Annotated in this window: 52 protein-coding genes (2 of these 52 only partly in view); 25 read left to right on the top strand and 27 right to left on the bottom strand. The window is 57.0% G+C overall.

What is annotated here, in order from left to right; genetic code table 11:
• Together ACXAEW_RS16130 and pdhA are read right to left on the bottom strand one after the other, a co-directional pair.
• Positions 1–720, bottom strand: partial view of a pyruvate dehydrogenase complex E1 component subunit beta gene (locus ACXAEW_RS16130; RefSeq protein WP_474942295.1) — the 5' portion only. 657 nt of this gene lie to the left of the window's left edge; the window shows 720 of its 1,377 coding nt (coding positions 1–720); it begins with the start codon at positions 718–720; the stop codon falls past the left edge of the window.
• Positions 721–734: 14 nt separating this feature from the next.
• Complete coding sequence (gene pdhA, locus ACXAEW_RS16125; RefSeq protein ID WP_474942294.1) at positions 735–1,724, bottom strand: pyruvate dehydrogenase (acetyl-transferring) E1 component subunit alpha; 990 nt, start codon at positions 1,722–1,724, stop codon at positions 735–737.
• 317 nt (positions 1,725–2,041) lie between these two features.
• Here pdhA and ACXAEW_RS16120 point away from each other — a divergent pair, with 317 nt between their 5' ends.
• Complete coding sequence (locus ACXAEW_RS16120; protein ID WP_474942293.1) at positions 2,042–3,244, top strand: winged helix-turn-helix domain-containing protein; 1,203 nt, start codon at positions 2,042–2,044, stop codon at positions 3,242–3,244.
• 4 nt (positions 3,245–3,248) lie between these two features.
• On the opposite strand, the gene ACXAEW_RS16115 is transcribed toward ACXAEW_RS16120, so the two are convergent.
• Positions 3,249–3,548, bottom strand: coding sequence for an FtsB family cell division protein (locus tag ACXAEW_RS16115; RefSeq protein ID WP_474943051.1), 300 nt, complete (start codon positions 3,546–3,548; stop codon positions 3,249–3,251).
• 282 nt (positions 3,549–3,830) lie between these two features.
• Between ACXAEW_RS16115 and ACXAEW_RS16110 the strand changes: the two genes are divergently transcribed.
• Complete coding sequence (locus ACXAEW_RS16110; protein ID WP_474942292.1) at positions 3,831–4,463, top strand: DUF3885 domain-containing protein; 633 nt, start codon at positions 3,831–3,833, stop codon at positions 4,461–4,463.
• 166 nt (positions 4,464–4,629) lie between these two features.
• Here the strand turns inward: ACXAEW_RS16110 and ACXAEW_RS16105 are convergent, their stop codons facing one another.
• A complete protein-coding gene (locus ACXAEW_RS16105; RefSeq protein WP_474942291.1) occupies positions 4,630–5,808 on the bottom strand; it encodes a phosphoglycerate kinase in 1,179 nt (392 codons plus the stop codon).
• 143 nt (positions 5,809–5,951) lie between these two features.
• On the opposite strand from ACXAEW_RS16105, the gene ACXAEW_RS16100 reads away from it, so the two are divergent.
• Positions 5,952–6,458, top strand: coding sequence for a peptidylprolyl isomerase (locus ACXAEW_RS16100; protein ID WP_474942290.1), 507 nt, complete (start codon positions 5,952–5,954; stop codon positions 6,456–6,458).
• Complete coding sequence (locus tag ACXAEW_RS16095; protein ID WP_474942289.1) at positions 6,451–7,005, top strand: peptidylprolyl isomerase; 555 nt, start codon at positions 6,451–6,453, stop codon at positions 7,003–7,005. The genes ACXAEW_RS16100 and ACXAEW_RS16095 overlap by 8 nt, the downstream gene beginning before the upstream one ends.
• 148 nt (positions 7,006–7,153) lie before the next feature.
• Here the strand turns inward: ACXAEW_RS16095 and ACXAEW_RS16090 are convergent, their stop codons facing one another.
• The 5 genes from ACXAEW_RS16090 to ACXAEW_RS16070 all read right to left on the bottom strand — a co-directional run bounded on the left by ACXAEW_RS16090 (position 7,154) and on the right by ACXAEW_RS16070 (position 12,439).
• Positions 7,154–8,503, bottom strand: a complete 1,350-nt coding sequence (locus ACXAEW_RS16090) for a calcium-binding protein (protein WP_474942288.1) — start codon at positions 8,501–8,503, stop codon at positions 7,154–7,156.
• Positions 8,504–8,744: 241 nt separating this feature from the next.
• On the bottom strand, positions 8,745–9,248 hold the full coding sequence (locus ACXAEW_RS16085; protein WP_474942287.1) for a bactofilin family protein: 504 nt from the start codon (positions 9,246–9,248) through the stop codon (positions 8,745–8,747).
• The gene (locus ACXAEW_RS16080; protein WP_474942286.1) at positions 9,238–10,569 is read right to left on the bottom strand and encodes a DUF5930 domain-containing protein; all 1,332 of its coding nucleotides are present in this window, start codon (positions 10,567–10,569) and stop codon (positions 9,238–9,240) included. Before ACXAEW_RS16080 ends, ACXAEW_RS16085 begins: the two co-directional genes overlap by 11 nt.
• Before the next feature lie 195 nt (positions 10,570–10,764).
• The gene (locus tag ACXAEW_RS16075; RefSeq protein ID WP_474942285.1) at positions 10,765–11,610 is read right to left on the bottom strand and encodes a ferritin-like domain-containing protein; all 846 of its coding nucleotides are present in this window, start codon (positions 11,608–11,610) and stop codon (positions 10,765–10,767) included.
• Between the two features lie 367 nt (positions 11,611–11,977).
• Entirely contained in the window at positions 11,978–12,439 is a 462-nt protein-coding gene (locus ACXAEW_RS16070) for a peroxiredoxin (protein WP_474942284.1), read from the bottom strand.
• 49 nt (positions 12,440–12,488) lie between these two features.
• Between ACXAEW_RS16070 and ACXAEW_RS16065 the strand changes: the two genes are divergently transcribed.
• From ACXAEW_RS16065 to lpdA, 5 genes are all read left to right on the top strand, one after another.
• Positions 12,489–15,929, top strand: coding sequence for a YhdP family protein (locus ACXAEW_RS16065; protein ID WP_474942283.1), 3,441 nt, complete (start codon positions 12,489–12,491; stop codon positions 15,927–15,929).
• A gap of 51 nt (positions 15,930–15,980) precedes the next feature.
• Entirely contained in the window at positions 15,981–17,030 is a 1,050-nt protein-coding gene (gene queA / locus ACXAEW_RS16060) for a tRNA preQ1(34) S-adenosylmethionine ribosyltransferase-isomerase QueA (protein WP_474942282.1), read from the top strand.
• A 180-nt stretch (positions 17,031–17,210) separates the two neighbouring features.
• The gene (locus ACXAEW_RS16055; protein WP_474942281.1) at positions 17,211–18,482 is read left to right on the top strand and encodes an MFS transporter; all 1,272 of its coding nucleotides are present in this window, start codon (positions 17,211–17,213) and stop codon (positions 18,480–18,482) included.
• Positions 18,483–18,624: 142 nt separating this feature from the next.
• On the top strand, positions 18,625–19,203 hold the full coding sequence (locus ACXAEW_RS16050) for a DUF924 family protein (protein WP_474942280.1): 579 nt from the start codon (positions 18,625–18,627) through the stop codon (positions 19,201–19,203).
• Between the two features lie 231 nt (positions 19,204–19,434).
• Positions 19,435–20,829: a dihydrolipoyl dehydrogenase gene (gene lpdA, locus ACXAEW_RS16045; RefSeq protein WP_474942279.1), complete on the top strand. Its 1,395-nt coding sequence runs from the start codon at positions 19,435–19,437 to the stop codon at positions 20,827–20,829.
• Between the two features lie 119 nt (positions 20,830–20,948).
• Here lpdA and ACXAEW_RS16040 read toward each other — a convergent pair whose 3' ends face one another.
• On the bottom strand, positions 20,949–21,911 hold the full coding sequence (locus tag ACXAEW_RS16040) for a vWA domain-containing protein (protein WP_474942278.1): 963 nt from the start codon (positions 21,909–21,911) through the stop codon (positions 20,949–20,951).
• A gap of 362 nt (positions 21,912–22,273) precedes the next feature.
• On the opposite strand from ACXAEW_RS16040, the gene ACXAEW_RS16035 reads away from it, so the two are divergent.
• From ACXAEW_RS16035 to ACXAEW_RS16025, 3 genes are all read left to right on the top strand, one after another.
• On the top strand, positions 22,274–23,449 hold the full coding sequence (locus ACXAEW_RS16035; protein WP_474942277.1) for an MFS transporter: 1,176 nt from the start codon (positions 22,274–22,276) through the stop codon (positions 23,447–23,449).
• A 119-nt stretch (positions 23,450–23,568) separates the two neighbouring features.
• Positions 23,569–26,427, top strand: coding sequence for an excinuclease ABC subunit UvrA (gene uvrA, locus ACXAEW_RS16030; RefSeq protein WP_474942276.1), 2,859 nt, complete (start codon positions 23,569–23,571; stop codon positions 26,425–26,427).
• A gap of 303 nt (positions 26,428–26,730) precedes the next feature.
• Entirely contained in the window at positions 26,731–27,846 is a 1,116-nt protein-coding gene (locus ACXAEW_RS16025) for a TauD/TfdA family dioxygenase (RefSeq protein ID WP_474942275.1), read from the top strand.
• 62 nt (positions 27,847–27,908) lie between these two features.
• On the opposite strand, the gene ACXAEW_RS16020 is transcribed toward ACXAEW_RS16025, so the two are convergent.
• The 5 genes from ACXAEW_RS16020 to ACXAEW_RS16000 form a co-directional block, all read right to left on the bottom strand.
• Positions 27,909–28,115, bottom strand: coding sequence for a YgaP family membrane protein (locus tag ACXAEW_RS16020; protein ID WP_474942274.1), 207 nt, complete (start codon positions 28,113–28,115; stop codon positions 27,909–27,911).
• A 101-nt stretch (positions 28,116–28,216) separates the two neighbouring features.
• Positions 28,217–28,870 carry a Crp/Fnr family transcriptional regulator gene (locus tag ACXAEW_RS16015; protein WP_474942273.1) on the bottom strand — a complete coding sequence of 218 codons (654 nt, stop codon included), beginning with the start codon at positions 28,868–28,870 and terminating at the stop codon, positions 28,217–28,219.
• Between the two features lie 13 nt (positions 28,871–28,883).
• Entirely contained in the window at positions 28,884–29,756 is an 873-nt protein-coding gene (gene mmsB, locus ACXAEW_RS16010; protein ID WP_474942272.1) for a 3-hydroxyisobutyrate dehydrogenase, read from the bottom strand.
• 25 nt (positions 29,757–29,781) lie between these two features.
• Entirely contained in the window at positions 29,782–30,813 is a 1,032-nt protein-coding gene (locus ACXAEW_RS16005) for an enoyl-CoA hydratase/isomerase family protein (protein ID WP_474942271.1), read from the bottom strand.
• Positions 30,814–30,825: 12 nt separating this feature from the next.
• Positions 30,826–31,971 (bottom strand): acyl-CoA dehydrogenase family protein, encoded by a 1,146-nt coding sequence (locus ACXAEW_RS16000; protein ID WP_474942270.1) that lies wholly within the window; start codon positions 31,969–31,971, stop codon positions 30,826–30,828.
• Between the two features lie 241 nt (positions 31,972–32,212).
• Here ACXAEW_RS16000 and ACXAEW_RS15995 point away from each other — a divergent pair, with 241 nt between their 5' ends.
• On the top strand, positions 32,213–34,003 hold the full coding sequence (locus tag ACXAEW_RS15995; RefSeq protein WP_474942269.1) for an O-linked N-acetylglucosamine transferase, SPINDLY family protein: 1,791 nt from the start codon (positions 32,213–32,215) through the stop codon (positions 34,001–34,003).
• A gap of 77 nt (positions 34,004–34,080) precedes the next feature.
• Here ACXAEW_RS15995 and ACXAEW_RS15990 read toward each other — a convergent pair whose 3' ends face one another.
• On the bottom strand, positions 34,081–34,683 hold the full coding sequence (locus ACXAEW_RS15990) for a L,D-transpeptidase (protein ID WP_474942268.1): 603 nt from the start codon (positions 34,681–34,683) through the stop codon (positions 34,081–34,083).
• A gap of 189 nt (positions 34,684–34,872) precedes the next feature.
• On the opposite strand from ACXAEW_RS15990, the gene ACXAEW_RS15985 reads away from it, so the two are divergent.
• The gene (locus ACXAEW_RS15985) at positions 34,873–35,769 is read left to right on the top strand and encodes a hypothetical protein (protein ID WP_474942267.1); all 897 of its coding nucleotides are present in this window, start codon (positions 34,873–34,875) and stop codon (positions 35,767–35,769) included.
• A gap of 65 nt (positions 35,770–35,834) precedes the next feature.
• Here the strand turns inward: ACXAEW_RS15985 and ACXAEW_RS15980 are convergent, their stop codons facing one another.
• Positions 35,835–37,334: a CoA-acylating methylmalonate-semialdehyde dehydrogenase gene (locus tag ACXAEW_RS15980; protein ID WP_474942266.1), complete on the bottom strand. Its 1,500-nt coding sequence runs from the start codon at positions 37,332–37,334 to the stop codon at positions 35,835–35,837.
• 196 nt (positions 37,335–37,530) lie between these two features.
• Between ACXAEW_RS15980 and ACXAEW_RS15975 the strand changes: the two genes are divergently transcribed.
• The 4 genes from ACXAEW_RS15975 to ACXAEW_RS15960 all read left to right on the top strand — a co-directional run bounded on the left by ACXAEW_RS15975 (position 37,531) and on the right by ACXAEW_RS15960 (position 41,366).
• The gene (locus ACXAEW_RS15975) at positions 37,531–38,427 is read left to right on the top strand and encodes a LysR family transcriptional regulator (protein WP_474942265.1); all 897 of its coding nucleotides are present in this window, start codon (positions 37,531–37,533) and stop codon (positions 38,425–38,427) included.
• A 56-nt stretch (positions 38,428–38,483) separates the two neighbouring features.
• On the top strand, positions 38,484–38,918 hold the full coding sequence (locus ACXAEW_RS15970; protein WP_474942264.1) for a CBS domain-containing protein: 435 nt from the start codon (positions 38,484–38,486) through the stop codon (positions 38,916–38,918).
• Positions 38,919–39,092: 174 nt separating this feature from the next.
• Positions 39,093–39,587, top strand: a complete 495-nt coding sequence (gene coaD / locus ACXAEW_RS15965; protein WP_474942263.1) for a pantetheine-phosphate adenylyltransferase — start codon at positions 39,093–39,095, stop codon at positions 39,585–39,587.
• A gap of 357 nt (positions 39,588–39,944) precedes the next feature.
• Positions 39,945–41,366, top strand: a complete 1,422-nt coding sequence (locus ACXAEW_RS15960) for a Hint domain-containing protein (protein WP_474942262.1) — start codon at positions 39,945–39,947, stop codon at positions 41,364–41,366.
• A gap of 98 nt (positions 41,367–41,464) precedes the next feature.
• Here ACXAEW_RS15960 and ACXAEW_RS15955 read toward each other — a convergent pair whose 3' ends face one another.
• Positions 41,465–41,608 (bottom strand): hypothetical protein, encoded by a 144-nt coding sequence (locus ACXAEW_RS15955; RefSeq protein WP_474942261.1) that lies wholly within the window; start codon positions 41,606–41,608, stop codon positions 41,465–41,467.
• A gap of 87 nt (positions 41,609–41,695) precedes the next feature.
• Positions 41,696–42,697, bottom strand: a complete 1,002-nt coding sequence (gene gap, locus ACXAEW_RS15950; protein ID WP_474942260.1) for a type I glyceraldehyde-3-phosphate dehydrogenase — start codon at positions 42,695–42,697, stop codon at positions 41,696–41,698.
• A 250-nt stretch (positions 42,698–42,947) separates the two neighbouring features.
• On the opposite strand from gap, the gene ACXAEW_RS15945 reads away from it, so the two are divergent.
• The gene (locus tag ACXAEW_RS15945; protein WP_474942259.1) at positions 42,948–43,904 is read left to right on the top strand and encodes a DUF808 domain-containing protein; all 957 of its coding nucleotides are present in this window, start codon (positions 42,948–42,950) and stop codon (positions 43,902–43,904) included.
• Positions 43,905–44,008: 104 nt separating this feature from the next.
• Here ACXAEW_RS15945 and bfr read toward each other — a convergent pair whose 3' ends face one another.
• Positions 44,009–44,494, bottom strand: a complete 486-nt coding sequence (gene bfr / locus ACXAEW_RS15940) for a bacterioferritin (RefSeq protein WP_474942258.1) — start codon at positions 44,492–44,494, stop codon at positions 44,009–44,011.
• Positions 44,442–44,828, bottom strand: a complete 387-nt coding sequence (locus tag ACXAEW_RS15935) for a (2Fe-2S)-binding protein (RefSeq protein ID WP_474942257.1) — start codon at positions 44,826–44,828, stop codon at positions 44,442–44,444. Before ACXAEW_RS15935 ends, bfr begins: the two co-directional genes overlap by 53 nt.
• 191 nt (positions 44,829–45,019) lie before the next feature.
• Here ACXAEW_RS15935 and ACXAEW_RS15930 point away from each other — a divergent pair, with 191 nt between their 5' ends.
• Together ACXAEW_RS15930 and ACXAEW_RS15925 are read left to right on the top strand one after the other, a co-directional pair.
• A complete protein-coding gene (locus ACXAEW_RS15930; protein WP_474942256.1) occupies positions 45,020–46,405 on the top strand; it encodes a DUF3179 domain-containing (seleno)protein in 1,386 nt (461 codons plus the stop codon).
• Positions 46,406–46,757: 352 nt separating this feature from the next.
• Positions 46,758–47,330, top strand: coding sequence for a hypothetical protein (locus ACXAEW_RS15925; RefSeq protein ID WP_474942255.1), 573 nt, complete (start codon positions 46,758–46,760; stop codon positions 47,328–47,330).
• Positions 47,331–47,575: 245 nt separating this feature from the next.
• On the opposite strand, the gene tkt is transcribed toward ACXAEW_RS15925, so the two are convergent.
• Positions 47,576–49,597, bottom strand: coding sequence for a transketolase (gene tkt / locus ACXAEW_RS15920; protein WP_474942254.1), 2,022 nt, complete (start codon positions 49,595–49,597; stop codon positions 47,576–47,578).
• Between the two features lie 316 nt (positions 49,598–49,913).
• On the opposite strand from tkt, the gene ACXAEW_RS15915 reads away from it, so the two are divergent.
• The 4 genes from ACXAEW_RS15915 (at position 49,914) to ACXAEW_RS15900 (ending at position 53,706) form a co-directional block, all read left to right on the top strand.
• Positions 49,914–50,900, top strand: a complete 987-nt coding sequence (locus tag ACXAEW_RS15915; RefSeq protein WP_474942253.1) for a coiled-coil domain-containing protein — start codon at positions 49,914–49,916, stop codon at positions 50,898–50,900.
• Complete coding sequence (locus ACXAEW_RS15910) at positions 50,900–51,316, top strand: cell division protein ZapA (RefSeq protein WP_474942252.1); 417 nt, start codon at positions 50,900–50,902, stop codon at positions 51,314–51,316. Before ACXAEW_RS15915 ends, ACXAEW_RS15910 begins: the two co-directional genes overlap by 1 nt.
• A gap of 293 nt (positions 51,317–51,609) precedes the next feature.
• Positions 51,610–52,245 (top strand): LysE family translocator, encoded by a 636-nt coding sequence (locus ACXAEW_RS15905; RefSeq protein WP_474942251.1) that lies wholly within the window; start codon positions 51,610–51,612, stop codon positions 52,243–52,245.
• Positions 52,246–52,764: 519 nt separating this feature from the next.
• The gene (locus tag ACXAEW_RS15900; protein WP_474942250.1) at positions 52,765–53,706 is read left to right on the top strand and encodes a calcium-binding protein; all 942 of its coding nucleotides are present in this window, start codon (positions 52,765–52,767) and stop codon (positions 53,704–53,706) included.
• Between the two features lie 88 nt (positions 53,707–53,794).
• On the opposite strand, the gene grxD is transcribed toward ACXAEW_RS15900, so the two are convergent.
• From grxD to purL, 5 genes are all read right to left on the bottom strand, one after another.
• Positions 53,795–54,160: a Grx4 family monothiol glutaredoxin gene (grxD, locus tag ACXAEW_RS15895; RefSeq protein WP_474942249.1), complete on the bottom strand. Its 366-nt coding sequence runs from the start codon at positions 54,158–54,160 to the stop codon at positions 53,795–53,797.
• A 247-nt stretch (positions 54,161–54,407) separates the two neighbouring features.
• A complete protein-coding gene (locus ACXAEW_RS15890) occupies positions 54,408–54,695 on the bottom strand; it encodes a hypothetical protein (RefSeq protein WP_474942248.1) in 288 nt (95 codons plus the stop codon).
• Positions 54,696–54,715: 20 nt separating this feature from the next.
• Positions 54,716–54,952 carry a BolA/IbaG family iron-sulfur metabolism protein gene (locus ACXAEW_RS15885; RefSeq protein WP_474942247.1) on the bottom strand — a complete coding sequence of 79 codons (237 nt, stop codon included), beginning with the start codon at positions 54,950–54,952 and terminating at the stop codon, positions 54,716–54,718.
• A 66-nt stretch (positions 54,953–55,018) separates the two neighbouring features.
• Positions 55,019–55,564: a hypothetical protein gene (locus tag ACXAEW_RS15880; RefSeq protein ID WP_474942246.1), complete on the bottom strand. Its 546-nt coding sequence runs from the start codon at positions 55,562–55,564 to the stop codon at positions 55,019–55,021.
• On the bottom strand, positions 55,557–57,483 hold the 3' portion of the coding sequence (gene purL / locus ACXAEW_RS15875; RefSeq protein WP_474942245.1) for a phosphoribosylformylglycinamidine synthase subunit PurL. 233 nt of this gene lie beyond the right edge of the window; 1,927 of the gene's 2,160 nt are visible here — the last part of the coding sequence; the start codon falls outside the window, past its right edge — the gene reads right to left on this strand; the stop codon is at positions 55,557–55,559. The genes ACXAEW_RS15880 and purL overlap by 8 nt, the downstream gene beginning before the upstream one ends.

Genomic DNA, 57,483 nt, shown 5'->3' with positions numbered 1-57,483 from the left:
CTGACCGCCGGACATGTACAATGTCTTGGCCGCAGAGTTGATCAGGTGGTCGATCGCCTGCATGGCAAAGTTGAAGGTCATGAATTCAACAATCGGACGCAGCCCGCCAAAGGCCGCGCCGGTGGCGATGCCGGCAAAGCCGTGTTCAGTGATCGGCGTATCGATGACACGTTTGGAACCAAACTCATCCAGAAGACCCTGGGACACTTTATAAGCGCCCTGATATTCAGCAACTTCCTCGCCCATCAAAAAGACAGTTTCGTCTCCACGCATCTCTTCGGCCATGGCATCGCGCAGCGCTTCGCGGACGGTCTGTTTGACCATCTCTGTACCTGCCGGATAATCCGGGGTCAGTTCGACGACCTCAATCGGAGCCGCGGCAGCAGCGGCGGGCGCTGCGGGCACCGCAGGTGCCTCTGCGACCGGCGCTTTGTTGCTCGCCGCAGGCGCAGGCGCGGCAGAGGCGTCATAGGTCTCGCCTTCTTCGACCAGTACCGCAATTGGTGTGTTCACTTTTACACCTTCAGAGCCTTCCGCAATGAGGATTGCGCCGATGACGCCCTCATCCACCGCTTCAAACTCCATGGTGGCTTTGTCGGTTTCGATCTCCGCCAGGATATCGCCCGAGTTTACAGTGTCGCCTTCTTTCACCAGCCATTTGGCCAGGGTGCCCTCTTCCATCGTAGGGGACAGGGCGGGCATCAGGATTTCAGTTGCCATGTCTTAGGTTCTCCTCAGGCGTAAATGTCGGTCCACAGTTCTTCCAGAGCCGGTTCAGGGCTCTCTTTGGAGAAATCTGCCGCCTGGTTGACGATGTCTTTAATGTCTTTGTCGATCGCTTTCAGATCGTCCTCAGTCGCGTGTTTGCCGGTTAGCAGCATGTCACGAACCTGTTCAATCGGATCGCGCTCTTCACGCATCTTCTGCACCTCCTCACGGGTCCGGTATTTTGCCGGATCCGACATGGAGTGGCCGCGGTAGCGGTAGGTCTTTACCTCAAGGATATAGGGACCCTCACCTGCGCGACAGTGGGCCACGGCGCGTTCACCGGCCTCTTTGACGGTCAGGACGTTCATGCCGTCCACTTCTTCGCCTTTGATGCCATAAGCCGCACCACGTTCCCACAGGGACGGAGATTTGGTAGAGCGCTGCACCGAGGTGCCCATGGCGTATTGGTTATTCTCGATCACAAAGACGACCGGAAGCTCCCAAAGCTGCGCCATATTATAGGTCTCGTAAACCTGACCCTGGTTCGCCGCACCGTCACCAAAATAGGTGAATGTCACGCGGCCGTTGTTCTGGTATTTGTCGGCAAAGGCCAGACCCGCTCCCAGCGGCACTTGCGCACCAACGATGCCGTGGCCACCATAGAAATGCTTCTCTTTCGAGAACATATGCATGGAGCCGCCTTTACCTTTTGACAGGCCGCCTTCGCGGCCGGTCAGTTCGGCCATCACGCCGCCCGGATCCATGCCGCAGGCCAGCATATGGCCGTGATCGCGATAGGAGGTAATCCGCTTGTCGCCTTCTTCGGCTGCGGCCTCAAGGCCCACAACAACAGCTTCCTGGCCGATATAAAGGTGACAAAAGCCGCCAATCAGACCCATACCATAAAGCTGACCTGCCTTTTCCTCGAATCGGCGGATCAACAGCATCTCACGGTAGTAGTGTTTCAGTTCGTCGGCGGAAACGTTTGATTTTGCGGTCGTTTTCCTAACAGCCATAGCGGCGAACTCCCCCTCGCGGCAAGATAGTTTAGTGTTAAACTAATTCATAAAGCATTTTTATTGCTGAGGCGAGTGCTAAGTTCCCGCAAGTTTGGGTTGTGCGGCTTTTGTGCACAGTCCGACCCCGGCGCGCAGATGACAGCCTGGCAAGGCGGGCGGAGCTTTATGGATCGCGACCTGGAACGCCTGCCGTGAAGCGGCCTTTGGCGGTCACTGATTGGCATCGAGCGGTCAGACATGCTCCCCCTTTCAACCTGAAAGCGGATGTGAAACAAAGGGGGAACAATCCAAGGGTGGAATGGGAGGACCGCGCAGTGGCCCGTTTGAAGATCGACAATAAAACGGCGCGAAACCTGTGGCTCAGCGCCCATGGGCTGGCATCTACGCCGACAGGTCCGCTGGATACGCTGGCTGTGATCCAGGCTTTGGGGTTTGTGCAGCTGGATACCATCCAGGTGATTGCGCGCGCGCATCACCATATTCTATGGAGTCGCAATCAGAACTACCGCGAAGGCATGCTGGATCGGCTTCTGCGGGACAAGCGGCAGGTTTTTGAACATTTCACCCATGATGCCTCGGTCCTGCCGATGTCGATGTTGCCAATGTGGCAGCGTCAGTTTCAGCGCAAAAGGGATCAGGTCGCGCGCTCTAATTGGTTTGGGAAACATCTGGATCCGGATCTGATTGCAGAGGTGCTGACGCGTATCCGGGCAGAGGGGCCGCTGTCGACTCACCATTTCGACACAAAGGTTACCGGCGCCAAGGAGATGTGGCAGCGTCCCCCCCACAAGATGGTGCTGGATTACCTGTGGTACGCGGGAGAGCTTGCGACCAGTCACCGGGAGGGGTTCACAAAATACTATGATTTGGCCGAACGGGTATTTCCGCAGGATCTGCCCGCCCTGAGCGACGCAGAACAGATCACCCAACTGTGCCGCGCCGCGCTGGATCGGCTGGGCTTTGGCAACCTGGGGGAAATCCGCAAGTTCTGGGAGGCCTGTGACGTGGCAGAGGTCAAGGACTGGGCCGCGCGCGACAGGGCGCTGCTGGTCCCGGCTGAGGTTCAAGGCGCGGATGGGAACTGGGTCGAGGTTTTAGCCTGCGCCGACATAGAGGCGCGCATTGCGGCGCTCAAATCGCCGTCCAGCCGGTTGCGGATCCTGAACCCGTTTGATCCGGCCATTCGGGACCGGGCACGGGCGGCGCGGTTGTTTGGCTTTGATTACACGGTTGAGATGTTTGTCCCCGCCGCCAAGCGCAAATGGGGATATTACATTTATCCGCTGCTGGAGGGGGACCGGTTTGTGGGCCGGATCGAGGCCAAGGCGGACCGGGCAAAGGACAGGCTGACCCTGACAAAAGTCTGGACCGAGACTGCGCGGCTTCATAGCGAGCGGCGCATGGCCAAGCTCGACGCAGAGTTGCAACGGTTGGCCAAGCTGGCCGGTGTGTCACAGGTCATCTGGTCATTGGACGGTGCGGGTGGGGCGGCTCTACCGCCCCCCGGGCAGGTTTGACATTTTAGCGGATGACCAATTCATCCGGGCGAACCAGTCCCAGAACCGAGCGTGCCTGCTCGTCCAGAAGATCCAGATCCAGATAGTTATCCGACAGGCGGTGTGTCAGGTTTTCCATCTGTTTGATCTCGTTGGTCAAGCGTGACAGATCCGCATGGAGGCTTGCGCTCTCGGCTTCAATTTCGACCCGTCGGAACAGGCCAAAATCGCCCTGAATGGCCGCAAAGGTAAAATAAGCGCTGAGGCCAAAGGCCGCTGCAAAGAATAGAAATACACCCAAATTGGGACGGTTACCGCGTGTCACGTTGGATCGCCTGTCTAACTGCTGCATGTCAACTCCACCATAAATGCCTCGGTGGGTTAACCTTTGATTAACTTTTTGAATTCGCGTCGTTTTCCGACGTCTGACTAAACTATGCCACAGGGCGCGTGCTTTGTGAATTGCAAAAACCACATTGTGAATAATTTCCGTCCCATGCCTGAAAAAGCACTTGGCACGTCTGACGGGGCGTCGCCGCAACAAACGGTCAAAGCGCTCTTTGGTGTCTGGCTTGAACCTTGTGGACCCTGTCTTTAACCTGCCGGTATGAACAGCATCTTTGACCGGTTCTCCACCGCCTTTTCTGGCCCGGATTTTCCAAATGACGTATTTTATAAATACGATGTCGCCTTGAGGTTTGAGCTGGGCGGGGAGGACGTCACGTTTGCACGGCCGATAAAGCGGTTTATTCAGGCGTTTGAGCGGGCCGATGCGGTGGCGGCGGATCTGTTTCGGGACACGGCGTGTTTGCGGCTGTTCTGTGCGTCTTATGGCGAGGTCGAACCGCCAAAGAAGCGGCTCAAACACTTTAAGCTCTGCGGCCTGCCTAAATCTCGTTTTTCCTACCTGGGTGGATTGGATCAAAGCGATGACCCGGACGTCGATGTCGATTTGGGGCCGGTGTTTCGTCATTGGGATTGTGCGGAAATTGACCGGCGGGAGCAGTTGCGAGAGGTCCTGTGGCTTGGTCTTGGCAGTGAGGTCGGCGTGCGTCCGGCTACATCGGCGCAGATCTATCTGGCAGATGTGGAACGTGGCCTTGTTCTGCACCCCTATGACGACCGCGGCATGGATGTTGCTGCCCTGGACAAGAGGCATCTGGCGGGGCTTTACCACGCTTATCAGCCATGGCTTCTTGACTATAACCGTCCAGAGATGGACGCGCAGTTTGCCGACTGACACCGGTGCCCCAAAAGGCCTGGCCTTGACGCTGGCGCGCCGCGATCTCTGACGCGCAACAGGGCGACAAACGAAACTGCGCCGCGCAGAAGCGCGGCGCCAGGCCCAAGGCTGTTGGGACGCCCAAAGGGCGGTCCACAAGGGCGCGGGAGGGCGCGCCTCTTCGTTAGGCCTCCAGTGCGGCCACACCGGGCAGGGTCTTGCCTTCCATCCATTCCAGGAACGCGCCGCCGGCGGTGGAGATATAGGTGAAGCTGTCGGCCGCACCCGCCTGATTGAGGGCCGCAACCGTGTCACCGCCGCCTGCCACGGAAATCAATTTGCCGGCTTTGGTCAGCTCCGCCGCTTTCAGGGCTGCCGCATTTGTTGCCGCGTCAAACGGCGTGATTTCAAACGCGCCCATCGGCCCGTTCCAGATCAGCGTTTTGGAAGCCGCCAGAACCTCAGACACAGCTGCCACGGTGGCGGGGCCTGCATCCAGGATCATCGCATCTGCCGGGCAGGCATCCGCCGCGACGGTTTCATTTTCCGCACCCGCCTTGAACTCACGCGCCACCACAACGTCGCTGGGCAGGACAATGGTGCAGCCTGCGCTCTTGGCCTTTTCCAGGATCTCAACCGCGGTGCCGGTCATATCGTGTTCGCAAAGCGATTTGCCCACGTCGATCCCTTGGGCGGCGAGGAACGTATTGGCCATGCCGCCGCCAATCACCAGATTGTCGACCTTGGCCACCAGATTGCCCAGAAGCTCCAGCTTGGTCGACACTTTGGCCCCGCCCACAACCGCCGTCACCGGACGTTCCGGCTGCCCCAGCGCGCTTTCAAGTGCTGTGAGCTCTGCCTGCATCAGTCGGCCTGCACAGTTGGGCAGCAGTTTGGCAACGCCTTCGGTAGAGGCATGTGCCCGATGCGCCGCGGAAAACGCATCGTTGCAATAGATGTCACCCAAAGTCGCCAGAAAGCCTGCCATCTGCGGATCATTGGCTTCTTCCATCGGGGTGAAGCGGGTGTTCTCCACCAGCACAACAGCGTCAGAGGGCAGGGCGTCAATGGCTTCCCGGCTTGGGCGTTCAATAAAGGTCACCGACGTGCCAAAGGCCCCTTCGAGCGCAGGCACCAGCGGTTTTAGCGACATTTCCGGCACCGGCTGCCCTTTGGGTCGACCAAAATGCGCCAGCATTATTGGTGAGCCGCCTTTGGCCAGGATGTCCTTGATCGTGGGCGCGATCCGCTGGATGCGGGTATCATCGGTCACGCGGCCATTTTCAACGGGGACGTTGATATCAACGCGTACGAGGACCCGTTTGCCGTTCAGATCCATGTCATCCAGTGAATTCCAGCCCATGCCCAACTCCTTTGGTTAAATCGGCAGTCATAACAAACGCGCTCTGTTTCGGGTCTTTTTGCCCATCCGTCAATGCTCCCTTGGCAATCGGGCGCAACCACCTTAACTATCGCTGCAATTCTACTGCATTTGAGGAGGGCCACATGGCCGAGATCAAGGATCCCGAAAACACAATCATCATCGAGCTCAAGGACGGCAATGTGGTGATCGAACTCCTGCCCGACGTGGCCCCCAAACACGCTGAGCGTATGAAAGAGCTGGCGCGTGGTGGCGAATATGACAACGTCTGTTTTCACCGGGTGATTGACGGCTTTATGGCGCAAACCGGCGATGTTGCGAACGGCGATATGGAAGACGGGTTCAACCTGCGTATGGCGGGCACCGGCGGTTCTTCTCTGCCTGATCTGCCGGCCGAATTCTCCAAGCTGCCGCATGACCGTGGCACCCTTGGCGCTGCGCGCTCCGCGATGCCTGATTCCGCAAACTCTCAGTTCTTTATCAACTTCAAGGACAACCACTTCCTGAACGGTCAATACACCGTTTACGGTCGGGTTATCGAAGGTATGGAACATGTGGATGCGATCACCAAAGGTGAGCCGCCTGCAAACCCGGACCGTATGATCAGCGTCAAGGTTGCTGCAGATGCGTAAGGCGCTGGCAGCAGCAGCACTGGCAGTGCTGGGCGCAAGCCCGGCGCTGGCCACAGGGCTGACCATCGATGTCACCGGCGAGGCCAATGGCACCATCCAGATCGACCTGTTCGAAGACGTGGCTCCTGGTCACGTTGAACAGATCACCGCTTTGGCCGCAGAGGGCAAATATGATGGCGTGGTGTTTCACCGGGTGATCGACGGCTTTATGGCGCAAACCGGCGATGTGCAATTTGGCAAGATCGGCGAAGATATGCGCCGCGCGGGCACCGGCGGATCAGACCGCCCGGACCTGAAGGCTGAATTCTCCGACATTCCGTTCGAACGCGGTGTAGTGGGGATGGCACGGGCGCAAAACCCCGATAGCGCCAATTCCCAGTTCTTCATCATGTTTGACGCGGGTTACTTCCTGAACGGCCAATACACCGTTGTGGGCAAAGTCACCGAAGGCATGGATGTCGTCGACGCCATCAAACGCGGCAAAGGCCCCAATGGCGCGGTCATTGGCGAACCGGATCAAATGTCCAAGGTTACCGTTACGGAATAAGTGACCACCTGTTAAAACGTTTCAGAAAGCGCGATTTCGGTCGCGCTTTTTTTGTGGAAACTGCGTGGATTTCCTGCGCGGCCTCCAACAGAAAAACACCCGACCAAATGGCCGGGTGCTGTTTTGCGTCATAACTGTTATCCGGAGATCAGAACAGGAAGTTATCAGCGTCCTGCAGCTCTAAAACAGAGATGCCCTCGACACGCACTTCCACATTGTCAAAGCTCATAATAACATCTGCGCCATCCGCAACAAAGGTGATGTCATCCAGGTCGTCGGCACCATTGCTGATGGAAATCACGTCCTTGCCGACGGTAAAGTCGAGCAGGACATCGCGTCCGTTGCCACGGTTGAACACAAAGGTGTCTGAGCCTGCACCACCGGAAATAGTATCATCACCGGACTGACCAATAAGCGTGTCATTGCCGCCCTGGCCTGACAGCTCATCATTTCCGGATCCGCCCCGCAGGAGATCGCCGCCTCTGCCACCGAAAAGCGTGTCATCGCCGCTGTTTCCGTTCAAAACATCCTTGTGAGCGCCGCCGCTCAGAAGGTCGTTGTCTGCCCCGCCATACAGCCGGTCCCGGCCGGTTCCTCCGTCGAGCGTGTCGTCACCGAAGTTCCCGAACAACCTGTCCCGGCCGCTTTCCCCAACAAGACGATCGGCACCGCCACCGCCTGACACACGATCATGCCCGCTGCCACCGTTCAGCTCGTCACGTCCACCACGGCCAGTCAGCACGTCATTGTCGGCTCCGCCCAAAAGCCGATCACGCCCGCGTCCACCGTCCAGAACATCTGAGCCATCGCCGCCAAAAAGAAGATCAATTCCCGAAAGGCCTGCAATCGTATCATTTCCGGCACCACCAACGATAAGATCATGAGAGGTTTCAGAGTTCTGGTTGCCTCGCAAGCTTTCCGAACGGTTGGTCCCACCGGTGAGCGCAGCAAGGTGATCTGTGAACTGGACGAACTCTACGCTCAACAAAGAGTCGCCGCCGTCACGGGTCGAAAGCCGCGCGCCTGCGAAACTGTATTCCGCCGAAGCGTCAAAGAAACGGTCCTCTACAGACAGAGTATCGGATCCGCTTCCGCCAAAAATTGTGTCGTCACCCGTGCCTAGAACAAAGAGGTCATCACCTGCATTGCCCGACCATTGCAAATCCAGATCCGAATTTGCGATCGTCAAATCGTCCCCAGCGGTTATCAACCCAAAAGGATCGCTGCTAAAGGCGAACGCGCTCAGATTAATCGAAAAATCATCGACCAAGAGAACGGTCGTCGTGCCGAAGCCGACACGGATTGACGTTAAAACCCATTGAAAGCGGTTCGAATTGGAGAAGTCGCCGATATACTCAAAAAATAGACCATCATCGCCTTCAGAGCGGATTACGCGAGACGTTTGTGATGTGATTCTCAGGCTGTCGTCGTTGAAAAAAGAGAACAGATTAGATGCTTGCGTTTGCGAGGAAAAGGCGGTGACCAGGATACGGGCCAAATCATTTCTCCAATAAATTTATTATGATAAGCGATATTTTGCCCATGCTAAATCACTTAAAAGTAGAATTGCGTCAAGAGATATTTAACAAATTTTATTTTTCAGCCTGACTTGATGCTTGGCATGAAGAAACAATCAGAAGGTTAGCATGGCATTTGAAGTGGAAACAAAAAAAACGCCACAGTAATCTGCGGCGTTTTAGAAATGGGAGCCTAAGAGGGGCCTAAAACCACTAATTAGATCAACCCTGTGCTGGGGCTGCGGCCGGTTTGGCGGCTGCTTTGCCTGGGTTCAGCGGGTCATCCTGGCGTTGAACGGAACCTTCGAAGTGGGCACCGGACTCAATAGCGATGGTTTTGTGGATGATGTCACCTTCGACACGCGCGGTGGCGGTCAGGCGGACTTTGAGGCCACGCACACGGCCGACGATGCGACCGTTGATAACCACGTCATCGGCGGTGACTTCGCCCTTGATGGTGGCGCTTTCACCAATGGTCAGAAGATGCGCGCGGATGTCGCCTTCGACGGTGCCTTCGACCTGAATGTCACCGGTGGTTTTCAGGTTACCTGTGATGTGCAGATCAGAGGACAGAAGCGATGCCGGCGGTTTTGCCTTTGGAGCGCTTGCCTTGAAATCAGAGGCAGGTGCTGGAGGCGCTGACGGAGCAGCGGAAGGAGCAGCCGGAGCAGGTGTCGTGCTGTCAGCTTTGGTACCGGGTTCGTTGATTTTGCTTTTAGAAAACATTTCTTGCAGCCTTGATATAGATCATCGGGTTTACAGGTTCTCCATCGACCCGAACCTCATAATGGAGGTGGGTTCCGGTGGACCGTCCAGTGTTACCCATATCAGCAATGTGATCCCCGCGCGAGACCCTTTGGCCGACCTTGACGCGGATGTTTGAATTATGGGCATAACGAGTTTCAATGCCAAAGTCGTGTTTGATTACGACAAGACGGCCATAGCCGGATTGCCATCCGGCTGTCGTCACGACGCCATCCGCCGTCGCAAAGATATCGGTGCCTGTTGAACCTGCAAAATCAGTGCCTTTGTGCAGGCGGCGTCCGCCGGTCTTGGGGTCGCGACGATAGCCGAACCCCGAAGATTGGCGCACGTCATTCAGGTTTACAGGAACATCAAAAGGCGCGCGTTCGGCGGCCAGACGGTAAAGGTTCAGCTGGCTCATTTTCGCCAGAAGATCATTGGCGCGCAGGGTATCGGCATCCGGGGCCTCGCCGCTGGTCGACATCGCAAGGGGTTCCAGCGGCCCGCCCTGGCCATTATAGCCCCGGCGCACTTGTTCAATAATCCGCTCAGGCGGCATGCCGGCGCGGCGGAACATTTTGTCCAAAGGCTCGACCGAAACCTCCATGGCTTCTTCGAGCTGGCGGAAGATCTGATCGTTGCGCTCTTCCATCAGGCGCATTTCCAGTTTCAACTCGTCCCGTTCATCCAGTGCGGATTGCGCATCCGCCAGAATCTGGTCTCGTTGTTCGGCGGTTTCCGCAAGGGCGTCAGCAACAAAACCCATCTGCGCGGGCAGGGAGGCTGCGGCAAGCTGATTGGCGGCGCCGTCCTGTGTCTGTTCACGCAGATCTGCCAGCGCCTGACGGGCGGTTTCCCGCTCACGCATGGTTTTGCGCAGGGTGGTCTGGATGACCTCAATTCCGGTCTCCAACTCGCGGCGGCGGGTTTCAGAGGCCAGAAGCTCGGACTGCATGGCCGAGATCTGCACAAGTGCCGAGTTGAACCGCTCCTGGGCTGCCAGCGCCTCAGCAGCGCGGTCGTCCCGTTCTACGGAAATTGCATTCAGGCGTTCGCGGTATGTGATCTGGTCCCGTTTTGCCTGTTCGCGAAAGTTGCCGGCGCCGATACTGTCCATCAGCACAATGGCCGAGGCAACAATGGACCAGGTAACAACCGCGGTCAGGCCAATGGCAGCAAACAGCTGCGTTTCAGAGCTCAGACGGACAAACCGCGTGTCAGAGTCGGATTTTACAAAGATGCGGCGCTCTGGGAAGCGTCGTTCGAGAAAGGCGTGAACCTTGATGCCAAGACGCGATCGCATCAGCGCGCTCCGTTCCAATTCATCCAACAGCCTGCCGGGCCGTCTGGGCGCGGATCGTCAATTAAGTGGCCTTGCAGCTACGAATTAAACAGACTGTTACCTTTGAGCAAGCATTTGATCGATAGAACCGGTCAAACAGCGGGTTTTGCCGCTGTTTTACGGGAGTGTATGAGCGATTCCTTGCCGATGGGCGGCTTATTGCCAGCCTGGCAGGGGGCGGATCTGGTCAGAAAGCGGCCAGTAGAAATCCGGTGGAATGCCCGCCTCGGCGCGTTTTTCTTCGTTAAACGGGGGCTTGAGTGCGCCGTGGAAATATTTTCGCACCAGCTCATGAAACAGCTCTTTGGGGTCGCGCCCATCTCGTCCGCACAGGAAGTTAAACCATTTTGCTCCAAAGGCCACATGGCTGACTTCCTCTGCGTAAATCACGTTCAACGCGTCTACGGCCTGGGTCAGATTTGCCTTTTTGAAAATCTCGATCATGCCGGGGGTGACGTCAAGGCCACGGGCCTCCAGAACCATCGGCACCACTGCGAGACGTCCCATCAGGTCTTCGGCGGTGTCTTCAGCCGCGCGCCACATGCCCGCATGGGCAGGGAGTTCGCCGTAAAAGCTGCCGATGCTTTCCAGACAGTCACACATCAGGTTGAAATGTTTGCTTTCTTCATCTGCGGATTGAACCCAGTCATCAAAGAACCCAAGGGGCATTGGTACATGGGAGAACCGCGCGATAATATCCCAGTGAAGGTCGACGGCATTCAACTCGATATGAGCAACCGCATGCAGAAGCGCCTTGCGCCCGGCTTCGGATCCCGGTTTGCGCTTGGGCACATCGCGGGGGTCGCGCAGCTCGGGTTTTTCGGGACGGGCCGGGTGGAGCGGCGGGTTGGCGGTGCCGATCGCGATTTCCGCGGCTTCGCCTTTGCGATAGGCAAACCACTGCGCGGCATGACGCCGGGAGAGCTCGGTTTTGGCGCGCCCGTCAGCGGTGGTCAGCACCTGGGTTGCCATTTCCGCGAGGGTTAAAGGAGAGTTGGTCATAAAAGCATCCGCGGCAGGTAAGAGTGGCGTTGAAAGGGGTTGGGTTGGATCCGGGCCCCACCAAAGCGAAAGCTTCGGGCCATCCCACCCCCTGATTTGTCCCCTGCCATTGCACCCTGTCCGCTGCAAGGAAAATAACCGTCTCCCCGCTCAGGACGCGGGACCCCTCGGAGATTTTTCTTGCACCGGACGGGCGCAGTGGCCGACCGGGGACAGGTGATGGGTGGCTCCGAAGCGAAAGCGTTGGCAAGGGGGAACCTATGCGGCAATCGGTGGTGCGCCGCGCGCCTTGCGCGGCGCGTGGCCCAACGCTGCCAGCAGGTGCCCGAAAGGGCGCATGCGCAGGGGCGGGAGGGGTCGGTTTGCCTCAGAGCGCGCGGGCGGCCTCCAGAACCTCCTCTACATGTCCGGGGACTTTGACCTTTGGCCAGATTCTGGCCAATGTGCCATCCGCGCCAATCAAGAAGGTTGCGCGCTGGATGCCCATGCTCTTGCGGCCATACATGTTCTTTTCCACCCAGACCCCGTAACGCTCGCAGGTGTCCCCTTCGGCATCTGACAAAAGTGGTACGGTGAGCCCGTGTTTGGTGGCAAATTTTTCATGTTTGGCCACAGTGTCCTTTGAGATCCCAAAGACCGCCACGCCCAGGTCGGCAAACTGTTGCAGATGTTCGGAAAATCCGATGGATTCCTTGGTGCAGCCTGGCGTATCATCACGGGGATAAAAGAAAAGAACCACCGCTTGCCCTTTGAGCGCACTAAGCGTCACCTCGTCGCCGCCATCGCGCGGCAGGGTGAAATCGGGGGCAATGTCGTTGGGGCTGAGCATGGAATGGGTCTCCAGATAGAATGTTTCAAAGTTTTCCGGCTATATCTAGGTGATAAGCTGCAAGGGACAAATAAAGATCGCACCCGACCCGCATAATTCTGACGTAGAGGATGTTTCGGAGCAGGAGATTGCCCCTGACACGCTGCTGGCACCCAGCCCCTGGGTTCTGGGCGTGCGGCGGATGGGCATTGTCCTGCTGCGCTGGCTGACTGTGCTGTGTCTTCTGTTGGCCGTGTTGATCTATTTCGGTCAGGGGCGTCAGTTTGATGTGCCGCCCTGGTTGCGGGGCAGGATCGAGACCGTCATCGAAAACCAGCTGGGTGATCTGGATGTGGAATTCGGGGCGATGGAGGTCATCGTCAACAAAGGTTGGCGGCCTCGGGTGGGGTTGCGCGATGTGGTCCTGCGTTATTCTGACGGCAGCATTGCGGCCCAGCTGAGCGACGCACAGGCCTCTCTGTCCATGTCGGGTCTGTTCCGCGGGGAGGTTCGGCCAAAATCCGTCTATCTGGCCGGGCTGGTGGCCACCTTGCGGCGCGCAGGCGACAGCATGGCGCTGAGCCTGGCGGACGGGGCCTCTGCTGTACGTCAGGCACAGAACCTGCCGGATCTGATCGAACAATGGGATCTGTATCTGGATCAACCGGGGCTGAGCCGCCTGGTAGAAATCGACATTGAGGCGATCACGCTGCAATACGAGGATCTGCGGATCGAGCGTGCCTGGACTTTTGATGGCGGCTATATCCGGTTGGAACGTGCGCAACGGGATGTGTCTTTGTCTGCGGGATTTTCTGTGCTTGGCGGAACAGATACCGTTGGTGTTGTCGAGGCGAACTATCTCTCTGAGATCGGCGACACGGCTGCGGAATTTGGGGTTGCTTTTACCGAACTTGCAAGCGCGGATATTGCGGTTCAAAGCCCTGCACTTGGGTGGTTGGAACCGCTGCGCGCGCCGATCTCCGGCAATCTGCGAGGGCGGTTGGACAGCCAGGGCGGATTGCAGCCCGTGTCCGCCAGTCTGGAGATCGGAAAGGGTGTATTGCAGCCCGACAAGGCGGCAAAGCCCGTACCGTTTGACGGCGCCAGCAGCTATTTCACCTATTTCCCGGCGCAACAGCTGTTGCAGTTTGACGGGCTAAACATTTCCACCGGCTGGGGCAGCGGCCAGATGGAGGGGGTTGCCCGTCTGTCCGGTATTGAAAACGGTCAGCTCACGGATCTGGTGGGACAGTTGCAATTCTCGGACCTGCAGCTGAACCCCTTTGACCTTTATGATGGGCTGCAACAATTTTCAGGCGTCACCACGGATTTTAAACTGGAGCTGCATCCGTTCCGGCTGAAACTGGGCGAGGCCACTGTAACCCAGGGGGAGACCACAGTTCATCTGCGTGGCGATGTTTGGACAGATGAAAACAGTGGTTGGGCCTATGCATTGGATGGGGCTGCGGATGTGGTGACGGTTGAGCAGCTGAAAACCCTGTGGCCTTCGGCGGCGCCTCCGAAACCACGCCAATGGGTGCGGGAAAATATCTTCGAAGGGGTTGGGCGCGACGTTCAGTTGGCGCTGCGCAGCAGACCCGGAGAAAAGCCGTTCCTGTCGCTGTCTCTCGGGTTCGAGGACATGCGGCTGCGCTACCACAAATTCATGCCGGAATTGCAGAATGCCTCAGGGCAGTTCTCATTATACGGGAACCGACTGGTGGCCACGGCCACCAAAGGCCATGTTGTTGCGGATCAGGGCGGCACGCTGGATGTGTCGGGCACGTCCTTCATCATACCTGACACCGATGTCAAAGGGGGCAGCCCGGCTGTGGTCCGCTTGGCGGCTAGAGGTGCGGTGACCGCGGCCTTGTCTCTGCTGAACCGGGAGCCGCTTTTGGTGATGAACAAGGCAAACCTGCCTGTGGATCTGACCGAGGGAACAGCAGCCGTCACCGGGACCATGGCGCTTGCCCTGAAAAAAGACCTGCCATTTGAAGAGGTCGAATACCATTACTCCGGCACCATATTTGATGCACGCAGTGATCAGCTGGTGCCAGAGCATCGGGTCACATCCGACCGTCTGACCGTGAAAGGCGATCAGGACTATGTGCAGATCACCGGTGATGGCGCGCTGAGCGGAGTTGCGGCCAGTGTGGACTGGCGGCTGCCTTTGGGACAAGCACGCAAAACCGAAGCTCATCGGGCCATTGGCACAGTGGCGTTGTCCCCAGAGACTGTTGAAACGTTCAACATCGGTCTGCCTCGGGGGGCCGTATCTGGCGAAGGGCGTGCTGCCTATCGTCTCAGCTTTGAAGAGGGCGCGCCGCCAACACTCTCTCTTACGTCGGATCTAAAAGGGGTCGGGCTGCGAATTCCTTCCCTGAGCTGGCGCAAAGCTGCTGGGGCGGAGGGAAATCTGGACGTGCAGGTCACGTTGGGCGATGTGCCCCGGGTGGATGATCTGAAGGTGTCGGCGGCCGGGCTTGATGCACGTGGCCGGGTCACGCTGAACGCAGGTGGCGGGTTGAACCAGGCGGTGTTTTCCTCGGTCCGGATCGGGAATTGGCTGAACACCAGCGCGACCTTCACCGGACGAGGACGGGCCGCTCCGGCTTTGGCCCTGTCAGGCGGGCGGCTGGATCTGCGCAGAGCACCCTTTGGCGCCGAAAGCGGCAGCAGCGGTTCAGGCAGCAGCAGTTCCGGCAGCGGTGTTGGGCCGATCGAATTTGCCATGGACCGCGTGCAGGTGACCGACAGTATCGCGCTCCATAACATGCGCGGGCGCATTTCCACGCCGGGCGGTGTAAACGGCGAATTCCGTGGGCAGCTGAACGGGCAAACATCCATCAGCGGCGTGCTGGTTCCGCAAAAAGGGGGCATGGGCATGCGGGTCCGCTCCGATGACGCGGGCGGCGTGTTCCGCTCTTCGGGGATCTTGCGTCATGCAACGGGCGGGAGCTTTGACATGACGCTCGTGCCCGCAAACAGGTCGGGATACTTCAATGGTCAGATCACCGCGCGCAATACCTATATCCGGGAAGCCCCGGCGATGCTCGCGCTGGTCAATGCGGTCAGCCTTGTGGGGCTGGTCACCGAACTGACGGGGCAAGGCGTTTTGTTCAGCGAAGTTGAAGCGCAGTTTGAACTGGGCCCGACCCATCTGAAGCTGATCAAAAGCAGTGCGGTCGGCCCGTCCATCGGACTGTCCATGGACGGGATTTATGATCTGGAAAACAGCGTTCTGGATATGCGGGGCGTCCTGTCCCCGATCTATCTGGTGAATGTTGTGGGTAGTGTTCTGACCCGCAAGGGCGAGGGGTTGATTGGCTTTTCCTTTAACCTGCGCGGAACGGCGGATGATCCAAAAGTGAGCGTGAACCCCCTGTCGGGGCTGGCGCCTGGTTTCCTGCGCGAAATCTTCCGGCGCCAGTCACCGACAGTGCCCGGCGAAGAGCAGCCCGAGCGTAAATCGGGGCGGGAACGGCGCGAGCAGCGGGAAGAGCGTTAGGTCTCGCTTTTTCATGGTCAAGCCGGAGAAACCCCCTTATGAGAGCGGGCCATGAAACTCAGCGATTTTGATTTTGACCTGCCCGAAAACTTGATTGCCACGCGGCCTGCTAACCCGCGCTCCTCGGCGCGGCTTCTGGTGGCCCAAGGGGATGCGATCCACGACCAGCGCGTGGGGGATCTGTTGGATTGGCTTAAACCCGGTGACCGGCTGGTTCTGAACGATACAAAGGTGATTCCGGCACGTTTGTTCGGCCAGCGGTTTCGGGACAGTGCGCAGGGCCGTGTGGCGGCCAAGGTCGATGTGACCCTGCTGGAACCGCGCGCCGATGGCTGCTGGGCCGGATTGCTGAAACCTTTGCGCAAAGTGAAAATCGGGGAAGAGATCGTCTTCTCACAGGATCTCTCTGCCACGTTGGAGGCGGTGGAAGACGGGCAGGGGCATTTGCGGTTCAATCTGACCGGGGATGATTTTGATGCGGCTCTGAACGCCGCCGGTGCCATGCCGCTGCCGCCCTATATCGCCGCCAAACGCCCTGCGGACGAGCAGGACAAAAGCGATTATCAGACCGTCTGGGCCAAAAACACCGGTGCGGTGGCTGCCCCCACGGCGTCGCTTCATTTTGATCAGGCGCTGCTGGCGGCGCTGGCAGAAAAGGGCGTGACCTTTACCCATGTGACCCTCCATGTAGGCGCGGGCACCTTCCTGCCGGTCAAGGTCGAAGACGTAACCACGCACAAAATGCATGCCGAATGGGGGCGCGTCAGTGCCGAAGCCGCTTCTGAGATCGCCGCAACCAAAGCCGCAGGCGGGCGGGTCATCCCTGTGGGCACCACAGCCTTGCGGCTGATCGAAAGTGCCGCGCGCGAGACTGGCGCCATTGCGCCCTGGGAAGGGGAGACAGATATCTTTATCTATCCCGGATTTACCTTCTGCGTGACAGATGCGCTGATGACCAATTTCCACCTTCCCAAATCGACGCTTCTGATGCTGGTCTCTGCCCTGATGGGGCAAGACCGCATGAAACATGTATATGATCATGCGGTCGGGCAGGGGTATCGGTTCTTCTCCTACGGGGACGCGTCGCTTCTTATTCCGTGAATGCCGGTTTTTGGACAGAAATGTCGTGAAATGACATAGACAACGCAGCCCTGTCATCGGTCAGATGGCAGGGCTGCTGCGTCTGAGTCGGCAGTTCCGTCAACGCGGTCGCCGCGTGGCAATCTCACCACAGAATGAAGACCTGTTTCCAAAAGACGGGACAAGAGGAGGAGTTGGCAGATGCTACAAGTTCTGTCGAGCGCCTGGGCGCTTTTGCTGGGGGTCGGCCTCTTGATGATCGGCAACGGGCTGCAGGGGTCCCTGTTGGGGGTGCGCGGCTCGATCGAGGGGTTTTCGCCCTTTGAGCTGTCGCTGGTGATGTCGGCCTATTTTATCGGCTTCCTGGGCGGTTCGCGCCTGACCCCGGTGATGATCGGCCGTGTTGGCCATGTGCGGGTCTTTGCGGCACTGGGGTCGCTGATTTCTGCCGTGATGATCGTCTATCCCGCGCTGGCCAACCCTGTGGTCTGGTGCCTTGGGCGCATTCTGATCGGTTTTTGCTTTTCCGGCGTTTATGTGGTGGCCGAAAGCTGGCTGAATGACGCTTCGGACAATGAAAACCGCGGAAAGGCGCTGTCGTTGTACATGCTGGTGATGACGCTGGGCATGGTTGGCGCGCAGGGGCTGCTTTTGGTTGGCGATCCGTCGGATTACCTGCCGTTTATCATTGCCTCCATCGCGGTCTCGGTCTCCTTTGCGCCAATCCTACTGTCGATTTCCCCCACACCGATGTTTGAAACCGCCAAGCCGATGACGCTGCGCGAATTGATGAAAGCCTCACCCCTGGGATGTGTTGGCATGTTTCTGCTGGGCGGAGTCTTCTCTGGCCAGGTCGGAATGTCGGCAGTCTTTGGCGCAAATGTGGGCCTGTCCCTGGCGCAGATCTCCGGCTTTGTGTCGTCTTTCTATATCGGGGCGCTGGTGTTGCAGTTTCCGATTGGCTGGCTGTCTGACCGGGTCGACCGCCGCCTTGTGATTGTGACAACTGCCGGGATCGCCGCAGCTGCTGGATTTGTCGGGATGGTCGAGCCGGAACACTACCCGATGCTGTTGGGGGCGGGATTTGCCCTGGGCGGGATGACCACGCCGCTGTATTCTCTGTTGATTGCGCATACAAACGACTTCCTGTCGCATGAAGATATGCCGGCGGCTTCGGGCGGGCTTGTCTTTATCAACGGGCTTGGCGCTGTGGCGGGGCCGATGATCACCGGTTGGCTGATGTCGGAACAGCTGTTTGGACCGGCTGGATACTTCCTGTTTATGGCAGCCCTTTTTGTGGCGATTGCGCTTTATGCGGCCTATCGCGCGACTCAGCGTCCAACCGTCGATCTGGAAACCACGGGTCCGATGGCAGTGATGGCGCCAACATCAACGGCCGTTGCTGCGGAATGGGCCCAGGAATACGTCATCGAAACCGAGCTTGAGGAGCAAGAAGCCGCCCAAGAACCGTAATGGTAGCGCTAAGCTCAAGAAAAGATGCCATTTATTTCACCAAATTTGCCCGACGTTGCAATTTGTGACTGGTCTTCCGCTTGTAAACGGGATGTAAAATCGTCCCTATTAGTGTCATCAGTATTTTTACGGAGATCGTCCCATGAAAGGGCCCGAACAGATCCTGGAATTCTGGCTTGATAAAGTCGGAGCGCAAGGGTGGTACATCCAGGATAAAGCGCTGGATCAAGAGATCAGAGATGAGTTCCTGACAACTTGGGAAGCCGCCTGTGCGGGTAAGTTTTCCATGTGGCTGACCTATCCCACAGGGGCCTTGGCCTACATCATCCTGACCGATCAGCTGCCGCGCAATATGTTCCGTGGTACGGCGAAGGCGTTTGAAACCGATGCTTTGGCGCGTGCGGTGGCCAAGAAGGCGATCGACATGAAGTGGGATATGAAGATTGATGAACCTGCACGCCAGTTCTTCTATCTGCCGTTGATGCATTCGGAAAACCTGTGTGACCAGGAACGCTGCATCCGTATGTTCATGGACCACATGCCGGAAACCGGCCTGTCTAACCTCCTGCATGCACGGGCCCACCGCGAAGTGATCCGCCTGTTTGGGCGCTTTCCCTATCGCAACGACGCTTTGGGCCGTAACAGCACCTGCGCGGAGAAAGATTATGTTTCGGCCGGGGGCTATGGCTCCACGGTTCGCAGCCTGCAGGCCGCTGAATAAATTATCGCAAATACAGGCGCATACACACGCCTGTTGCAAAGCCGTCCCAGTATGAGGGGCGGTTTTTTGCGTTTAATATCCTGGAGACGTTGAAGAAATTCGTTCAACCTTGCGGTGTTGGCTGGATTTCCGACGTTGCATAGCAGATATGCATCGCCATCGTTGCGGCGTAGGTGAAAGTAGTTTAATGGTAAACTAAATTTCGGGAACCTGATTTTGGCGAGGAGCATCATGGCCGGACAGAATTTTGACGTGATCGTAGTTGGCGCCGGCCCCGGCGGTTATGTGGCAGCTATTCGCGCGGCTCAACTGGGGCTGAAAACCTGTATCGTTGAGCGTGAACACCTCGGCGGCATTTGTCTGAACTGGGGCTGTATCCCGACCAAGGCTCTGTTGCGCTCCTCCGAAGTGTTCCACCTGATGGAGCGTGCCAAGGATTTTGGCCTGAAGGCGGATAACATCGGTTACGATCTGGACGCTGTGGTCAAACGGTCGCGCGGAGTTGCCAAACAATTGTCCGGTGGGATTGGCCATCTGATGAAGAAGAACAAAGTCACCGTGGTCATGGGAGAGGCGACACTCCCGGCCAAGGGCAAGGTCTCCGTCAAAACCGACAAAGGCACCGAAGAGCTGACCGCCAAGAACATCGTGCTGGCCACCGGTGCGCGGGCTCGTGAACTGCCGGGTCTCGAGGCGGATGGTGATCTGGTCTGGACATACAAACACGCACTGGATCCGGTGCGGATGCCGAAAAAACTGCTGGTCATCGGATCGGGTGCGATTGGTATTGAATTTGCCAGCTTCTACAACACTTTGGGCGCAGATACGACCGTCGTCGAAGTGATGGATCGCGTGTTGCCGGTGGAAGATGCTGAGATCTCTGCCTTTGCCAAGAAAGCCTTTGTCAAACAGGGGATGAAGATCATGGAAAAAGCCATGGTCAAACAGCTGGATCGAGGCAAGGGCAAGGTCACCGCGCATATCGAAGTGGGCGGAAAGGTCGAGACGCAAGAGTTCGACACCGTGATCTCTGCCGTTGGGATCGTCGGCAATGTCGAAAATCTGGGGCTGGAAGCGCTGGGTGTCAAACTGGATCGCACCCATGTGGTAACCGATGCCTACTGCCGGACCGGCGTTGATGGACTTTATGCCATCGGCGACATCGCTGGAGCACCTTGGCTTGCCCATAAGGCTTCCCATGAAGGTGTCATGGTGGCCGAGCTCATCGCGGGCAAACATGCGCATCCGGTGAAACCCGAAAGCATTGCCGGCTGCACCTATTGCCATCCGCAGGTGGCCAGCGTCGGATATACCGAAGCCAAGGCAAAAGAGCTGGGCTTTGACATCAAGGTTGGCCGCTTCCCCTTCATCGGCAATGGCAAGGCGATTGCGCTGGGTGAACCGGAAGGCATGATCAAAACCATCTTTGACGCCAAAACAGGTGAGCTGCTTGGCGCGCATATGGTGGGCGCCGAGGTGACAGAGATGATCCAGGGTTACGTTGTGGGCCGCCAGCTGGAAACCACCGAAGAAGACCTGATGAACACTGTTTTCCCGCATCCCACGCTGTCTGAGATGATGCATGAATCTGTTCTGGATGCCTTTGATCGTGTGATCCACATGTGATCCGACCGCTCGGTCAAACGACAACAAAAAAAGCGCCCCGGTCCGTTCTGGACCGGGGCGTTTCGTTTGAGATGGCGCGGGTTTTTGTTGTGTCGGTGGGCCCGCGCGGGGGACTTTCGCTAAGGAAACAGAAGGGTAATCTGCATACTGCCGCCGTTGGTGACCTGAATGCGGCGGGTTTGCGCGCGGCCGCTTTCGGAATCCGTGGCCGTCAGCCGATAGGTGCCTGGTTTCAGGTCGATCTGGCCACCCGCATTGTGAAACCCGGTCATGACCGGGTTGCCATTTTGATCTTCCAGCTGCCAATGGGCCGGCAGGTTCTGCAGCTTGCCGCGCATCTTGTGAGAGGCAACAAAGTAAAGCCGACCCGATTGCGTAATCAGCGGCAGGTTTGTTTCAGTGGTTTGAAAGCGCGTGGTTGCGATCAGCGCGCTGCTCAGCTCTTCGGCGGTCTCGACTGAGAGGTAGCGCCCGCCGGTGGCCTTTGCAATGCAGGCGAATTGTGTCCGGGCTTCTTCTTCTTTGACGTCAAAGCCGATCACATGGGCGGTAAAATCAACACCGGATTGTTCCAGTTCTGCGGCAACCGCACAGACATCCGGGGCGCAGGTTTCTACCCCGTCAGAGACCAGGATCACGGTGGCCGGTGCGCGGCTGTTGCCAAGGGAGCGCGCTGCCTGGCGCACCGCTTCGGCCATTGGGGTTTTCCCCTTGGGTTTCAGAGCGCTGATCTGTTGTGCGATAGTATCCCGGTTGTTTTGACCCGGAGCCACCATAACCTCAACATCGTGGCAATCGCCTGTCTTGCGGTGGCCATAGGCCGTTAGACCCAGGGCGACCTCATCCGGGAGATCCTCCAGCAGGTCGCGTACCACATCGCGGGCGATGGTTATTTTGGCCGTGCCATCAATCTGCCCCCACATGGAATTTGAGCCATCCATCACCAACATGGCGCGCGGCGCTGAGGGGAAATCAACAGGGGCCGGACCAGCAGAGGCTGGGGCGACGGCCAGAGTGAAAACAGCTGCAAGAGCGCGCAGACCCATAGGGGAGGATCCTGGATCGGGTAAGCGTTTGGTCATATGTCGCTTCCTTTGATGTGTCCGAGCGGTGATGCGGTTTCCGTAGCGTTTGAAGCTCAACACGATGAGCTGCACCGTGGTCTTGGGTTAAATCTACCATAAAGCGAAGAGTTGCGCGCCGGGATCAATCAACGTTTAACCATTCCTGACGTTACCTCATTGTCCGGGGATGACAGCTGGCCGGGGGCTGATGAAATCGGTTATTTATTCATGTTTACGAGGGGATAGGGGGATTTTTCAGAGGGTTCTGTTACCATCGACGCGCCCTGTTGGAAAAATTTACACCAAATGCTACGCATCTTTCCAAAATCAGTCACAAAGCCCACTTGGTTTTGACGCGGGTTCTAAACGGGGGCAGCACAATGAGCGTGGTGGAGACAAAGACACCCTGGGTTGAGATCTTTTTGATCTGGGCCGCCGGTCTTGGCGCGGCTGCGCAATACGGCAAGGTTTCGGTTGTGTTTGATTCGCTGGGGCCTTTGTACCCGGAGGCAGGCCAGGCCCTGAGCCTGTCCGTTTCACTGGTTGGCCTGTGCGGGATCCTTTTGGGAACAGTTGCGGGCCTGCTGGCCGCGCGACTGGGGTACAGGACGGTATTGATCCTTTGTCTTGGGGTTGGGGCGGTCATGGGGGTTCTGCAGGGGCTGCATTTGCCGTTCTGGGCCTTTTTGATCAGCCGCGCGGTTGAGGGCGCATCGCACCTTGGGATCGTTGTGGCGGGGCCCACGTTGATCGCCTCATTGGCCGGACCGCGTCATCGCAATCTGGCGATGACCATATGGGGCTCCTTCTTTGGGGTTTCCTTTGCGCTGACTTCGCTGGCGGCCGGGGTCATTGAGGCGCGTTTGGGCGTGCTTTGGGTTTTTGTCGGGCACGGGGCGATCATGGCAGGGCTGGCGCTCGCGCTGAGTATGTTCCTGCGCCGTACCGCTGCGCCAGCGCCGCAGAGGTTGCCGTCGGTGGCGGGCTGGTTTGCGTTGCACCGGCAGATATACACTTCGGCCAGCAAGATGGGGCCGGCGGCGGGGTGGCTGTTTTATGCCTCTGGTTTTGTCGCGCTTTTGACACTGCTGCCCCGGTATATTGATCCCGATTGGCGCGATATGGTGATGATGGCCATTCCACTTGTCTCGATCCTGAGTTCCATGACCCTGGGGGTGTCGTTGACGCGGCTTCTGCCTGCGGTGCGTGTGGTACAGCTGGGCTTCTTGCTCAGCGCGGCCACTGCAATGGGGATTGCCCTGACAGATGGAGGAGCGGTTCTGGCGATCGCTTTGGGCGCCTCCCTTGGGCTGGTTCAGGGGGCAAGTTTTGCCGCCGTGCCGCAGCTGAACCCGATCTCTGCCGACCAGGCAGAGGCCAATGGCGCCATGGCGCAGGCCGGTAACCTGGGGAATTTCCTTGGAACGCCTGTATTGCTTTACGCCATCGGCATTGGAGGGTTGCCTGCAATGATCGCCATGCTTGTTGCGCTTTACCTGCTGGGCGCAATGACGCATGAATTGCTGTCACGGGCCCGTCGCCAAGCGCTGAGTTAGGGCGGAATTGGGGCTGTTCACATTTTGTTCACTTTTTTCTATTGGAGACTCGCAGCTCTTTCCCTATCTCTAGGGGAGCCGGTGCCCAAAGGGGTGCGAAGACGAGGACTGAGGGCAGTATGGCTGAGTTGAAAACCATCGAAGTGCGCGGCGCGCGCGAGCATAACCTGAAGAACATTGACGTGGATATTCCTCGCGATGAGCTGGTAGTGATCACTGGCCTGTCAGGTTCGGGTAAATCCTCGCTGGCGTTTGATACGATCTATGCGGAAGGACAACGTCGATACGTCGAAAGCCTCTCGGCCTATGCGCGTCAGTTCCTGGATATGATGGAAAAGCCTGATGTGGACCATATCAGCGGTCTGTCCCCGGCGATTTCGATTGAGCAGAAGACCACGTCCAAGAACCCGCGCTCCACGGTGGGCACGGTCACCGAGATCTATGACTATCTGCGTTTGCTGTTTGCGCGTGCGGGCACGCCCTATAGCCCGGCGACGGGACAACCAATCGAAGCCCAGCAGGTGCAGGACATGGTTGACCGGATCATGACGCTGGAGGAGGGGACGCGGGGATACCTGCTGGCCCCGATCGTGCGGGACCGCAAGGGTGAATACAAGAAAGAGATGCTGGAGCTGCGCAAGCAGGGTTTCCAGCGTGTGAAGGTCGACGGGGAATTCCACGAGCTGGACACCCCGCCCACATTGGACAAGAAATACCGCCATGACATCGACGTGGTGGTGGATCGTCTGGTGGTTAAACCGGGGATCGAAACCCGTCTGGCGGACAGTCTGCGGACGGCACTCGATCTGGCCGATGGGATTGCGATCCTGGAGACGGCCCCGCGCGAAGGGGACCCGGAACGGATCACTTTCAGTGAGAATTTTGCCTGCCCTGTCAGCGGCTTCACCATCCCCGAGATCGAGCCCCGCCTGTTTTCCTTTAACGCGCCCTTTGGGGCGTGCCCGTCTTGTGACGGTCTGGGGGTAGAGCTGTTCTTTGATGAACGTCTTGTGGTGCCGGATCATACGCTCAAGGTTTATGACGGCGCGCTTGCGCCCTGGCGCAAGGGGAAGTCACCCTATTTCCTGCAGACCATTGAAGCCATCGCCAAACACTATGAGTTTGACAAGAACACGCCCTGGAAGGACCTGCCCAAGAAGGTGCAGCAGGTGTTCCTTTATGGATCAGGTGATGAGGAAATTGATTTTCGCTACGACGAGGGCGGGCGGGTCTATAATGTCACCCGCGTCTTTGAAGGTGTGATCCCCAATATGGAGCGGCGCTATCGCGAAACCGACAGCAACTGGATCCGCGAAGAATTTGAACGTTATCAGAACAACCGTCATTGCGGCGACTGCGGTGGCTATCGCCTGCGGGAAGAGGCGTTGGCGGTCAAGATCGGCGGATTGCACATCGGCCAGGTGGTGGAAAAATCCATCCGCAAGGCGCTGGAGTGGATCGAGGATGTACCGAACCATCTGACGCCTCAGAAGCAAGAGATTGCCCGCGCCATTGTCAAAGAGATCCGGGAACGGCTGGGTTTCTTGAACAATGTCGGCCTTGAATATCTGACACTGTCACGCGCCTCCGGTACGCTGTCCGGCGGGGAAAGCCAGCGGATCCGTCTGGCCTCACAAATCGGGTCTGGCCTCACAGGGGTACTCTATGTTCTGGATGAGCCGTCAATTGGTCTGCACCAACGCGACAATGACCGGCTGATTACCACACTGAAAAACCTACGTGATCAGGGCAATACGGTCATCGTGGTTGAGCACGACGAAGACATGATCCGTCAGGCGGATTACGTCTTTGATATTGGCCCCGGCGCCGGTGTGCACGGTGGGCAGGTGGTCAGCCGTGGCACTCCGGCTGAGATCACAGCGGATGAGAACTCCATGACCGGGCAGTATCTGTCGGGCCGACGCGAGATTGCGGTTCCGACGAGCCGCCGTAAGGGCAACAAGAAAAAGATCAAAGTGGTAAAGGCCAGCGGCAACAACCTCAAGGATGTCACCGCCGAATTCCCGCTGGGAAAATTTGTCTGTGTGACCGGTGTCTCGGGCGGCGGGAAATCCACGCTGACGATTGAAACCCTGTTCAAGACGGCCTCGATGCGGCTGAACGGCGCGCGCCAGACACCGGCCCCCTGTGAGACGATCAAGGGGCTTGAACATCTGGACAAGGTGATCGACATCGACCAGCGCCCCATCGGGCGCACACCCCGGTCGAACCCGGCGACCTATACCGGGGCCTTTACGCCCATTCGGGACTGGTTTGCCAGCCTGCCCGAAGCCAAGGCGCGTGGCTATAAACCGGGTCGCTTTTCGTTCAACGTCAAGGGCGGACGCTGTGAAGCCTGTCAGGGGGATGGGGTCCTCAAGGTGGAAATGCACTTCCTGCCGGATGTTTATGTCACCTGCGAAACCTGTAACGGTGCGCGCTATAACCGCGAAACGCTGGAGATCAAGTTCAAGGGGAAATCCATTGCTGATGTGCTGGATATGACCGTGGAAGACGCGCAGGAGTTCTTTCAGGCGGTGCCGACCATCCGGGACAAGATGGACGCGTTGATGCGGGTGGGCCTTGGCTATATCAAGGTGGGCCAGCAGGCGACAACCCTGTCCGGTGGTGAGGCGCAGCGGGTGAAACTGTCCAAGGAACTGGCCAAACGCTCCACCGGTCGCACGCTTTATATTCTGGATGAACCGACCACGGGTCTGCATTTCGAAGATGTGCGCAAGTTGTTGGAAGTGCTGCATGAACTGGTGGAACAGGGCAATTCTGTTGTGGTGATAGAACACAATCTGGACGTGGTGAAAACTGCCGATTGGGTGATCGACATCGGTCCCGAAGGCGGTAGTGGCGGCGGTGAGATCGTCGCGGCCGGTACGCCAGAAGACATTGCAGCAAATCCCCGCAGCCATACCGGGCGGTATCTGAAGCCGATGTTGGAATCAAAGAAAGTTGCGGCGGAGTAGGGCCTGAACGGTACTGGGCGGAAAGAGGTTCGCGGATTTTGTCGATGCGCCTGCAAAAGGCTGGCAAAGGCTGTTTTCCTCGCCAACCTGCGCAGAATTACCATCACGTGATCCGGGGTTTCTTGACAAACAGCCCTGTTCCCCGGAACAGTCTATTTGGATTATTCAGGGTAGACCTTTGATATGTGTGCTGTCTTAGGCCGATTTGCAGGCCATCCGCATGGTAAGGTGCACGAATGGTGGCCGCCGCCTTTGGGGTGATAAATCACTGTATTTATCACTCAATCTGACAGGAATACCCTTATGACACCTACTCTGAGCACCGGGGCAGATGCCCTTGAGCTGCGTTGGAACGACGGCATCACTGCAACCCTTCCTTTTATCTGGCTGCGGGACACGGATCCTTCTGGCTTTCACCCGCAAACCGGTGAACGTGTTTTCGAACTGACCAGCGTTGCGCTGGACATTGCACCGGAGCATGTAGAGCTGACGACGGATGCGCTGTTGATCACATGGCCCGGAAACACCTCTGCCAGCCGAATTGACCTTGAATGGTTGAAGACACATCGCCCCGGACAGCGGCGTCCTGATCCGGCAGAAGTCGACGCCCATGCCTGGCGCGCGGAACTTGGCGGCGAAGGCGTGCCGCGGCATGCGGCTGATGCAGTCTTGAACACGGATGAAGGTCTGGCTGCCTGGCTGCGCGACACCAAGAAATTTGGTTTGGCGATTGTAACTGAGCTGGCCGATTCAACAGAGGCCGGGATGGATGTGGCGCGCCGCGTCGGCCATCTGCGGGAAACCAACTTTGGCCTGACGTTTGAAGTCATGTCCAAGCCTGATCCGAACAATCTGGCCTATACCTCGGTGGCGTTGCCATTGCATACGGATTTGACCAACCAGGAATTGCCACCGGGGTTCCAATTCTTACATTGCCTGGCCAATGCGGCAGAGGGCGGAGGCTCTACCTTTTGTGACGGCGTTGCCGTTGCCGAGGATTTGCGCGCCCAGGATCCCGAGGCCTTTGACATCCTGACTACAACCACCATTCCGTTTCGGTTCCATGATGAGACAACTGATATTCGATCTCGCAAGACTGTAATCGTTCTGGATGATCAATCCCGTGTCGATGAGATTTGTTTTAACGCACATCTGGCGGATATTGTGGATCTGGATCCTGAAGTGATGGTGCCATTTTATCGTGCGTATCAACGGTTCATGGCGATGCTACGGGATCCTGCCTATGGCATATCCCTGCGGCTGAGCGCCGGAGAAATGGTTGTGTTCGACAACCGCCGGGTTTTGCATGGGCGTGAGGCCTTTGATCCCACTACCGGCTTTCGCCACCTTCACGGCTGTTACGTTGACCGGGGCGAATTGGACAGCCGTCTGCGCATTCTTGCGCGTGGTCAAGGCTGACGCTGTTTGAAACGTGAGCAACGCGCCTGGGGTCAGGCGCGTTTTCAGGTTTTCCATTGTCCTTAGTGCCGTTCAAGCGGGCATGTGGCCAGACCAAAGATCCGATAGAGCGGGCAGTGGTTCATCAGGGCAGTGGCAACAAAGACGATGCCTGCAATGAGGCCGACAATCATCCAGGTGCCACCCACACCGGCGAAATAGGCGATTATCAGGGCTGCGCCCAGAACGAGGCGGGCGATACGGTCCCAGCTTGCAAGGTTCTTGATCATGGTCATCTCCTCTGTGATGTCTGAGGCGAGACTACCCCGCAGTTTGGTCAGGGGTCTGTGACAGGGTCACAAAGGGGCGGTGGTCCAATGTGTCGCAGGCTTCAGCTTGCAGCCTGTGCGAAGGCTTCAAGCGCTGCGCGGTCCAGAACCCGCAGGCGACCGCGACCGGTTTCGACCCAGCCCCGTTTGGCCCAGGCTTCCAACCGGCGCGAGACAACTTCACGCGCAGTCCCGATTTCACGGGCCAGATCACCTTGGGTTATCGTGATCTCAGCTCCCTGATCCAGTTCCAGAAGGCGATCGGCAAGACGGTGTTCGGCGCGTTGAAAGGTGACTTTTTCAAGCAGTTGCATCAACATCTGCATCCGGTCTGAAAACGCCCGCATCACAAGAGCACGGAAGCTGTCGGACCGGTCCAGAAGCTCCAGAAAGACTGATTTGGGCAGCAGAACCAGACGGGTATCACCACGGGTGCGGGCCTCGGCGGAATACGCATCGCCCCCCAAGAGCCCCAAGGTGGACTGGATGCAGGACTGGCCCGGTGTTACGGAATACAGCAGCATCTCTCGCCCGTTGACCCCCGATAGCCCCACGTCCACACGGCCCTTCAGAACAATCACATAGCCCTGGACCGCGTCGCCGGGGCGAAACAGAACCTGATCATCAGGAAAGTTATGGGGGACCAACTGGGCGAGGCGGACACGTGCCACATCGTCCATGTCGCTCATCAGAGGAGAAGAATCGAGCCATGTCATGGCTCAACTCCTATCAGGCGCGGCCGCGCTTTTCAAAGCGGGGCAGGAGGGCCGAAAAGTCGCGCCCCTTGCCGTCTTCGTTTTCCACGAACTGTGTATAAAGCGCCTCTGCCAGCTGGCCCATTGGTGTGTCTGCATCAACCCCTTCGGCGGCCTGTTGGGAGAGACGCAGATCCTTCAGCATCAGCTCTGCGGCAAAACCGGGTTCATAGCCATTGTCAGCAGGAGACTTCGGTCCCACACCCGGCGCCGGGCAATAGGCGTTCATCGACCAGCTGGACCCGGACGAGGTGGATACCACATCAAACATTTTTTGCCGGTCCAGCCCCAGCTTGTCCGCCAGGGCAAAGGCCTCGCAGGTGGCGGCCATGGTGACGCCCAGAATCATGTTGTTGCAGATCTTGGCAGCCTGTCCAGCACCGGCATCACCGCAATGGACGGCTTTTTGTCCCATGATCTCAAAAAGCGGTTTGGCAACTGCAAAACCATCACCCGAACCACCCGCCATAAAGGTCAGCGTGCCGGCGGCCGCTCCGCCAATGCCACCTGAAACCGGCGCATCCACGGCCAACAGTCCGGAGTCCCCGGCCATGTTGGCCACAGCGCGCGCACTTTCGACGTCCACGGTGGAACAATCCAGCAGCAGCGCGCCTGCGGACATCGCCGGGATCACCTCGCCCGCGACGTCTTTCAGGATGGCGCCATTGGGCAGCATGGTGATGACAACCTTGGCGCCAACCACAGCCGCAGGAGCGGAATTGGCCTCAGCCACGCCGTCAACTGTCACACCTGCCGCATCATAGCCCGTGACATTGTGACCGGCTGCAACAAGGTTTGCGGCCATCGGCGCGCCCATGTTGCCAAGACCGATAAAGGCGATATTCATAGGTAGTCCTCCCATATCACGCGGCTCAGAAGGTGAGCTGCGCCTCCCCAAGTGGCATCAAGAGTTTCGCCACCTCTACCGCGGGCACCTGTTTGTCCGGGTATTTCCAGTTTGGTTTGCGGTCTTTGTCGATCAGCTGGGCGCGGACGCCTTCCTGAAAGTCAGTCATTTCCTGCGCGCGGTAGGTAAAGCGGTACTCCATCTCCAGTGCTTTCTCCATCGACAGCTGCGTGCCCCGCAGGCGGTGCAGGATCTCGATTGCAGCAGCCATTGATAGGCCGGAATGCGGTTCAATCCGTTTCTTCACATCGGCTGCAAAATCACTGTCGGAATTGTTGAGCTGTGTCAGGATGTCGCTCAGTGTTTCGCCGTCAAACAAAGCGTCGATTTCTTCTTGTTGCTGGGAGAGCGGGGCGAGGCCGGGGTCCCCGGCAAAGCTGTCCAAAGTGCGCGCATCGCCGCTTTCCTCCAGCGCGGCAATAATTGTCTGCCATTTGGCCTCGGGGATAAAATGATCTGCAAAACCGGAATAGATCGCGTCTGCCGCCTTCATCCGATACCCAGTCATGGCGATGAATTCGCCAAGCCGTCCGGGTGCCAGCGACAGCAACAATGTGCCACCCACATCCGGGATCAGGCCAATCACGGATTCCGGCATGGTGACTTGCGTGCTTTCTCCGACAATCCGATGGGTGCCATGGCAGCCGATGCCGACACCGCCGCCCATGGTGAAGCCCTGCATAAAACTGATCACCGGCTTGTGATAGGCAAAGATGCGGGCGTTCATGCGGTATTCATCCCGCCAGAAATCGCGCGCGGCCTGAAAATCCCCACCTTTGGCAGCGTGATAGATCCCCGCAACGTCGCCGCCCGCGCAGAAGGCCTTGTCCCCTTCAGCGTCAATGATCACCAGCTTTACGGCCGGGTCATCCGACCATTGGATCAGAGCGGCGTCAATCTCGCGGCACATGTCATGAGACAGCGCGTTCAGCGCCTTGGGACGGGTCAGGGTAATACGCCCCGCATGACCGGTGATGCGGATCGAAACGTCGGACATAGAGGTACTCCCTTAACGGTTTTCCGCCAAAAGATGGCGGGCAGTGATGACGCGCATGATCTCGTTGGTGCCTTCAAGGATCTGATGCACGCGAAGGTCGCGGGCAAGTTTTTCGATCCCATAATCGGCAAGGTAGCCATAGCCGCCATGCAGTTGCAGGCATTGATCTACGACAGATGATCCGGCCTCGGTCACAAATTTCTTTGCCATAGCGCAAAATTTGCTCGCATCCGGCGCGCCGGTGTCGAGCTTCCAGGCCGCTTGCCGTAGAAAAGTGCGCGCGGCCTGAAGGTCGATTTCCATCTCCGCCAGTCGGAACTGCAGGGCCTGAAACTGGTCGATGCTCTGACCAAAGGCCTTGCGTTCGGACATATATTGCAGGGTCTGGGTCAATGCCTGCTGGGCGCCACCGATGGAACAGGCCGAGATATTGAGCCGTCCACCATCGAGACCAGCCATGGCGTATTTGAAGCCTTTGCCTTCTTCGCCCACCAGGGCACTGTGTGGTATTTCGCAATCATCAAACTGCACCTGGGCTGTGGGCTGGCTTTTCCAGCCCATCTTTTCCTCCAGCGCTCCAAAGGACAGGCCCGGCGTCTTGTCCTTGACCAGGACACAGGAAATGCCGCGCGGGCTGTCATCACCTGTTCGCACCATTGTGACATAGGCATCAGAGTAAGAGCCGCCAGAGATAAACGCCTTGGTCCCGTTCAGCATATAGCCGTTATCCGTCCTGGTGGCGCGTGTTTTGAGCGCAGCCGCATCGGATCCCGAACCGGGTTCTGTCAGGCAATAGGACAGTACCGTATCCATCCGTAGTGCGGCTGGCAGTACCTCGGATTTGAGCGCGTCACTGCCGTAGGTGTCGATCATCTTGGCGCACATATTGTGGATCGACAGAAAGGCCGCAACAGTGGGGCATGCCATCGACAGGGCCTCGAACACGAGGGTTGCATCCAGACGCGAAAGCCCTGCGCCGCCGCTGTCTTCGCTGACATAAAGCCCGCCAAAGCCAAGCGCGCCCAACTCGGGCCACAGGGCTTTGGGAATTGTACCTTTGGCTTCCCAGTCACGCGCATGAGGCGCAATCTGGGTTTGGCCGAAATCAAACGCGAGGTCAAATATGGCGGTTTGTTCCTCGGACAATGCAAAATCCATGGCCTCTCCTCCCGTCGGCATGGCTGAATTGAACGAACGTTTATTTAATAGCCATTTGCAGTTGAACTGACAAGTGGTGGTTTTGCACAAGCATTTTGCAAAAATGCGGGCAGGGACATTGGACGGCGCTCAGAATTCCCCCTGCCAGTGAGGAAATTTTAAGAAGATTGCCCGAAAACTTTGAACAAATCCAAAGTTAGGCGGGCCTGAATTGGTCCAACACCCCGAAGGAGATAGTGTCGTGGGAAATCTGCAGAACCAGAATGCAACGGCGGGCCAGACCAAAATGATCAACATGGCCGCATTAGCCAAACCGCCTTCTGCAACGGCTGCCCCTCTCTCCAAAGCGGACAAAAAGAAACGCGCCGCGCGGCTGAAATCCCTGCTGGATGAAGCGAACCGCAAAATCATGTCCAAGGATCTCGATCGGGCCGAGCTTTTGCTGAAAGAAGCCGAGAAGATCGATGCTGACCACGCAGAGATTAAATACAATTACGCAAACCTCTATTTGCACCGCAACCGCTACGATCTGGCGCTGGTTCCCTTGCTGAGGATGCTTGAAAAGAACCCAAATGACACAATGGCCTATTCGAATTTGGGCGCGGTGATGAACAAGTGGAAAGATTACCCGGCAGCCCGGAAATTTTTCGAAAAAGCGCTGGAATGTGACAGCAACAATACCATCGCAGCCGTCAGGCTGTTTCACAACTGCCTTGAGTTGGCTGAGTGGGAGAACTGGGACCAGCTGGAAGGCTTCAGAAAGCTGTTCAAAAAGAAAAGCCTCTCCATGGACCCTGGTCTGTTCCTGCCGCTTGTGGATGATCCGGCGACGCAGCGCGCCAGATCCGAGGGCTATTTTGATGGGCTGGTTGGAAAGTATCCTCAGAACCGCCCAGCTCCCCGCGTCAGAGGAGAGGGTGATAAAATTCGCCTAGGTTACTATTCCTGCGACTTTTACAAACATGCAACGATGTGGCTGATGATCCGCATGTTTGAACTGCATGACCGGGAGCGGTTTGAAATTTTCATCTATGATTATGGTGACAAAAACGACGATCTGACCGAACGTGTCAAAGCTACAGCAGATGAATATCGCAAAGTGAAAAGCATGTCGGACGAGGAGATTGTCGCACTGTCACAGGCCGACGGCATCGACATTGCAATCGACCTCAAAGGCTACACGGCCGGCCACCGCACGCCCATCGTTTTCAAGAACCCGGCACCAGTTAACGTGTCCTATATTGGCTATCCAAGCACAATCGGATCCAAGAATCTTGACTATATCGTTGCGGATGAGGTGATGATCCCGCCCGCGCTGCGCAAACACTATGCGGAAAAGATTATCTATATGCCCGATTGTTATCAGGTAACGGATGATCAACGGGTAACCGCTGACCACATTCCATCCCGCCAGGAATTGGGCCTGCCGGAGGATGCCTTTGTCTTCTGCTCGTTCAACTCCCACTACAAGGTAACGCCCGTTGAATTCAAAATCTGGATGCGCCTATTGAAACAGGTCGACAACAGCGTCCTTTGGATGTGGTGTAAACAGGATATCGCCCGCGAGAACTTGAAGAAGACCTTTGAAAACCATGGATTGTCACCGGATCGCCTGATTTTCGCGGGCTCTGTGCCACAAAAGGCTCATCTGGCGCGGCTGAAACAAGCTGATCTGTTCCTGGACACCTTTGCCGTGTGCGCCCATACCACAGCCTCTGACGCGATGTGGGCAGGGCTGCCGCTTGTGACCATGGAGGGGCAGCAGTTTGCGGCCCGCGTGGCCAGCAGCGTTCTTCAGGCCAATGAAATGCCGGAGCTGGTTACAAAATCCCCGGAGGAATATGAAGCACTGGCATTGGAGCTTGCGCTCAACCCGGAGAAGCTCGCGGCGGTAAAGGCAAAGATCGCCGAAAAACGCGAAACATCCGCGCTTTTTAATACCGAGAAGTTCACCCGCAATTGGGAGAAACAGCTGGAACGGGCCTTGCTGCGCTGTGAAAGCGGGCTGAAGCCGGATCATTTGATGCCGTAAAGGTCAGGTAACGAAACAGAAAAGCCCCTAAACCCAGACCAGGTTCGGGGGCTTTTGCGTTTAGGTGGGAAACCCAATCAGAGCAGGCGTACCTGTGTTCCGATTTTGACCATGGCGAACAGTTCTTCGACATGTTGGTTATAAAGCCCGATACATCCCGATGAGCTTTGGCGGCCAATTTTCCGTGTATCATGCGTGCCGTGGATCAGATAGGCCGGCCAGGTCAGATACATCGCGCGCGTCCCCAGCGGATTGCCAGCAACACCGCCTTCGATGCGCACAGGGAGCGAGGGGTCGCGTTCGCGCATGGACGCGGTCGGGGTCCAGCTCGGGTTTTCCCGTTTGCGTACAACCTTTGTATAGCCCCGTTTTGTCAGCTCTTCGGTCAGCGGCACAGACGAGGGGAACAAGCGATAGGTTTCGCCATCTTCGCCCCAATAGTGCAGCGCGCGGGAGTTGATGTCAGCCAAAAGACAGCCCACGCCCAGTTTGTCGAAATGGTCCTGCCAATGCTGTTGCGCAAAGGCCGAGATATTGCGGTTGACCGGAATTTGGGTGCGGATCGCAGGTTCATCCTGCGGGAAGGCGTCGGTGGATTGCGCGCGCAGGATTTGTGGTGAGGCCAAAGTGGCGCCCAGGCCCAAAAGCGTTGCACGGCGGGAATAGGTGTTTTTGCTCATCTCGTTCACTCTGCCTGATCTGCTGGATGCACTGCGGGTGATCTTCTGTGCGAAGATAAAGTCCATCAGCGAGAAAAAGCCAAGAGGGGCAGCATTCACTTTTGTGTATTCTTGCGCGGAGCTTTGCCGATACCTACCTTATAAGAGAAATTCATATGTTGTTATTAGCGATTACGCAGGGGAGTGATAATGGGCCAGAAAATTGCAATTGCCGTCATCCACGGAATGGGCAGCCAGGGGGCAATACGCCCTAAAAAACATGAACATGTGTTCTCTCATCAGATGTTTTTCGGCCTGCGTCAGGTGATGGGAGATGCGTTCTTTGAGGATGTGATCTGGAGAGAGATTTTCTGGTCCGACATATTGCAGGGTCGCCAGGATGCGTTCCTGGACCATCTGGTGGAGAAAGAGGGCGCAAGGCTGCCGTGGCTGCGGGGATTTGCCATGAACCGGCTGGCGGATGCAGCCGCCTATCGTCGCGGCAGCGGAGATATGGGCAGCCGAACCTATCAGGCGATACATGGGCGCGTTGCGGAGACCCTTGAGGATCTGGAACGTCTTGGAGGTGGTGAAACGCCATTGCTTGTGTTCGCGCATTCACTGGGCGGGCATATCATGTCCAATTATATCTATGACCAGTTCGCCAACAAACCGGTGGTAGATCCCAAGAGCAGCTTTCAACGCTTTGAAACCATGACGCATTTTGTGACATTTGGCTGCAACATCCCGGTTTTCACCTTCAACGAACCCGAAGACCATATCCGCCCGATCAAATTCCCCGGCAAACGGGTTCAGATGCGCAATGTGGGCAAACCTTGGTGGTATAATTTCAACGACCGCGACGATTTCCTAGGAATGCCGCTGGCACCGTCCTCACCGCATTATGCGGATATGGCGCAGCGGGGTGAATTGCAGGAACGCTGGATCAATACACGGCCCTGGCTGACGGGGATGACGCCCTTGTCCCATAACTTGTTCTGGAAAGACCGCAACTTTCACCAAATGCTGGCACCGCTCCTCAAGGCGGCTTCCGGAGCGGAGATCAAACCGGCCGAGGCCTCTTCGCCGGTTCAACTGGTTGCCTGACGGGACCGAGACAAAACCAAAAAAGCCCCGGCAAAACCGGGGCTTTTTCTTTTCAGGTGACAGGTTTAGTCCATCGCTTTGAAGTTCAGCGCCGCGCCGTCCTTGATGCCGGAGAACCAGCGAGAGGAGACTTTCTTGGACTTGGTGTAGAATTTGAACGCATCGGGGCCGTATTGGTCCAGATCGCCAAAGCCGGATTTCTTCCAGCCGCCAAAGGAATAGTAGGACAGCGGAACCGGGATCGGGAAGTTCACGCCAACCATGCCAACTTCAACGCGGGCCACAAAGTCACGGGCCACATCGCCGTCCGCGGTATAGATCGCGGTGCCGTTGCCATATTGGTTGTCCTGGATCAGCTGAAGCGCGTCTTCATAGTTGTCCTTGCGCACCATGGACAGAACCGGGCCAAAGATCTCTTCTTTGTAGATGTCCATGTCCGGGGTCACGTCGTCGAACAGGGTCGGGCCAACAAAATAGCCGTCCTCATACCCTTGGATCGACAGGCCGCGACCGTCGGTCAGGATCTTGGCGCCTTGTTCAACACCAGAGGTGATCAGACCTTCGATCCGATCTTTGGCTTGCGCGGTGATCACCGGGCCAAAGTCCACATCGTCGCCACCGGTGTAAGGTGCAACCTTCAGGCTTTCGATTTTTGGAACCAGCTTGTCGACCAGCTTGTCTGCGGTCTCTTTACCGACCGGAACCGCAACCGAAATCGCCATGCAGCGTTCGCCAGCCGCGCCAAAGCCTGCGCCGATCAGCGCGTCCGCGGCTTTGTCCAGATCCGCGTCGGGCATGATGATCATGTGGTTCTTTGCGCCACCGAAGCACTGCGCGCGCTTGCCGTTGGTTGCTGCGCGACCATAGATGTACTGTGCAATCGGGGTAGAGCCCACAAAGCCCACCGCCTGGATGATGTCATTGTCGAGGATCGCGTCAACGCATTCCTTGTCACCGTGAACAACCTGAACCACACCTTTGGGCAGGCCCGCTTCATAGAACAGCTCCACCAGACGCATGGAGGTGTTCGGGGTGCGCTCGGAGGGTTTCAGGATGATGGAGTTGCCCGAAGCAACCGCCGGCGCCATTTTCCACAGCGGGATCATCGCAGGGAAGTTGAACGGGGTGATACCCGCGACAACACCCAAAGGCTGGCGCATGGAGTAGAGGTCGATACCGGTGCCCGCGTCCACGGTGAAATCACCTTTCAGGTGGGACGGAAGGCCCATGCAGACTTCCACAACTTCCAGCCCGCGCTGGATGTCGCCTTTTGCGTCCGGCAGGGTTTTGCCGTGTTCCTTGGACAGGATCTCTGCCAGTTCATCCATATGCTCGTTGATCAGAGCACCGTATTTCATGAACACGCGTGCACGACGCTGGGGGTTCACCTTGGCCCATTCCTTCTGAGCAACAGCGGCTTTTTCAACTGCTGCGTCCAGTTCGGCAGGGGTTGCCAGAGGCACTTTGGTGATGATCTCACCGGTGGCAGGGTTGCGCGCTTCGGCAAAGCGGCCCGAGGTGCCGGGAACCTTTTCACCGTTGATGTAATGGGTCAGTTCAGTCATGGGAGTCCTCCACATTTAAATCTTGGACGCATCATAGGATTGCAAAAAACGTTGTAACAGAGGAAAGATTTCAAATGCAGTTTGCAAAAACGCAAGAGGTTAACTCCTGATTAACCATGCTGCCGATAGGGTCAGCCTAAGGCGAAAACAGGGGTTTTCCACAGAATTTAGGTGTTTCCAGAAGGGAAAATGCGCAATGGAACCACAATGGGATGATATGAAAGTGTTTCTCGCGGTTGCGCGGGAAGCCAGCCTGTCGGGCGCAGGCCGGGTGCTCAAGATGGACCCCGCAACCGTGGGACGGCGGGTGTCGCGTTTTGAATCGGCGCTTGGCACATCGTTATTTGTAAAATCACCGCAAGGCTACGCATTAAGCGCTGCCGGGGACCGCCTGTTGGCCCATGCGGAATCCGCTGAACAAGCCATGCGGGCCGGGCGCGAAGCACTGAGCGGGCCAAGCGACACTCTGGCCGGGCAGATCCGCATAGGCGCACCGGACGGCAGCGCCAATTATGTCTTACCGCAGGTGGTTGCCAAGATCTCCGAGAAGAACCCCGATCTGGATATCCAGCTGGTCGCCCTGCCGAGGGTCATCAACCTGTCGCGTCGCGAAGCGGATATGGCAGTAACGGTCAGCGCCCCAACTGCCGGTCAATTGGTCGTACAGAAGATTTGCGACTATAAATTACACCTTGTGGCGTCACGTCACTACTTGCGCGAACATGGCCCGATCGAGAAGCTGGAAGACATCAAGAACCACAAGTTTATTGGCTATATTCCGGATATGATTTTTGACCGGGAGCTGGATTACCTCAGCGATGTTGGTGTGGAGCGTGTCCATATGGCCTCGAACTCTGTGTCGGTACAGATCAAAATGGCAGCTGAAGGGACGGCCCTTTGTGTTGCCCATGACTTTACGCTTCCGTCGCACCGGATGCTGCGCAAGATCCTGACGGATGAAATAAGCCTGACGCGCAGCTTCTATCTGGTGCGCCATCAGGGCGATCAGCGCAGTGAACGGCTTAACCGCTTTGCGCAGGAACTATCAAATGGCATCAAGGAAGAAATCGAAACTTTGGAAGCCTTGACTTAGTATAGAATTGCAGAAACACTTTTGGTTATGAAATAAAATTACGAGTAGGAGGAGAAATGCTGGTTCAACTGATCTTGAAGACCAAGGCCAACACAGGCGTGTTTACCGTAAAACCCGAGGCCACCGTGGCGGAGGCTGCGGAAATTCTGGCCAAAAACCGGATCGGTACTGTGGTGGTGTCTTCCACCGGAGATACGGCCGAGGGGATTTTGTCCGAACGCGACATTGTGCGCGAACTGGCTGTGAGCGGTTCTGGTTGCCTGAACGAGCCGGTCCGGGAGTATATGACGCAGAAGCTGGTGACCTGTGCCAAACAGGATAACGTCCAGGATGTTCTGCGCAAAATGACCGAGGGGCGTTTCCGCCATATGCCGGTTTTGGAAGACGGCAAACTGTTGGGCATTGTCACTCTGGGTGATGTGGTCAAAGCCCAATTGAGCGAGCTGGAAATGGAAAAAGACGCGTTGGAAGGCATGATCCGCGGCATGTGATCTCGGATTTGTGGGGGCTTTATGAAATTAAAAGTGGCGCATCAAAGACATGTTTGATTGCGCCACTTTCACTGAAATTCTTTCAGTATTAACACGTTTCTCTATGTTTTCCCTTGCAAATTCGTCGCGAAATATGATTGCGTGCCCGCAAAATAGTGCCAGGAGGAGGGCATCATGCGGGTAGCATTGTATCCCGGAACCTTTGACCCGATTACACTGGGCCATATTGACATTATCCGCCGCGCAAGCGCGTTGGTGGACAAGCTGGTGATCGGCGTGGCGATCAACCGGGACAAAGGGCCACTGTTCTCCCTGGAAGAGCGCGTCGCCATGATCGAGGCCGAATGTGCCGTGTTGAGCGAGCAGACGGGCACGGAAATCGTGGCACATCCGTTTGAAAACCTGCTGATCGACTGTGCCCGTGACGTTGGCGCGCAGCTTATCGTGCGCGGACTTCGCGCCGTTGCGGATTTTGAGTATGAATTTCAGATGGTTGGCATGAACCGTGCGCTCGACAGTTCGATCGAGACGGTGTTCCTGATGGCCGAAGCGAGACATCAGGCCATTGCCTCCAAACTGGTCAAGGAAATCGCGCGCCTTGATGGGGATGTCTCAAAATTTGTCACACCTCTGGTTCGGGAAAAACTGGCGGAACGTTTGCTGGACTGACGATCTGCCGACTCCTCCGCCGTGGGGCGGCCCATGGTGGCCGTTCCTGTCCCTCGCTTTGGTGTTCGAACAGCCAAAGCCAGTGACGCTTGGATTGAATGTTCTGCACGCAGGACCTTTGCGCTTGGCATTTCGCGCTTATGGTTTCAGCTCAGCCACCTGGGCCTTTCCGCAGAAACCATATGAAATGCCTTAAATCAGCTCTTATTTTGCCATTTTATTCACTAGGGACTTAATAATAAGTGTCCGGGTTGCCGTTGTAACGGATCCGGGCGCTGTCTTTTACCGATAAGGCCAAAGCAGCGGACACTGCGGACGTTATGATTGCGCAGTTTGATAGTAAAGAGGTCGGGCCCTATGGCCAATATTGATATTGTTCGAGTAGACGGAACGCCGCGGGAAACCGATTTTGGCCTTCGCGCAAATACATCCTCACGCGGGGTCGACCTCGAAGGGGCCGAGATCAAGGTCACCTATACCGATGGCACAACCGAAACCCTGACCTGGGAAGCCTTTGATCCCTATACCAATGGCGGTGCCAACGGCGATCACATCTCGATGCAATACGGTTTCGACTGGCACGAGCTGACAACCACAAAACCGGTTACCTCTCTCAGTTTTGATCTGTCCAACGCGAACTCGGTCTTTGACACGACAACGGCTTATGGAAACGACCCAAGCGAGCCGTCAACTCCGGGCTCTTTGAACGGTTTCCCGTTTCAGCTAAATCCGGACAACGCGGATATCGCAGGTGATATCACGGCCCGTTATTCTGACATTGTAAACCTGGCCGGAAGCGCACCAGTTGGCGATCTTTATACGACTTTGACCATTGATTTCTCGGAACTTCCTGGAGGCGGCTTTCAGGGAAGGCTGGAATGGAATTCGGATATCGACACGATGACAGGCCCGTTCAAAGACGTGCTGGATGCGGTTGATGATGTTGTGACCATCTCTGGTGACGGATCCGAGCAGTTGAACATTCTGGACAATGACCAGCATGGTGAGGGAACCGATCTGACAATCACCCAGATCAACGGCCAAGACATCTCGGTGGGCGGTTCGGTCGATTTGCCAAGCGGCGAAATTGTGACACTGAACGAAAACGGCACGGTGTCGATCACCAACAACAGCCCTGAGGACGAGATCAACACCTTTAGCTACACGGTTGCTGACGGTCAGGGGCAAACGGACGTTGGCTCTGTCACAGTTAAAACGCAGATCAAAGTGCCTCCCTGTTTTGTGGCAGGCACAGCGATCCGCACCTCGAAGGGGGATATTGCTGTTGAGGATCTGGAAGTTGGCATGCTGGTCCTGACCCGCGATCATGGCCTGCAACCTTTGCGTTGGATTGGCAGGTGCCGCCGCAGGGCCGCAGGAGGCAGCGCACCGGTTGTTTTTGCCGCCAATGCGATTGGCACCCATGGTCCGATTGCCGTGTCTCCCAATCACCGGGTGCTTCTGACGTCCGAACGGGCGGAGCTTTTGTTTGGCCAATGCGAGGTTCTGGTCAAAGCGAAACATCTGGTGAATGATCAAACCATAAGAGTTGATGCCCATGGCGAGCTGATCACCTATGTACATCTGCTGTTTGACCAGCATGAAATTGTGAACTGCGACGGTTTTGAGAGTGAAAGCTATCACCCCGGACCGCAGACTTTGGCTTCATTTGATGCCGAAACCCGGGCAGAAGTGCTGGACCTGATGGCCGAGACGGGCAGTTTAGGGCCAAGCGCGCGGCTTGAACTGAAATCCCATGAAAGCCAGTTGCTGAGCTGAGGCGAAATCTGTCCGAGTAATCGGGTGCGCGGATATCGGATTGGCCTGGCGGATACCCATGCGACATTGCCTTTCGCGTGGAAACGGCTCAATTTCGCTTATCGCCAGAAAGCGATCCAATCTGTCAGTTCGAAAAGTTTCTTGCCCAGATAAATCATATGCTCCTGCCCGAACAGGAACACATCGACGGTCATCGCGATCAGGATAAGGCTTCCCAGCCAAACGGCAATCTTATGGGTCATGTGTAAGGGGCCGATACAAAGAAAACGCCCGGCCAGATATGCCTGACCGGGCGCGAAATCTCAAGCGTTGTCAAAGGGCAGGGCGGATTAGCCCAGGTTCCCCATGGCCACGGCCACATCCGCCATCCGGCAGGAGAAGCCCCATTCGTTGTCATACCAAGCCAGAACCCGAACGGTGCGCCCACCAACAACACGCGTCTGATCCGGTGCAAAGATCGAGCTTTCGGGGCTGTGGTTGAAGTCGACTGAAACCAGCGGCGCAGGTTCATACCCCAGAACGCCTTTCATCTGACCTTTGGCCGCGTCTTCCATGATCGAGTTGATCTGATCGGCTGTCACGTCCTGGCTGGCCTGGAAGGTCAGGTCAACGGCAGAGACATTCGGGGTCGGTACGCGAATGGCCGAGCCGTCCAGTTTACCCTTCATCGCCGGCAGAACTTCACCCAGCGCTTTGGCAGCACCGGTGGAGGTCGGGATCATCGCCATGGCAGCGGCGCGCGCCCGATACAGGTCCTTGTGACGACGATCCAACGTCGGTTGGTCGCCGGTGTAAGAGTGGATGGTGGTCATGATACCGGATTCGATACCCACGGTCTGGTCCAGAACCTTGGCGAGCGGTGCAAGGCAATTGGTGGTGCAGGAACCGTTGGAGATCATAACATCCTTGGATGTCATTTCCTGATCATTCACTCCAAAGACAACGGTACGGTCGACGTTTTTACCCGGCGCCGACAGCAGCACACGTTTTGCGCCGCGCTCCAGGTGTTTGTTTGCCTTCAAGCCGTCATTGAATTGACCGGTACATTCAAGAACCACATCGCAGCCCTCCCAGTCCAGCTCATCCATGTCGTAGGTCGAATACATCTGCATGTCACCACGGCCAAGGTTCATGGTGTTTTCGCCCAGGGTGACTTCACCAGGGAAACGGCCATGAATGCTGTCGTATTTAATCAGATGCGCAGCGGTCTCCAGCGGGCCGGTTGCGTTGACTTTGATGACTTCGATGTCGTCGCGACCCGAACCCGCGATATGGGCCAGGGTGCAGCGGCCGATGCGGCCAAATCCGTTAATACCAACTTTAATGGTCATAATGCATCTCTCCAGGCGAGCGTCTGTTGGCGCAGCGTATAGCTGCCTCTCTTAATTTCCTAAAGGAAAAAAGTGTATAAAAGCCAGCCTGTTAGCGCAAAACATTACCGGTGGCGTTAACGAAATGCTGCGGTTGCGATAACATCCGGCAGGGGGAATTATTCGGTGGCGCTAACGCTTGTTTGGGCTTGGTTTTTCGCTAGGGTGCGGAGCAGACTCACCTTATCCCAAGACAAGAAGGAAGAACGGTATGAGCGGTTTATTGGCCCTGTTGGATGATGTCGCGGCCATTGCCAAGGTGGCTGCGGCCTCCGTAGATGATATTGCGACACAGACAGCCAAGGCCGGCTCAAAAGCCGCGGGGATCGTGATCGACGATGCGGCTGTCACGCCCAAATACGTCACAGGCTTTGCGCCGGCACGGGAATTGCCGATGATCTGGCGCATTGCGCGGGGCTCCCTGATCAACAAGCTGGTATTCCTGTTGCCCGTGGCTCTGGTCATGTCGCTTTATGCGCCCTGGCTGGTGGCACCCTTGCTGATCCTGGGTGGCTGTTACCTGTCGTTTGAAGGAGCCGAAAAGATCGTCCATGTGCTGATGCCTCATGATGATCACTCCGGCGGACCGGACGGAAGCCACGATGTGGGGGACGCGGCGCATCTGGAGGAACAGAAGGTCAAAGGTGCGATCAAGACGGATTTCATCCTGTCGGCTGAGATCATGACAATTGCCCTGGCCACCATCGAAAGTGACGTTCTGTGGTTGCAGGCGGTTACTCTCGCCGTTGTGGGCGTTGTCATTACCTTTGCGGTCTATGGGGTGGTGGCGATCATTGTCAAAATGGACGATTTTGGCATGTGGCTGGCCCGTATCAGTGACAATGGCGCGATACGCTCTCTGGGGCGCGGTATTGTGTTTATCATGCCCTGGTTCCTGAAACTGCTGACCGTTGTGGGTACGGCGGCCATGCTTTGGGTCGGAGGATCCATTATTGTGCATTCGGCACATCAGATGGGCTGGCATTTCCCCGAAGAGACCATTCACAATCTGGCCCATGCGGTTGGTCATGGGGATGCGTTTATGGAATGGGCTGTGAAGGCGGTTGTGGATGGCGTTCTCGGCTTCCTGATCGGTTTGGCGCTGATCCCTGTGGTGACCAAAGTATTGATGCCGCTTTTGGGTGGCGGCAAAGCGGACGCGCATTAAGCCGCGCGCGCCTCTTGATCCGTGCTAAAATGACCAAGCCGCCCACATGGGGCGGCTTTTCTCTATGCTGTGCCTGGCGTCAAGCTGGGTGAGCGTGAAGAGCGTTATTCAGCCTGATCCGCAGATTCTGCATTCAGCGCGCCATAGTTTTCGGCGCCGATGCTGTCATGCAGTTCGATCTGGGTTTCCAGAAAATCAATGTGGCCCTGTTCGTCCAGGATCAGCTCTTCGAACAGATGCATGGAGGCATAATCGCCCACGTCAGAGCAATATTTGCGGGCTTCGGTATAAAGTTTCACCGCTTCCATCTCTGCATCCAGATCGCAGGTCAGGGTCTCGCGCACGTTTTCACCGATGCGCAGCGGATCCAGAGTTTGCAGGTTGGGGTGGCCTTCCAAAAAGATGATCCGGTCGATCAGCTTGTCGGCGTGCTCCATCTCTTCGATGGATTCCTCGCGCATTTTCTTTGCCAGTTTGCCATATCCCCAATCCGCCTGCAGACGGTAGTGGAGCCAGAACTGGCTGACGGCGGTCAGTTCAACCCTGAGCGCCTTGTTGAGATATTCGATGACTTTCTTGTCGCCCTTCATGGTGGCCGTTCCCTTGTGACACAGCTTCCTTCATGCCGCGCAAAATTGCGGGCACTTCCAGTTTGTCACTTTTGCGCATGGTTGACACGAATAATTTCATACAACCACCGCATTCAGGCGTTTTTCCGAGGGCCCGGTAAATCTTGCCCGGTGTAATGATCGTACTGGTGTCTGCTGCGCGCATCCAGTCAATCGCGGCATGGATGTCCGAGCAAGAGATTTTCTGACAGCTGCATATGATCATGGGGCGTCCCTTTGGAAACACCCGAGTTTTATTGTCGGGAATCTGGCCGCTGTCAATCCCTACAAAAAGAATAAGGAAATATTCCACCATTCCGCCCGGTTTTCATTCAAACGTGACTGAAGGAGATGTGATTGGCCGCGTGATCCATTTGCGGAGATTTTAGACGTGCCTTGCAGTTTGCTGTGGTCAATGCGCGACAGGATCAGAGACAGGCCCAGGCACATGCGCGACAGGGATGCGTATGAGGTTTCTATTTTCAGGCGCATGAAAGGTTGGTCTTTATGATCACAACAGTTCGCAACCGCCCCCGTACTGCAGTTTTGGCGGCATTGATTGCTCTCTCAGTTACGGGTTTTGCCGCCCAACCGTCGACGGCTCAGACCGCTTTGCCGGACTATGTCATCGCCGAATATGGAACCCCTCCGACTATTCCAAAGGGCCCGCTGAGCCGGGAGCTGAAGAGGGCTGTCGACACAGCCCTTGTAGACAGTGTCGTGAACACGACGTGGGGTCCAGAGCAGATCAATGCGATGATCACCATTGCTGAAAGCGGCGATCCCCGGATTGCCTGGATCATCGCGGATCTGATGCGTTTTGTGTCCAACGGGCAGCTGACTGACATCCTGACGGACACATCTGCAAGGCTTCTGGGAATAGAGACGCCGCAGCATAACGGATGGGGGGACATCACCGATCATCTGATCGCCTGGGATATCCCGGAGCCTCCCGGCTATCTAAAGGTCAAACGAGCGATTTTTACCTCGGTTGTGCCAGGCTGGGAGAAGATCTTTGTCAAAGGAGACATCGACTGGCGTCATGTCTCCTGGGGCGGTGTGCTGATTGATGATCGCGCCTATGATACCACTGATGAGGCCTGCAACTGCATTCCGGCCGCCGACAACCCGCAGGTGGAGACTGCAACTGAGGCTGGCTGGCTCAAAGACAGTGATGTGGTGTTTGGGATAGAGGTGAACGGCGAAGCCCGCGCCTATCCGCGCCGGATCATGGAAGTGCGCGAGATGGTGAACGACACTCTTGGTGGGCGCGATCTGGGCATTCCTTATTGTACGTTATGTGGTGCGGCGCAGGCCTATTTCACCGATGATTTGCCCGGCAGTGTCAAACGCCCGGTATTGCGCACTTCGGGGCTGCTGATCCGGTCGAACAAGGTCATGTATGATGTGAACAGCTTTTCTGTCTTTGACACGTTTCTGGGCACAGCCGTCACCGGACCGCTGGCGCGCAAGGGGGTCAAGTTAAAACAGGCCGGGGTGGTCACAACCACATGGGGCGACTGGAAAAAAGCCTATCCCGAAACCACGGTTCTGATTGAGGCGCTTGCGCTTGGACGGGATTTTGACTTTCGCAACGGGCGTGACGCCAACGGTCCGATTTTCCCGGTGGGCGACGTTGATCCCCGTTTGCCTGTGCATGAAGATGTGATCGGCATCGTTACGGCCTCTGGCAAACCCATCGCGTTTCAACGCTCCAAGGCTATTGCGGCGCTGAAACGCGGACAAAAGGTCACCTTTGAAAATGTTCACCTCACACTGGACGGCGGCGGGGTGAAGGCCGTTGCAGGCGATGGAAGGGATCTCGGCAGTCACCAGGCTTTCTGGTTCGCCTGGTCTCAATTCTATCCGGGAACCGACCTGTGGCAGGGGTAGGCTCTGTCCTTCCTGCTCATCTTGCATCCGAAACAAACGCCCGGTCAAACACCGGGAGCACGTGAGTCGCGTAGATATCCATAACCTAACTCAGGCCAGCCTGCCGGGGCAGTTTTGGCGCGGGCAGCTTACGAGCCACACACGCACTATTGGTAATTTCACTTACAAGTGACGGCTGGATATTGGTGGGTTACACAAGAGCAGACTTCAATCAGGCGCGCGTGGTTCTTCGTTAGAATTAAACACGCATTGGTTGATTTATACTTTATTAACCCTCGCTCTTGGTGCAGAAGGTGATGGCACTATCACGATTATCTTAACCAGAAACACGTGTTTACCGGGGGAACGATCCATGAAATCAACCTTTGCTGCACTCGCCGTGGCAACGGCAGCGCTTGGCTCAGCCGCGAATGCCGCAACTTTTAGTTTTTCACAGACATTTTCGGAAGGCGCTGTCTTTAGCGGCTCATTCGAAGCCGAAGACTTTGATGCCGACAGCCAGATTGCAAGCTTTGCCGGAGAGCTGTTGGATTTCGCCGCGACCTTTAGCGGCAATTCGCTTGTGCCGGCGCTCACGTTTGACATCAACGGGCTGTTCGGTCTGGTCTTTGATCTGGACGGAACATCAGTTTTGGGGGACGGCACCGTACTTGGCGTTGAAGGGTTGGCTGTTCTTGACACAACCGGAACCTTTGCGGTCTCGGTCGGGCAGGGTCCCACGGGTAGCCCTTGCGATGGTTTCGGCCTCTGCGGCGTCATCTCTGATGACTTCTTTGGTGGCACAACGGTATTTGATTCAACCGTCGACCAACTTGTGGTGAACGAATTTGCACCGGCTCCAATTCCGCTTCCGGCAACAGGTTTGCTGCTGATCGGCGCGCTGGGTTTTGGGGCTGGCGCAGCGCGTAGAAGAAAGCGCGCGTAACCGTCCTTTGTCGACGTCCCGCTAGCAAATGCGCGATGCTACGGAAGGGACGACAGGAGCTTGAAAAGAGAACGGAGGGGATTGTATCGCCCTCCGTTTTTTTGTGGCTGCGGTGAAGTTGATGGGAAACACCTGCAAAAAGATCCAGCAGACCAGACTCGGGACGCTGTTCCAACATCACATGAATCAAACGCAAAAGGGCGCCCCGACGGAGCGCCCTTGGTTTTATGTCTGAAAGAGCGGCTTTACCCGAGCAGGGCTTTTGCCTTGGCAACTGTTGCCGCGGTGGTGATGCCGAATTTTTCGAACAACTTACCAGCCGGGGCGGATGCGCCAAAGGAGGTCATGCCGACAAAATCGGCTTTCTTCTCCTGGCCGCGTTCGCCCATCAGCAGACGATCCCAGCCGCCGTCGCGCACGGCTGCCTCGATGCCGACGCGGACCGGACCGGCCGGCAGAACCTTGCGGCGGTAGGCTTCGTCTTGCGCTAGGAACAGTTCCATACAGGGCATGGAGACCACGCGGGTGCCGATGCCTTCGGCTTCCAGCTTGGCTTTTGCTTCCATCGCCAGCGAAACCTCAGAGCCGGTTGCGATCAGGATCACCTGACGTTTGCCTTCAGCTTCGGCCAGAACATAGCCGCCCTGAGCAGTCAGGTTGTTCATCTTATGCTCGGTCCGGACCGTTGGCAGACCTTGACGGGTCAGGGCCAGCACAGACGGGGTTTCTTTGGACGAGAGCGCGATTTCCCAAGCTTCCGCCGTTTCTACCGCGTCCGCAGGGCGGAAGGTATAGGTGTTCGGGGTCGCACGGCAGATCGCCAGATGTTCCACCGGCTGGTGGGTCGGGCCGTCTTCGCCAACCCCGATCGAGTCGTGGGTCATCACAAACACGGTCGGCAGTTTCGACAGGGCCGCCAGACGCATGGCCGGGCGGGCATAGTCGGTGAAGCAGAAGAAGGTGCCGCCATAGGGGCGCATACCACCGTGCAGCGCCATGCCATTCATCGCAGCCGCCATACCGTGCTCACGGATGCCCCAATAGACATAACGACCTTTGCGGTTGTCCGTGTCGAAGATGCCCAGATCATCGGTCTTGGTGTTGTTGGAGCCTGTCAGGTCGGCAGAACCGCCCACGGTCTCCGGCAAAACCGGGTTGATCGCAGCCAGCGCCATTTCCGACGCTTTGCGGGTCGCGACCTTGGGCTGTTCCTCAGAGATCTGCTTTTTCAGGGCGCGCACAACGGACGCCAGCTTCTTGGACGCTTCCAGCGCATAGGCACGGTTGAAACGGTCCTGTTTCTGGCTGGAGACCTCAGCAAAACGCGCTTCCCATGCGGCGCGCTCTTCTGCACCACGCTTACCAATCGCTTCCCATGCGGATTTGACGTCGGCGGGAACGTCAAAAGCTTCGAGCGGGCAGCCATAGGCTGTCTTGGCGGCGATCAGCTGTTCCGCATCGGTCAGCGCACCGTGGCCTTTGGAGGTGTCCTGTGCCGCGTGACCCAAAGCGATATGGGTTTTGCAGGCAATCATGGACGGTTTCTTGGTTTTCTTGGCAGCTTCAATTGCGGCGTCGATTGCCACAGGATCGTGGCCGTCGATTTCCTGCACGTGCCAGCCCGACGCTTTGAAGCGCTGCACCTGGTTGGTACGGTCCGACAATTCAACCGTGCCGTCGATGGTGATGTTGTTGTCATCCCACAGCACGATCAGCTTGCCCAGCGAATGGCGCCCGGCAATGCCGATGGCTTCCTGGCTGATACCTTCCATCAGGCAGCCGTCGCCGGCAATTACATATGTATAGTGATCGACAATCTTCTTGCCGTATTGGGCGCGCTGCATTTCTTCGGCCATGGCAAAGCCCACGGCGTTGGAGATCCCCTGACCCAAAGGACCGGTTGTCACTTCAACCGCGTCCAGCAGGAAGTTTTCAGGGTGGCCGGCGGTCAGCTGACCGATTTGGCGGAAATTCTTCACCTGGTCTAATGTGACCTGCGCATCGCCCATAAGATAGAGCAGCGAATAGATCAGCATCGAACCGTGACCGGCAGACAGGATAAACCGGTCGCGGTCAGGCCATTTGGGAGCGGTAACATCAAATTTCATGTGCTTTTCAAAAAGCACGGTTGCCACGTCTGCCATACCGATAGGCATGCCAGAGTGGCCGGAGTTGGCGGCAGCAACCGCATCGAGTGTGAGACCACGGATAGCGGCGGCCTTGGACCAATGCTCGGGGTTTGCAGAACGCAGGGCTGTCAGATCCACTGGAATTTCCTTTGGCTTTATCAGGCGGACAAATGGTCAATACCACCCGTATCATAAAGTGCAAGCCGCGCGGGGGAGCAAATCCGCTATTCCTTGAACTTGGTCGTCCAACTGCTTGAAAGCGTGGGAGCGGTCATTTACTCCTTTGGCGCAGAACCGGCGTATGGTCTTGAACTCGGACTTGCGATTCGCAGCGCCAATAGGAATTATAAAGAACCATAAGGCATAAAACCGTGGCCACTGGGCCTGCAACGGGCAGGACGTTACCGCAGAGGCGTCACGGATAGAGCGTAGTGACAAGCGCATAGGGACAGGCATGGAGCAGATCGAAGACTTGCAGGCGCGGATATTGGCGGCAATGGACCGCATTGCATCCGGCGTCAGCCTGCTGGAGGCCAGCACAGAGGCGGCCGAAGCTGCAACTCCGAACGCAGAGCTGGAACAGGCGCTCGACGAAGAGCGCATGGCCAACGCGCAGTTGGAAGAACGAATTCGCGTATTGCGGACCCGGTTGGACGAGGCGGAAACCAGAGCCGAAGCGGCAGAAGCCGCGGGCGGTGGCGGCGGAGATCCGGAAACCATCGCTGCGTTGGAAGCTGAACTGCAACTTTTGCGCAACGAGGTTGGCAACACAGCGGAACGTGACGCGCTGCGCATGGAAATTGACCGGCTCAAGGGGGCATTGGAAGGCGCCCAGAATGAGGCGGCAAGTGCCAAGGAACAATGTGAAGTCATGGAAGGCGAGGCGGCGCAGCTCAGGGCTGAGCTTGCGGCAGCGCTGGAAGCCTCGGCGCCCAGCAGTGAGCCTGTGATCTCCGAAGTTGACTTTGCCGCGCTGCAAGCCGAGCGCAACCGACTGAAAAGCGAGTTGGAAGCCGCCACAAGCGCTCTGGGAGCAGCGGAAGCCCAGGTTGCCCACGCGCAGGCAGAAACCGCACAGGCGCAAGCCGCAGTTGCCGAAGCGCAAGCCGCTGCCGAGGCGGCACAGGCTGCCGCAAGTGAAGCGCAGGCCATGCCGCATCCCGTTCTTGCAGAGGATGACGAAACACTGATTAAACTGGATCAAGAGCTGACCACGTTGCGCGCTGCAAATGATCAGCTGGTGCAGTCCAATGCCGCGTTGCGCCAAGCCAATGCCGAAGGTGTCGGGGACCCGTCGCTGATCAATGCCGCGCTTCAGGCCGAAGTTGAAGGGCTGCGCGCAGCCAATGCCACGGACCGCGCAGAGATGACCGCCGTGATTGCCCGTTTGGAGCCCTTGTTGGCCAATGCGCAGAACCTGCCGCAAGGGGAGGATGAATAATGCCCGAAGTTACCATTCACATCGGTGGGCGTGGGTTTGAAGTCTCCTGTCAGGAAGGCGAAGAAAGCTATTTGCAATCAGCCGCTAAAATGCTGGATGATGAGGCGAAGGTCCTCGCAGACCAGATTGGCCGCATGCCAGAGGCGCGGATGCTTTTGATGGCCGGGCTGATGCTGGCTGATAAAACGGCCGCAATCGAAGATCGTCTGGCCGGGATTGATGCAAAGCTCGCGGAAAAGGAGGCTGAAATTGCAGCCAAAGACGCGGAGCTGACCGCATTGCGCGCGGCCCCCGCGCCGGAGCCTGAACGGATAGAGGTCCCGGTTGTCCCGTCACAGGTTGGCGAAACACTGGCAGAACTGGCTGCACGTGCGGAAAGCCTGGCTCAGGAAATCGAGGATAAAGCAGCCTCCTGACGGTTGTGGCGCTTTGCTCGAAAGCGCCGCCACAAGGGCCCGCCAAAGCTGAGCGGGCCCGACCTGTTCCGGTGTATTTTAGGGTCGCTTACGACTTGGGGCTAAACAGTCCGCTAACGCAGGAGCAGCCATTCGTGTGTCGAGCAGAGAAGGTCTGTAACGAGCCCAAAGTGACGGATGCTGCGTATTGCGCATAGGTCTGCTAACAGAGTGGTCAAAAAATGACACGAGGGTCATTGCATCTGGCATCGTGTCGGATAAGGCTGGAAAGAGAGTATTTCTGGAGGCCCTTCATGTTTGACTACTCAATGCTCCATTGGACGGCGTTCGTGACTGCCGCGGTGCTGCTTAACCTTTCACCCGGTCCTGACATAGCCTTTATTCTTGGACAAACGGTCAGAGGCGGCCGCCGCGCGGGTTTCGCAGCAATGGCGGGTATCTGGGCAGGTGCTCTCGTACATGTAGGTTTCGCAGCGGTGGGGCTTTCGGCAATCCTGGCATCTTCCGCTGTCGCATTCTCGATCGTCAAATGGGTCGGAGCGGCTTATCTGATTTACCTTGGGCTATCCGCGCTGCGCTATCAGGGAGGCAAGTTTATCAATGACAAGGTTGAAAGCAGTTCGTCCGGCTTGAAGGTGATGAGGCAGGGCGTGCTGGTGTCATTGTTGAATCCAAAGGTCGCGATCTTCTTTCTGGCGTTCCTGCCGCAGTTTGTCGTTCCCGGAATGGGCCCAACATGGGCGCAGCTTGCTTTGCACGGCGCGCTCATCATCGGCGTTGCAGCCCTTATCGAGCCGCCCCTTGTTCTGTTGGGGGCCCGACTGACCGACAGTCTGCGCGGCAACCCGGTTGTGGGCATGTGGTTGGACAGAGTGCTTGGGACGCTCCTGATCTCATTAGGGATCAAGCTTGCATTGCAGGACCGTTAAGCTCTCGCAGAGACAACCAGATAGCTGACCTTCTGACGACAACCGTCAAGGCTCCCTTTGTCCCGTATCTCGCATGTGCACGTCGGTTGAAGTGAACGGTAGCGGTATGAAAATGGGTCCGGGCTTGAGACAGTCACCGTACCCGCCACATGAAACGCCTTTGATGTCAAAATCCGTAGTTCAGTCGCTGTAACGGAGGACGGTCCCCCTACGGACAGGGCTTGCGGTACTAAGCGTCGTATTTCGTCCCAGCCGTAAGCGACTCCTGTATTCCACCTATGCTAAATCGCGGTTTGACCGGTGAAATTCTCCTTTAAGGTGAGGCGCTCCGCCGCGATTCCGTCATTGGGAAAACCTTCAGTCACGGGAATTCGAAACAATGCACCGCTGCAAACAAAAAGTGTTTCCATACCGATGGGGCAAAGGGGCAGTTCACAAGCTCTTTTGAATAACTTCTTTAATTTATTTAAGTGGTGAACTAAAAATTTACGAAACAACAACGGAATTTTGGAAAACAAGATGATTGGAATTGCGGTAGTGGCCACGCTCCTTGTTGCAGGGGCGATTTTGGTACTCGACGACGATGACGACAACGTGGTTGAGACAGAAGACGATACAACGGATCCCGAACTGCGCGAAGACTCTCAGGAAGCAACCGACGGCGGTGACCTTCTGACCTTTGGGAGTGAGGACGACAACATTAACGCTCTGGGCGGCAACGATGAGGTCAACGCCGGTGCGGGCGATGACACTGTGCGCGGTGGTGAAGGTGATGACGAGTTGTTCGGCCAGGCTGGCAACGATGATCTGCACGGTGACGACGGAGACGACTACCTGTTTGGTTCAGGCGGCAACGATACGCTTTCGGGTGACGACGGCGACGATGCTCTGATTGGCAGCGCGGGCCAAGACACGATCTACTCCGGGGCGGGCAATGACTATGCGGCTGGCGGCTCTTCTGCGGATTCGATCCTGGGCGGAGCAGGCAATGACATCTTGTACGGTGGCGAGTTTGACGACGAACCGGACACCCAGGACCTGGAAACCCTGCGCAACGATCCTGAAAACTTCACCCAGATCGAAGTCAACGACATGGCATCTGACACGTTGAATGGCGGAGACGGCATTGATGCGCTGATCCTGGACGAAGGCGATGTCGGACGTGGCGGCAACGACGGGGATCTGTTTATGCTGTTGGCGGATGAAACCGCTGGCGACACGATAACAATCACTGACTATGATCCTGAAGAAGACGATCAGATCTTGATTGCTATTCGCGGCGCTGACACCGATGTCGATGAAGACGATTTCTCGGTTGTGAATGATACCCTCACCGGCGATGCGCTGATCATGCAGAACGATGACATTCTGGCCCGCGTGGAGAATGCCGGAGAGACGCTGACCATCGAGGATGTCGCGTTCTCGGTTATCGCAGCGGAACCCACTGCGGCTGCTGGATAATTAGATCCAATCGGTTTCCAAAGCCAAAAAAGAACCCTGCCAGTTTGATCTGGCAGGGTTCTTTTGTTTCAGACAGTGAGCCGTTCGATCAACCGTTGTTGGCTTCGCGGATCTTGTCGGCGGCTTCTTTGTTATAGGTGACTTCGTTGTCGTCAAACATCGTGTCCAGCTCGCCGGACAGGGTCATCTCGGTGATGATGTCGCATCCGCCCACAAATTCGCCTTTGACATACAGCTGCGGGATCGTGGGCCAGTCGGAATAATCCTTGATACCCTGGCGGATTTCCTCGTCAGCCAGAACATTCACGTCGGTATAGTCCACACCGATATAGTTCAGAACCCCCGCCACACGGGACGAGAAACCACATTGCGGCATCTCTTTTGTGCCTTTCATATAGAGCACAACGTCATTGGCTTTGACGGTTTCATCAATGCGGGTTTTCGCGTCGGTCATAGTCGTCTCCGTTTCCAGGCGCGGCGGCGCATTTGTCGTTCAACGCGCCAAAAGCGTGGTCCGTATTTAAGAAGTTTTCTAAACTCACATATGGGAACAGCAATGATATGCGCAAGGTCCATAATTATCATTGCCCAGTGTAGCAGTATTTTTGCGATGCCTGCCATGACCGAAACCAAGGCTTCATCCATAAGTGATCACCAGTTCGCAGCCGGATCGGTTAAAGGCATGAGCTTGCCAAAGCGGCTCACTCTTTGTCACGGCTTAGCCCCTCAGGGAATCGCCTCTGATGATTTCGCCGTTGCAGACGGGCGTGCTTCCGGTTGATCTTGTCGATTGCATCCAGGTCCACCGCCTCTAACCCCAAATCTGGCTTGGGCGTTGTGTGGTGACGCTTGGGCTTACGGTCTATTTTGCGCGGTTGAGCGTGGGACAAAGGGCGGCGTTTGCCGCCCCTGAGCCACAGATCAATGGCAACTATGACCGCGATTACTGCGGCGATGCCCAAAAATACGAGGAGTGTCGTGACACTCACAGGCTTCTCCTATCCGGTGATTACTCGGGTGCTTTGGTGGTCAGCGCCAGCGCGTGCAGCTCTCCGTCGGATCCGTCCATCTTGCCTTTGAGCGCCGCATAGACGGCGCGCTGCTGTTGAACGCGGTTCTTGCCGCGAAAACTTTCGTCGACAACCATCGCGGACATATGCACACCGTCATTTCCGCCAACCTGGATTTCAGCATCTGGGAAGCTTTCGCGCAAAAGCGCCTCGATTTCATGAGCCTGCATGGGCATTTCGGTCAATGTCCTTCTTACTGTCTGGTCAAAATGTAGGGCTGGCGCTGCCGTACTGCAAGCGGATTAGAGAGGACGGGTCACGTAAGGGGCCAGCAGCGGTACAAACTCAGGCACCTCGGCGAGGGCCTCCTGAACCTCATGCTCCTCGAAATCCCAGATAGAGGTCGCATCCGCCACACAAAGCACGGCTATCAACGCATTGCAGCGCTCCCGCAGGTCATCCGGCATCGGGATCGCCAGCGCTTCATTCAGGATCAGCAGTGCTTCGTGAATGGGGCGTACAACCCGAAGGGCATGGGTCATATAGGGCAGGAGGTCGGGATCATCCCGCCAGGTTTCGCCCTCGAACAGCTCTTGCGTCACCCGCTGGCCGGCACCGGCACAGGAATAAGCCACGCAGCCGCCAAAACCACGTTTGGTCAGATCCTGATGAATGCGACATCCGTGGGAGGCGTTCAGATTGGGGCAGGGCGTGTCGACCGGCTTTTCCAAGCCGAAATCTTCACCTTTGTCAAAAGGGTAGGCTGCGCAGCACAGGGCCGCACAGCGGCTGCAATCATGGGTCAGCTCGGGAAAATTGAACTGACCCGATTGCAGAGTGTCAGGCAACGGCTGCGGCAAAGCTTGAGCGGAAGATATCCGCCAGTTCTGCCAGCGGAGCCTCGGATGCGCCGAGTTTCACACTGTCGCCACCGAATTTACCAACAGAGGCCACCGGAACGCCTGCCTGGCTTGCTGCCAGCATCAGCGCTTCGGCCTGGTCAAAGTTACAGGCCACAAGATAGCGCGCCTGATCTTCCCCAAACAGGGTTGCCATGTCGCCAGCATCCAGATGAACGCCAACACCTGCGGCTTCGGCCAGTTCAAACGCCGCCAGGGCCAGACCACCGTCACCAAGGTCGGTGCAGGCTTTGATCAGGGCACGGTTTTCACGGATGAATTCGCCGTTGCGTTTTTCAGCATCCAGATCCACGGCAGGGGCGTCGCCCTCTTCGCGGTTGAAGACCTCGGCCAGCAATGCGGATTGACCCAAGTGACCGGTGGTTTCACCAATGACCAGCGCCACATGGCCGTCGCGGACTTCGCCGATGATCGGCTCTTCGCCGGCCGCGATCAGACCCACAGCACCGATGGTCGGGGTGGGCAGGATCCCTTGGCCGTCTGTCTCGTTATAAAGTGAGACGTTTCCGGACACGATGGGCATATCCAGTGCAGCAACCGCTTGGCCGATGCCCTGAAGGGCACCCACGAACTGGCCCATGATCTCTGGCTTTTCGGGGTTGCCAAAGTTCAGGTTGTCGGTTGTTGCCAGCGCCTTTGCACCAACCGCTGTCAGGTTGCGATAGGCCTCGGCAACGGCTTGTTTGCCGCCTTCAACCGGGTTCGCCTTGACGTAGCGCGGTGTCACATCCGAAGTAAAGGCCAGCTTCTTGTCGGTGCCATGAACACGAATGATACCTGCCGAAGCGCCGGGGCGCTGTTGGGTGTCGCCCATCACGGTGGTGTCATATTGTTCATAGACCCACTGCTTGCCGCCATAATTCGGAGAGGAAATCAGCGCTTTGAGCCCGTCGATCGGGTCCACTTCGGGAATGTCGCCCACGGGGGCGGCAACCGGTGTCGGAACCCAAGGGCGGTCGTATTCAGGCGCCGAGGAGGAGAGTTTGGACAGCGGAAGGTCAGCTTTGACCTCGCCATTGTGCAGGATCAGGAAACGGTCTTCGGCAATTGTTTCACCTACGATGGCGAAATCCAGATCCCATTTCACAAATACGGCTTTGGCTTCGGCTTCCAGTTCCGGTTTCAGAACCATCAGCATACGTTCCTGAGATTCCGACAGCATCATCTCATAGGCTGTCATACCCTCTTCGCGCTGCGGCACGTCTTCCAGGTTCAGTTTGACGCCCAGACCACCTTTATCACCCATCTCAACGGCGGAACAGGTGAGGCCCGCGGCCCCCATGTCCTGAATAGAGATCACGGCACCGGTCTGCATCAGCTCCAGCGTGGCTTCCATCAGACGTTTTTCGGTGAAGGGATCGCCAACCTGAACGGTGGGACGTTTCTCTTCGATGGTGTCATCAAATTCAGCAGAGGCCATAGTTGCACCACCCACGCCGTCACGGCCGGTTTTGGCGCCCAGATAAACAACCGGCATGCCAACACCAGAGGCGGCGGAATAGAAGATGCTGTCCGTCTTGGCCAGACCAGCGGCAAATGCGTTGACAAGGCAGTTGCCGTTATAGGCCGGGTGGAAGCGGACTTCGCCGCCAACACAAGGCACGCCGAAACAGTTGCCATATCCGCCGATCCCTTCGACCACGCCGTTCACCAGCTGGCGGGTCTTGTGGTGGGAAGGCTCCCCAAAGGACAGCGAGTTCATCGAGGCAATAGGACGTGCCCCCATGGTAAAGACATCGCGCAGGATGCCGCCAACCCCGGTTGCCGCGCCCTGATAGGGTTCGATGTAGGAGGGGTGGTTGTGGCTTTCCATCTTGAAGACCACCGCATCGCCGTCCCCAATATCG

This window comes from Epibacterium sp. ABZ3_068, from assembly GCF_056159265.1.
This window is presented reverse-complemented; position numbering and strand designations above follow the sequence as displayed.

Excerpts from the sequence above, each read along its gene's own strand:
- pdhA (WP_474942294.1), bottom strand. The coding sequence starts at position 1,724 with ATGGCTGTTAGGAAAACGACCGCAAAATCAAACGTTTCCGCCGACGAA.
- ACXAEW_RS16110 (WP_474942292.1), top strand. The coding sequence starts at position 3,831 with ATGAACAGCATCTTTGACCGGTTCTCCACCGCCTTTTCTGGCCCGGAT.
- ACXAEW_RS16105 (WP_474942291.1), bottom strand. The coding sequence starts at position 5,808 with ATGGGCTGGAATTCACTGGATGACATGGATCTGAACGGCAAACGGGTC.
- ACXAEW_RS16100 (WP_474942290.1), top strand. The coding sequence starts at position 5,952 with ATGGCCGAGATCAAGGATCCCGAAAACACAATCATCATCGAGCTCAAG.
- ACXAEW_RS16095 (WP_474942289.1), top strand. The coding sequence starts at position 6,451 with ATGCGTAAGGCGCTGGCAGCAGCAGCACTGGCAGTGCTGGGCGCAAGC.
- ACXAEW_RS16085 (WP_474942287.1), bottom strand. The coding sequence starts at position 9,248 with ATGTTTTCTAAAAGCAAAATCAACGAACCCGGTACCAAAGCTGACAGC.
- ACXAEW_RS16080 (WP_474942286.1), bottom strand. The coding sequence starts at position 10,569 with ATGCGATCGCGTCTTGGCATCAAGGTTCACGCCTTTCTCGAACGACGC.
- ACXAEW_RS16075 (WP_474942285.1), bottom strand. The coding sequence starts at position 11,610 with ATGACCAACTCTCCTTTAACCCTCGCGGAAATGGCAACCCAGGTGCTG.
- ACXAEW_RS16070 (WP_474942284.1), bottom strand. The coding sequence starts at position 12,439 with ATGCTCAGCCCCAACGACATTGCCCCCGATTTCACCCTGCCGCGCGAT.
- queA (WP_474942282.1), top strand. The coding sequence starts at position 15,981 with ATGAAACTCAGCGATTTTGATTTTGACCTGCCCGAAAACTTGATTGCC.
- ACXAEW_RS16055 (WP_474942281.1), top strand. The coding sequence starts at position 17,211 with ATGCTACAAGTTCTGTCGAGCGCCTGGGCGCTTTTGCTGGGGGTCGGC.
- ACXAEW_RS16050 (WP_474942280.1), top strand. The coding sequence starts at position 18,625 with ATGAAAGGGCCCGAACAGATCCTGGAATTCTGGCTTGATAAAGTCGGA.
- lpdA (WP_474942279.1), top strand. The coding sequence starts at position 19,435 with ATGGCCGGACAGAATTTTGACGTGATCGTAGTTGGCGCCGGCCCCGGC.
- ACXAEW_RS16040 (WP_474942278.1), bottom strand. The coding sequence starts at position 21,911 with ATGACCAAACGCTTACCCGATCCAGGATCCTCCCCTATGGGTCTGCGC.
- ACXAEW_RS16035 (WP_474942277.1), top strand. The coding sequence starts at position 22,274 with ATGAGCGTGGTGGAGACAAAGACACCCTGGGTTGAGATCTTTTTGATC.
- uvrA (WP_474942276.1), top strand. The coding sequence starts at position 23,569 with ATGGCTGAGTTGAAAACCATCGAAGTGCGCGGCGCGCGCGAGCATAAC.
- ACXAEW_RS16025 (WP_474942275.1), top strand. The coding sequence starts at position 26,731 with ATGACACCTACTCTGAGCACCGGGGCAGATGCCCTTGAGCTGCGTTGG.
- ACXAEW_RS16020 (WP_474942274.1), bottom strand. The coding sequence starts at position 28,115 with ATGATCAAGAACCTTGCAAGCTGGGACCGTATCGCCCGCCTCGTTCTG.
- ACXAEW_RS16015 (WP_474942273.1), bottom strand. The coding sequence starts at position 28,870 with ATGACATGGCTCGATTCTTCTCCTCTGATGAGCGACATGGACGATGTG.
- mmsB (WP_474942272.1), bottom strand. The coding sequence starts at position 29,756 with ATGAATATCGCCTTTATCGGTCTTGGCAACATGGGCGCGCCGATGGCC.
- ACXAEW_RS16005 (WP_474942271.1), bottom strand. The coding sequence starts at position 30,813 with ATGTCCGACGTTTCGATCCGCATCACCGGTCATGCGGGGCGTATTACC.
- ACXAEW_RS16000 (WP_474942270.1), bottom strand. The coding sequence starts at position 31,971 with ATGGATTTTGCATTGTCCGAGGAACAAACCGCCATATTTGACCTCGCG.
- ACXAEW_RS15990 (WP_474942268.1), bottom strand. The coding sequence starts at position 34,683 with ATGAGCAAAAACACCTATTCCCGCCGTGCAACGCTTTTGGGCCTGGGC.
- ACXAEW_RS15985 (WP_474942267.1), top strand. The coding sequence starts at position 34,873 with ATGGGCCAGAAAATTGCAATTGCCGTCATCCACGGAATGGGCAGCCAG.
- ACXAEW_RS15980 (WP_474942266.1), bottom strand. The coding sequence starts at position 37,334 with ATGACTGAACTGACCCATTACATCAACGGTGAAAAGGTTCCCGGCACC.
- ACXAEW_RS15975 (WP_474942265.1), top strand. The coding sequence starts at position 37,531 with ATGGAACCACAATGGGATGATATGAAAGTGTTTCTCGCGGTTGCGCGG.
- ACXAEW_RS15970 (WP_474942264.1), top strand. The coding sequence starts at position 38,484 with ATGCTGGTTCAACTGATCTTGAAGACCAAGGCCAACACAGGCGTGTTT.
- coaD (WP_474942263.1), top strand. The coding sequence starts at position 39,093 with ATGCGGGTAGCATTGTATCCCGGAACCTTTGACCCGATTACACTGGGC.
- ACXAEW_RS15960 (WP_474942262.1), top strand. The coding sequence starts at position 39,945 with ATGGCCAATATTGATATTGTTCGAGTAGACGGAACGCCGCGGGAAACC.
- ACXAEW_RS15955 (WP_474942261.1), bottom strand. The coding sequence starts at position 41,608 with ATGACCCATAAGATTGCCGTTTGGCTGGGAAGCCTTATCCTGATCGCG.
- gap (WP_474942260.1), bottom strand. The coding sequence starts at position 42,697 with ATGACCATTAAAGTTGGTATTAACGGATTTGGCCGCATCGGCCGCTGC.
- ACXAEW_RS15945 (WP_474942259.1), top strand. The coding sequence starts at position 42,948 with ATGAGCGGTTTATTGGCCCTGTTGGATGATGTCGCGGCCATTGCCAAG.
- bfr (WP_474942258.1), bottom strand. The coding sequence starts at position 44,494 with ATGAAGGGCGACAAGAAAGTCATCGAATATCTCAACAAGGCGCTCAGG.
- ACXAEW_RS15935 (WP_474942257.1), bottom strand. The coding sequence starts at position 44,828 with ATGGTGGAATATTTCCTTATTCTTTTTGTAGGGATTGACAGCGGCCAG.
- ACXAEW_RS15930 (WP_474942256.1), top strand. The coding sequence starts at position 45,020 with ATGATCACAACAGTTCGCAACCGCCCCCGTACTGCAGTTTTGGCGGCA.
- ACXAEW_RS15925 (WP_474942255.1), top strand. The coding sequence starts at position 46,758 with ATGAAATCAACCTTTGCTGCACTCGCCGTGGCAACGGCAGCGCTTGGC.
- ACXAEW_RS15915 (WP_474942253.1), top strand. The coding sequence starts at position 49,914 with ATGGAGCAGATCGAAGACTTGCAGGCGCGGATATTGGCGGCAATGGAC.
- ACXAEW_RS15910 (WP_474942252.1), top strand. The coding sequence starts at position 50,900 with ATGCCCGAAGTTACCATTCACATCGGTGGGCGTGGGTTTGAAGTCTCC.
- ACXAEW_RS15905 (WP_474942251.1), top strand. The coding sequence starts at position 51,610 with ATGTTTGACTACTCAATGCTCCATTGGACGGCGTTCGTGACTGCCGCG.
- ACXAEW_RS15900 (WP_474942250.1), top strand. The coding sequence starts at position 52,765 with ATGATTGGAATTGCGGTAGTGGCCACGCTCCTTGTTGCAGGGGCGATT.
- grxD (WP_474942249.1), bottom strand. The coding sequence starts at position 54,160 with ATGACCGACGCGAAAACCCGCATTGATGAAACCGTCAAAGCCAATGAC.
- ACXAEW_RS15885 (WP_474942247.1), bottom strand. The coding sequence starts at position 54,952 with ATGCCCATGCAGGCTCATGAAATCGAGGCGCTTTTGCGCGAAAGCTTC.